45 protein-coding genes and 1 pseudogene (1 of these 46 only partly in view) are annotated in these 57,671 nt (G+C 57.3%); 16 read left to right on the top strand and 30 right to left on the bottom strand.

Features of this window, described 5'->3' with window-relative positions:
• Window positions 1-111: 111 nt before the first annotated feature.
• The 6 genes from cobS to amiC form a co-directional block, all read right to left on the bottom strand.
• Entirely contained in the window at window positions 112-855 is a 744-nt protein-coding gene (cobS, locus tag Electrica_RS04405; protein ID WP_131048674.1) for an adenosylcobinamide-GDP ribazoletransferase, read from the bottom strand.
• On the bottom strand, window positions 852-1,397 hold the full coding sequence (gene cobU / locus Electrica_RS04400) for a bifunctional adenosylcobinamide kinase/adenosylcobinamide-phosphate guanylyltransferase (protein ID WP_141963618.1): 546 nt from the start codon (window positions 1,395-1,397) through the stop codon (window positions 852-854). The genes cobS and cobU overlap by 4 nt, the downstream gene beginning before the upstream one ends.
• Window positions 1,391-2,914, bottom strand: coding sequence for a cobyric acid synthase (locus Electrica_RS04395; RefSeq protein WP_141963616.1), 1,524 nt, complete (start codon window positions 2,912-2,914; stop codon window positions 1,391-1,393). Before Electrica_RS04395 ends, cobU begins: the two co-directional genes overlap by 7 nt.
• A 97-nt stretch (window positions 2,915-3,011) precedes the next feature.
• Entirely contained in the window at window positions 3,012-3,971 is a 960-nt protein-coding gene (gene cbiB, locus Electrica_RS04390) for an adenosylcobinamide-phosphate synthase CbiB (RefSeq protein WP_141963614.1), read from the bottom strand.
• Window positions 3,972-4,345: 374 nt separating this feature from the next.
• Window positions 4,346-5,431, bottom strand: a complete 1,086-nt coding sequence (cobD, locus tag Electrica_RS04385; RefSeq protein ID WP_141963612.1) for a threonine-phosphate decarboxylase CobD — start codon at window positions 5,429-5,431, stop codon at window positions 4,346-4,348.
• Window positions 5,432-5,445: 14 nt separating this feature from the next.
• The gene (gene amiC, locus Electrica_RS04380) at window positions 5,446-6,699 is read right to left on the bottom strand and encodes an N-acetylmuramoyl-L-alanine amidase AmiC (protein ID WP_100684484.1); all 1,254 of its coding nucleotides are present in this window, start codon (window positions 6,697-6,699) and stop codon (window positions 5,446-5,448) included.
• A 227-nt stretch (window positions 6,700-6,926) separates the two neighbouring features.
• On the opposite strand from amiC, the gene argA reads away from it, so the two are divergent.
• Window positions 6,927-8,258, top strand: a complete 1,332-nt coding sequence (gene argA / locus Electrica_RS04375) for an amino-acid N-acetyltransferase (RefSeq protein WP_004867060.1) — start codon at window positions 6,927-6,929, stop codon at window positions 8,256-8,258.
• Window positions 8,259-8,506: 248 nt separating this feature from the next.
• On the opposite strand, the gene recD is transcribed toward argA, so the two are convergent.
• From recD to rppH, 12 genes are all read right to left on the bottom strand, one after another.
• Entirely contained in the window at window positions 8,507-10,345 is a 1,839-nt protein-coding gene (gene recD, locus Electrica_RS04370; protein ID WP_141963610.1) for an exodeoxyribonuclease V subunit alpha, read from the bottom strand.
• A complete protein-coding gene (gene recB / locus Electrica_RS04365) occupies window positions 10,342-13,887 on the bottom strand; it encodes an exodeoxyribonuclease V subunit beta (protein ID WP_141963608.1) in 3,546 nt (1,181 codons plus the stop codon). Before recB ends, recD begins: the two co-directional genes overlap by 4 nt.
• Window positions 13,884-16,769, bottom strand: coding sequence for a pitrilysin (ptrA, locus tag Electrica_RS04360; protein WP_141963606.1), 2,886 nt, complete (start codon window positions 16,767-16,769; stop codon window positions 13,884-13,886). The genes recB and ptrA overlap by 4 nt, the downstream gene beginning before the upstream one ends.
• A 123-nt stretch (window positions 16,770-16,892) precedes the next feature.
• Window positions 16,893-20,264, bottom strand: a complete 3,372-nt coding sequence (gene recC, locus Electrica_RS04355; protein WP_141963603.1) for an exodeoxyribonuclease V subunit gamma — start codon at window positions 20,262-20,264, stop codon at window positions 16,893-16,895.
• A 12-nt stretch (window positions 20,265-20,276) separates the two neighbouring features.
• Entirely contained in the window at window positions 20,277-20,543 is a 267-nt protein-coding gene (locus Electrica_RS04350) for a prepilin-type N-terminal cleavage/methylation domain-containing protein (RefSeq protein WP_255493289.1), read from the bottom strand.
• Window positions 20,544-20,584: 41 nt separating this feature from the next.
• Window positions 20,585-20,992, bottom strand: coding sequence for a DUF2509 family protein (locus Electrica_RS04345; RefSeq protein WP_141963601.1), 408 nt, complete (start codon window positions 20,990-20,992; stop codon window positions 20,585-20,587).
• Window positions 20,989-21,552: a prepilin peptidase-dependent protein gene (locus Electrica_RS04340; RefSeq protein ID WP_131048665.1), complete on the bottom strand. Its 564-nt coding sequence runs from the start codon at window positions 21,550-21,552 to the stop codon at window positions 20,989-20,991. Before Electrica_RS04340 ends, Electrica_RS04345 begins: the two co-directional genes overlap by 4 nt.
• On the bottom strand, window positions 21,543-22,010 hold the full coding sequence (locus tag Electrica_RS04335; RefSeq protein WP_131048664.1) for a prepilin peptidase-dependent protein: 468 nt from the start codon (window positions 22,008-22,010) through the stop codon (window positions 21,543-21,545). The genes Electrica_RS04340 and Electrica_RS04335 overlap by 10 nt, the downstream gene beginning before the upstream one ends.
• Before the next feature lie 187 nt (window positions 22,011-22,197).
• Window positions 22,198-22,992, bottom strand: a complete 795-nt coding sequence (thyA, locus tag Electrica_RS04330) for a thymidylate synthase (RefSeq protein WP_141963599.1) — start codon at window positions 22,990-22,992, stop codon at window positions 22,198-22,200.
• 6 nt (window positions 22,993-22,998) lie between these two features.
• Complete coding sequence (gene lgt / locus Electrica_RS04325; RefSeq protein WP_100686115.1) at window positions 22,999-23,874, bottom strand: prolipoprotein diacylglyceryl transferase; 876 nt, start codon at window positions 23,872-23,874, stop codon at window positions 22,999-23,001.
• 264 nt (window positions 23,875-24,138) lie between these two features.
• Window positions 24,139-26,385 carry a phosphoenolpyruvate--protein phosphotransferase gene (gene ptsP / locus Electrica_RS04320; RefSeq protein ID WP_100686116.1) on the bottom strand — a complete coding sequence of 749 codons (2,247 nt, stop codon included), beginning with the start codon at window positions 26,383-26,385 and terminating at the stop codon, window positions 24,139-24,141.
• A 12-nt stretch (window positions 26,386-26,397) separates the two neighbouring features.
• On the bottom strand, window positions 26,398-26,928 hold the full coding sequence (rppH, locus tag Electrica_RS04315; RefSeq protein ID WP_100686117.1) for an RNA pyrophosphohydrolase: 531 nt from the start codon (window positions 26,926-26,928) through the stop codon (window positions 26,398-26,400).
• A gap of 441 nt (window positions 26,929-27,369) precedes the next feature.
• On the opposite strand from rppH, the pseudogene Electrica_RS28760 reads away from it, so the two are divergent.
• The 5 genes and pseudogenes from Electrica_RS28760 to Electrica_RS04285 form a co-directional block, all read left to right on the top strand.
• Window positions 27,370-27,522: pseudogene (locus Electrica_RS28760) on the top strand (hypothetical protein); the annotation flags it as partial.
• Between the two features lie 88 nt (window positions 27,523-27,610).
• On the top strand, window positions 27,611-28,306 hold the full coding sequence (mutH, locus tag Electrica_RS04300; RefSeq protein WP_141963597.1) for a DNA mismatch repair endonuclease MutH: 696 nt from the start codon (window positions 27,611-27,613) through the stop codon (window positions 28,304-28,306).
• Window positions 28,307-28,369: 63 nt separating this feature from the next.
• Window positions 28,370-29,083, top strand: a complete 714-nt coding sequence (locus Electrica_RS04295) for a TerC family protein (protein WP_100686121.1) — start codon at window positions 28,370-28,372, stop codon at window positions 29,081-29,083.
• A gap of 124 nt (window positions 29,084-29,207) precedes the next feature.
• Window positions 29,208-29,426, top strand: coding sequence for a YgdI/YgdR family lipoprotein (locus Electrica_RS04290; RefSeq protein ID WP_131048659.1), 219 nt, complete (start codon window positions 29,208-29,210; stop codon window positions 29,424-29,426).
• 235 nt (window positions 29,427-29,661) lie between these two features.
• The gene (locus Electrica_RS04285) at window positions 29,662-30,702 is read left to right on the top strand and encodes an NADP(H)-dependent aldo-keto reductase (RefSeq protein WP_131048658.1); all 1,041 of its coding nucleotides are present in this window, start codon (window positions 29,662-29,664) and stop codon (window positions 30,700-30,702) included.
• Window positions 30,703-31,080: 378 nt separating this feature from the next.
• Here Electrica_RS04285 and lplT read toward each other — a convergent pair whose 3' ends face one another.
• A complete protein-coding gene (gene lplT, locus Electrica_RS04280; protein WP_141963595.1) occupies window positions 31,081-32,274 on the bottom strand; it encodes a lysophospholipid transporter LplT in 1,194 nt (397 codons plus the stop codon).
• Window positions 32,267-34,426 (bottom strand): bifunctional acyl-ACP--phospholipid O-acyltransferase/long-chain-fatty-acid--ACP ligase, encoded by a 2,160-nt coding sequence (gene aas, locus Electrica_RS04275; protein WP_141963593.1) that lies wholly within the window; start codon window positions 34,424-34,426, stop codon window positions 32,267-32,269. Before aas ends, lplT begins: the two co-directional genes overlap by 8 nt.
• Before the next feature lie 702 nt (window positions 34,427-35,128).
• On the opposite strand from aas, the gene galR reads away from it, so the two are divergent.
• Window positions 35,129-36,145: an HTH-type transcriptional regulator GalR gene (gene galR, locus Electrica_RS04270; RefSeq protein WP_141963591.1), complete on the top strand. Its 1,017-nt coding sequence runs from the start codon at window positions 35,129-35,131 to the stop codon at window positions 36,143-36,145.
• Here the strand turns inward: galR and Electrica_RS04265 are convergent.
• The gene (locus tag Electrica_RS04265; RefSeq protein WP_131048655.1) at window positions 36,106-36,585 is read right to left on the bottom strand and encodes a GNAT family N-acetyltransferase; all 480 of its coding nucleotides are present in this window, start codon (window positions 36,583-36,585) and stop codon (window positions 36,106-36,108) included. The genes galR and Electrica_RS04265 overlap by 40 nt on opposite strands.
• Before the next feature lie 219 nt (window positions 36,586-36,804).
• Here Electrica_RS04265 and Electrica_RS04260 point away from each other — a divergent pair, with 219 nt between their 5' ends.
• A complete protein-coding gene (locus Electrica_RS04260; RefSeq protein WP_167686260.1) occupies window positions 36,805-37,803 on the top strand; it encodes a LacI family DNA-binding transcriptional regulator in 999 nt (332 codons plus the stop codon).
• Here the strand turns inward: Electrica_RS04260 and lysA are convergent.
• Window positions 37,800-39,062 carry a diaminopimelate decarboxylase gene (gene lysA / locus Electrica_RS04255; protein ID WP_141963586.1) on the bottom strand — a complete coding sequence of 421 codons (1,263 nt, stop codon included), beginning with the start codon at window positions 39,060-39,062 and terminating at the stop codon, window positions 37,800-37,802. The two genes, Electrica_RS04260 and lysA, sit on opposite strands and share 4 nt — an antisense overlap.
• A 135-nt stretch (window positions 39,063-39,197) precedes the next feature.
• Here lysA and Electrica_RS04250 point away from each other — a divergent pair, with 135 nt between their 5' ends.
• Window positions 39,198-40,124: a LysR family transcriptional regulator gene (locus Electrica_RS04250; RefSeq protein WP_141963584.1), complete on the top strand. Its 927-nt coding sequence runs from the start codon at window positions 39,198-39,200 to the stop codon at window positions 40,122-40,124.
• Here the strand turns inward: Electrica_RS04250 and Electrica_RS04245 are convergent.
• Entirely contained in the window at window positions 40,111-40,803 is a 693-nt protein-coding gene (locus Electrica_RS04245; protein WP_100686130.1) for an aspartate/glutamate racemase, read from the bottom strand. The genes Electrica_RS04250 and Electrica_RS04245 overlap by 14 nt on opposite strands.
• A 140-nt stretch (window positions 40,804-40,943) precedes the next feature.
• On the opposite strand from Electrica_RS04245, the gene Electrica_RS04240 reads away from it, so the two are divergent.
• The 5 genes from Electrica_RS04240 (at window position 40,944) to Electrica_RS04220 (ending at window position 45,993) form a co-directional block, all read left to right on the top strand.
• Complete coding sequence (locus tag Electrica_RS04240) at window positions 40,944-41,264, top strand: cupin domain-containing protein (RefSeq protein WP_141963582.1); 321 nt, start codon at window positions 40,944-40,946, stop codon at window positions 41,262-41,264.
• A 500-nt stretch (window positions 41,265-41,764) separates the two neighbouring features.
• Window positions 41,765-42,655 (top strand): carbohydrate ABC transporter permease, encoded by an 891-nt coding sequence (locus Electrica_RS04235; protein WP_004115132.1) that lies wholly within the window; start codon window positions 41,765-41,767, stop codon window positions 42,653-42,655.
• Window positions 42,648-43,550: a carbohydrate ABC transporter permease gene (locus Electrica_RS04230; RefSeq protein WP_100686133.1), complete on the top strand. Its 903-nt coding sequence runs from the start codon at window positions 42,648-42,650 to the stop codon at window positions 43,548-43,550. Before Electrica_RS04235 ends, Electrica_RS04230 begins: the two co-directional genes overlap by 8 nt.
• 12 nt (window positions 43,551-43,562) lie before the next feature.
• On the top strand, window positions 43,563-44,705 hold the full coding sequence (locus tag Electrica_RS04225) for an ABC transporter ATP-binding protein (protein WP_131048652.1): 1,143 nt from the start codon (window positions 43,563-43,565) through the stop codon (window positions 44,703-44,705).
• 1 nt (window position 44,706) lies between these two features.
• A complete protein-coding gene (locus Electrica_RS04220) occupies window positions 44,707-45,993 on the top strand; it encodes an ABC transporter substrate-binding protein (protein ID WP_141963580.1) in 1,287 nt (428 codons plus the stop codon).
• A gap of 165 nt (window positions 45,994-46,158) precedes the next feature.
• On the opposite strand, the gene Electrica_RS04215 is transcribed toward Electrica_RS04220, so the two are convergent.
• From Electrica_RS04215 to Electrica_RS04205, 3 genes are all read right to left on the bottom strand, one after another.
• Window positions 46,159-47,505, bottom strand: coding sequence for a carbohydrate porin (locus Electrica_RS04215; RefSeq protein WP_141963578.1), 1,347 nt, complete (start codon window positions 47,503-47,505; stop codon window positions 46,159-46,161).
• Between the two features lie 118 nt (window positions 47,506-47,623).
• The gene (locus Electrica_RS04210) at window positions 47,624-49,057 is read right to left on the bottom strand and encodes a glycoside hydrolase family 32 protein (protein ID WP_141963576.1); all 1,434 of its coding nucleotides are present in this window, start codon (window positions 49,055-49,057) and stop codon (window positions 47,624-47,626) included.
• A gap of 18 nt (window positions 49,058-49,075) precedes the next feature.
• On the bottom strand, window positions 49,076-50,317 hold the full coding sequence (locus tag Electrica_RS04205) for an MFS transporter (protein ID WP_100684388.1): 1,242 nt from the start codon (window positions 50,315-50,317) through the stop codon (window positions 49,076-49,078).
• A gap of 245 nt (window positions 50,318-50,562) precedes the next feature.
• On the opposite strand from Electrica_RS04205, the gene Electrica_RS04200 reads away from it, so the two are divergent.
• Entirely contained in the window at window positions 50,563-51,558 is a 996-nt protein-coding gene (locus Electrica_RS04200; protein ID WP_100684387.1) for a LacI family DNA-binding transcriptional regulator, read from the top strand.
• Here Electrica_RS04200 and araE read toward each other — a convergent pair whose 3' ends face one another.
• A complete protein-coding gene (gene araE, locus Electrica_RS04195; protein WP_141963574.1) occupies window positions 51,559-52,977 on the bottom strand; it encodes an arabinose-proton symporter AraE in 1,419 nt (472 codons plus the stop codon).
• Window positions 52,978-53,351: 374 nt separating this feature from the next.
• Window positions 53,352-54,113, bottom strand: coding sequence for a 2-dehydro-3-deoxy-D-gluconate 5-dehydrogenase KduD (gene kduD, locus Electrica_RS04190; RefSeq protein ID WP_100684385.1), 762 nt, complete (start codon window positions 54,111-54,113; stop codon window positions 53,352-53,354).
• Between the two features lie 536 nt (window positions 54,114-54,649).
• On the opposite strand from kduD, the gene Electrica_RS04185 reads away from it, so the two are divergent.
• Complete coding sequence (locus tag Electrica_RS04185; RefSeq protein ID WP_141963572.1) at window positions 54,650-55,825, top strand: oligogalacturonate lyase family protein; 1,176 nt, start codon at window positions 54,650-54,652, stop codon at window positions 55,823-55,825.
• 218 nt (window positions 55,826-56,043) lie between these two features.
• Here the strand turns inward: Electrica_RS04185 and Electrica_RS04180 are convergent, their stop codons facing one another.
• Window positions 56,044-56,739: an oligogalacturonate-specific porin KdgM family protein gene (locus tag Electrica_RS04180; protein ID WP_100684383.1), complete on the bottom strand. Its 696-nt coding sequence runs from the start codon at window positions 56,737-56,739 to the stop codon at window positions 56,044-56,046.
• Window positions 56,740-56,992: 253 nt separating this feature from the next.
• Window positions 56,993-57,671 carry the 3' portion of an acetyl-CoA C-acetyltransferase gene (locus tag Electrica_RS04170; protein WP_100684381.1) on the bottom strand. The gene runs 500 nt beyond the window's last position, so 679 of the gene's 1,179 nt are visible here — the last part of the coding sequence; its start codon lies off the right edge, out of view — the gene reads right to left on this strand; its stop codon occupies window positions 56,993-56,995.

The raw sequence follows: 57,671 nt of genomic DNA, 5'->3' as shown, positions 1-57,671 counted from the left end.
AGGCTCGCCTGTTCTTGCCCGCATAATGCCAGACGCGCCATCGCCTTCCGTTGCGCAGCGGACATGGCGCGCTGACGAATAGCCCCGATGCGGCTTATCGTGTTGCCAGACTCACAGCAGAGCCAGCAGGAAAATCAGCTCGCCCAGCTCAATCGCCGCCCCCAGCGTGTCACCGGTTTGCCCGCCCAGCGTACGTTTCAGCAGCTGGCCGAGGATAAAAATGGCCACTATGGCGATCCCCAACGCCACCACGCCGTGCATGCCGGGCAACAATATGGCGGCGAGAATTGCCGCTAAGCCCAACGTGACGCAGGTTTGCCGCCCGTTAACCTTGCCGATAAAGATGTTACCCAGCCCTTCTTCGCGGGCGTAACGATGGCGGTACATCAGCAGCACACAGACGCCACGCCCGGCGGCGCAGGCGGCCGCCAGTGCGGCCAGCACCGACGTTCCACGCAGCGCCAGCTCGCTGACCACCAGCACTTTTGCCAGTAAAACAAAAATAAGCGCCAGTCCGCCGTGGGTTCCCAGTCGGCTGTCGCGCATAATCTCCAGCATCCGTTCCCGACGGCGTGCGGAAAAGACGCCATCGCAGGTATCGGCGAGACCATCGAGGTGAAAACCACCGGTCAACAGCGCCAGCGCTAAAATGCTAAACAGCGCGGCAAGCGGCAGACCGCACCAGGATTGAACGGCAAGAAACACCAGCCCGCTTAACCCTCCCAGCAACGCCCCGACCAACGGGAAAGTGACGATCCCCCGGACATACCGATCGATCTCAAGCCCCTGCGACCAGCGATCCGGCACCGGTAAGCGGCTGAGAAAAGAGAGCGTTGCCCAGAATAATTTGATCATTTAATTTTGACTCCAATACCTGATACCACCAGCCAGACCTCATCCGCTGCCGCCGCCAGGCGCTGGTTAACCCGGCCGGCAATATCGCGAAAATGCCGCGCAAGGCGGTTTTCCGGGACAATCCCCATCCCCACTTCATTGGTCACCAGCACCACTTTTGCCGGGCAGCGCTGGCACGCGGCAATCAGCGAGTGAATCTCATCGTCTATCACCCGCTCCATTGCCGCATAATCCCAGTCGTCCGGGGAGCGCTCGCCCCCCTCGGCAAACAGCATGTTGGTCACCATGGTCGTCATACACTCCAGCAGCACGGCTTCTTGCGGATCGTTATGCGGCGTAATGACCTCATCGAGATGGCGCCAGCGCTCGACGGTGCACCAGTGCGCCGGGCGGCTATCGCGGTGGTGCTGGACCCGCTGGGCCATTTCGTCATCCACGATCTGCGAGGTCGCGAGGTACAAAACCTGCGCTGAATCGGCGATCAGCGCCTCGGCGTGGCGGCTTTTCCCGCTGCGGGCGCCGCCGGTAACCAGAATCAGCATGATGGCTCCTGATGCTGCTGCATAATGCGGTAAATCTTTTCAATATCAATATGCTGGCGCATGGCGGCGGCCAGGATATCGAACTGCTGCGCTTTATATTGCGCATAGTGAAGCGTGGTATCCAGCGCCTCCAGCCCTTTGCGCCGACGCAGGCCGTTGACCAGTGCGCGGGTGAAATCATCGCTGTCGAACAGGCCGTGCAGGTAAGTTCCGAACACCAGCCCGTCGTCCGTCATCGCGCCGTCCGCCGTCTGCTCGCCGTCTTTCTCCCGTTGCATCACCGGACGGCAGCGCCCGTTAAGGGTCGTTTCCCCCATATGAATTTCGTAACCGCGCACCCGCAGGGCAGACGCTCCCGCCAGCCAGTCCGGCAGCGCGCTTGCCATTGTCGCCTCGACCCGAGTGGTGGTTTTATGTCGGGCAAATTGCGTCACTGTGTCGAGCAGGCCGAGTCCGGGCAGCGCTCCCAGACCGGACTCCACTTCATCGACAATCGCCTCACCCAGCATTTGATAGCCGCCACAAATCCCCAGCAGCGGAATCCCCTGCTGATGCGCCTGCAAGATGCCCGTCTCCATTCCGCTGTCGCGCAGCCACAGCAGATCGCCCAGCGTATTTTTACTGCCGGGCAGGATAACCAGATCGGCCTGCGTCAGATCCTGCGGGTGCCGTACATAGCGCACGCGAACATCCGGTTGCGCCGCCAGCGCATTGAAATCGGTGAAGTTTGAGGTATGGGGAAGCTGCACGACCGCGATGTCGATTTCGCGCTGCGCGGTACGCAGATACTTGCCTTTCTGCAGCGCCACGCTGTCTTCATCCTCCAGATCGACCTCCAGCCACGGCAGCACTCCCAGCACGGGGACGCCAGTTAATGCTTCGATCTGTTCGATTCCAGAATAGAGCAGCGCGATATCACCGCGAAATTTATTGATAATGACCCCTTTCACCCTCGCGCGCTCCCGTTCCTCAAGTAGCGCCAGCGTCCCGTAGATCGCAGCAAAGACGCCCCCTCTGTCGATGTCGGCAACAAGGATAACCGGGCACTGCGCCATCTCCGCCATCCCCATATTGACGATATCGCGATCGCGCAGGTTGATCTCCGCCGGGCTACCGGCCCCTTCCAGAACCAGCACCTCATACTCCTGCGCCAGGCTGCGATAGACCGAGAGGATCTGTTCGCGCAGGCGCGGTTTATACTCGTGGTAGCTCACCGCATCCATATCGGTCGCCACTTTGCCCATCAGCACCACCTGAGCTTTCAGGTCGCTGATGGGTTTCAGCAAGACAGGGTTCATCCGCACGTCGGGTTCGATACCGGCGGCTTCGGCCTGAAAGATCTGCGCCCGGCCCATCTCTTTACCGTCCGCCGTGATCCCCGAATTAAGCGCCATATTCTGCGATTTAAACGGCGCCGTACGCCGGCCATCCTGATAAAAAATGCGGCATAAACCGGCCACCAGCACGCTTTTACCGACATCGGACGCCGTTCCCTGCAACATGATTGCCTGCGTCATGAGCCCTCCTCGCTCGTGTTTTCTCGCATTATTCTCCCATCCTGCTCTGTTTTATGCTGCTACCGCCCCGCTGCCAGAAGGCCATGCGGATCTCTTCTCAGGCCATCCCTGTCCATAGATACCGCACGGCCATAAACATCGCCAGCGCCAGCGTCGAGGCGACCCACATCAGGCGCAGGGCGCGAGGAATATCCTCGACCGAAATATCGCGTACGGCGTCGCCAATCCAGGGTTTGTCCACCCGCTGGCCAAAATAGTCATTCGGGCCGCCGAGTCGGATACCTAACGCGCCGGCGACGCTGGCTTCCGACCATGCGCAGTTGGGGCTGCTGTGTTGATAGCGATCGCGCCAGCCAATACGCAGAGCGCCCGCGCCGTCGTAGCGACATAGCCACGCCGCGAGGCTCAACAGCAGCCAGCTCAGACGCGCGGGAAGACAGTTCGCCACATCGTCAAGCCGGGCGCTGACCATACCAATGGCGCGATATTTTTCATGTTTATACCCCACCATGGAGTCGAGGGTGTTGACCGCTTTATAGGCCATCGCCAGCGGCGCGCCGCCCAGCAGCAGGAAGAACAGCGGCGCAATAATGCCATCGACGGTGTTTTCTGCAACCGTCTCCACCACCGCGCGATTTATCTGTTCCGGTTGTAGCCGCGCGGTCTCGCGCCCGACAATCCATGAGAGCTTTTCCCGGCTTAGCGCCACATCGCCCGCGCGCAGCGGGCGTTCGACTTCCCGTGCGGAATCCGCAAGGCAACGTCCGGCCAGGACCGTAAAGATCATCCACACTTCAACGCCCCAGCCCAGCCAGGGATGGAGGCTTGCCGCCAGTTTCAGTACGCTCCAGGCGAGGAGCCAGGTCAGGCCGACCACCGTCAGCCACATCAGCGCGCCGCCGACGCGCAGCGCGCGGTCGCTATGGCAATACCAGCGCACGATACGTTGAGTCAAGGTGATGAGATTGCCTATCCAGCGTACCGGATGCGGCCAGCGCGGCGGGTCGCCGATGATAAAATCGAGAATCCAGGCCACGCACCAGGCAAGTAGCGTCATCGCCCGGGCCTCGTAGCCGCCAGCATACGGGCGCCAATGGATGAATGCAGTCGTACCGCCATACCCTGTTCCTGTTCAGGGTGGTCGGGGTGTCACAGTGCGCCTGACGCCGTTTGGCGACGGCACGCATCTGAGCCCCACTTCCCACCGAAGTTGTTGGTCATGACCGACAGACAGGTTTGCTGGCTTAGCGTCTTCCTCGCCCTTTCCGGATCAGCGGCCGGTGGGATTTACGGGGTTGTCAGCATGACAGCCGCGGGGCTGCGACCTGGCACCTGTTGGTCTCCTGCCGCTGCATGCGGGCTCTCGTCAGCCGGGGAGTCTGAAACAGCAGGCGGCCTATTATGCCATACGCCGGAGCCGGTCGCTTGCCGTCAGACGGCGGCGGCGAGGATGGCGCTGAGTGCCGTAAGCAGCTGCTGATTCTCCTCAGGGCTGCGAATCGCCACGCGATAATAGCCGTTTTCCAGTCCCGGATAGTTAGCGCAGCTGCGAACCAGAATATGCTGTTGCAGCAACGCCTGTTGCAGATCGAGCCCCGGGAGGTGGCAACGTAAAAAAAGATAGTTCGCCCGCCCGGGATACACGGTCAGGCCGGGAAGCTGGCGGAGGGTCTGATAAAAGCGGCTTCCCTCCTGCGCCAGCCATCGCCAGGTGGCCTGCTGATAGGCGCGATCCTTAAGCGCTATTGCCCCCGCCAGAGCGGCAAACGCATTGATCGACCACGGCATTTGTTTCTCACGCAGTCGGGCCACCGCCCGCTCGTCGCTGTTAACCAGATAGCCCAGACGCAGGCCGGGAATGGCGTAAAATTTGGTGAGCGAGCGGAGCACCCAGATATGCGGATTATGCTGTAGAAAGGGGATAAATCCCGGCTGCTCGGGAATGAAATCGATAAACGCTTCATCAAGAATAAGCGCGATGCCGGCGTCCCGGCAGCGGGCGGCAATCGCGTCAAGCAGCGGGCGTGCCGGCAGCAGGCCGGTCGGATTATTGGGCGTACAGAGGAACAAACAGTCCAGCTCTGGCGTCAGCACATCGAGAATCGCGTCGGTCAACTGCCAGCCATCCCCTTCACGCAGCGCGAACTCGAGGAGAGTGCAATCCACCGTCTGCAGCGCGCGGCGATATTCCGCAAAACCGGGCTTCACCACCATCGCCGTGCGCGGCTTCAGCCCGTGCACGAGCGTAAAAATGGATTCGGTTTCGCCATTGCCAGCCAGCACCCACGATGCGGGAATACGGTGGTGTTCCGCCAGCGCAAGGTGCAGCTGCTGGTATTCAACGTCAGGGTAGCGCTCCGCCAGGGCAAGATTATCGATAAGCGCACGTCTGACGCTTTCCGGCATGCCAAGAGGATTAATATTGGCGCTGAAATCCCGCAGCTGCTGCGCCTCAATGCCCAGCAGCGCAGCGGCTTCCCGGGTATTACCGCCGTGCACGCTCTTCAGTAGCGCCATCTTCCGCTCCCGTATTATCCGCGCCTTGCCAGCGTGGCGCCGTCGGCGAAGTAGGCTTTAATCCCCGCCAGAATCGACTCCGCCACCTGCTGCTGGAAGGTTGCCGTTTTCAGCTTCCGCTCTTCTTCGACGTTACTGATAAACGCCGTCTCCACCAGGATCGACGGAATATCCGGCGCTTTCAGCACCGCAAAGCCCGCCTGCTCGACCTGATTTTTATGCAACTTATTGATTCCGCCCATTTTTTGCAGAACCGCTTTACCAAACTTCAGGCTATCGGCGATGGTCAGCGACTGCACCATATCGAACATCGTATGGTCGACATAGCGATCGCCGCTCTTGCTGACGCCCCCGATCAGGTCAGAGGCATTCTGGGTCTGCGCGAGGAATTTCGCGGCGGTACTGGTGGCGCCTTTGGTTGACAGGGCAAATACCGAGGAGCCTCGCGGCTGTCGGCTGGTAAAGGCATCGGCGTGAATCGACACAAACAGGTCAGCGCGCTGCTTTTGCGCTTTGGCCACGCGAACCTTCAGCGGAATGAAGACATCTTCATTGCGGGTCATGTAGGCGCGCATGTTGCCCTCTTTTTCGATCAGCGCCCGTAGCCGACGGGCAATCTGCAGCACCACATCTTTCTCACGGGTATGGTATTTGCCGATCGCGCCGGAGTCTTCGCCGCCGTGGCCTGGGTCAAGCATGATAACGATAGGCCGATCGCGCCCGGCTTTACCCGGCTTCGGCCCGCTTTCTGCCGGAGGAACCTGACGTTCAAGATCGCCCTTGTTGTAATCTTCCAGTAACGCCAGTAGCGGATCCTGAACATCGGTGGCGTTCGCAGGATAGAGATCCATCACCAGACGTTCTTTAAAGCCGGCCACCGGCGCCAGGGCAAAGAGCTGCGGTTTGATGTTCTGCTTGAGTTCAAAGACCATGCGCACGGTTTGCGGATCAAACTGGCCGACGCGCGCGGACTTAATATAAGGGTCATCATCGCGAATACTCGCCCCCATCCCCTTTAACACGGAGTTAAGATTGACGCCTTCGAGATCCACCACCAGCCGTTCCGGATTGCTCAACGCAAACTGCCGATATTTCAGCACATGACTGGATTCTACCGTTACACGCGTATAGGTCGACGACGGCCAGACGCGCACGGCGACGACCTGCGCGGCAGCCGCTAAACCCAGCGGGCTGACGCTCATTAACCACATTGCGCCTGCCCCCTGTAAAAAACGACGACGGCTTAATCCTGACTTGTATCCCGGCATGCCACTCCCAAGCAAAAAAACGTATTCGAACTCAAAACAGACAGATTGACCGGAAACTTTAACGAAAGCTGCATAACCTGTCATCAATAAAAGGGTAAACAATCTCAGGCAATACGCATTTGATCACAGATTTTTCTCAGTTTCGTCGCAAATTTAGACTTGCGTTTAGCTACGAAACAGAATAAAAATACACTAATTACGAATAATCATGCATTGAGGGTTGAGTCATGGTGAAGGAGCGTCGCACCGAACTGGTAGAAGGATTCCGCCATTCTGTCCCCTATATTAACGCTCATCGGGGAAAAACGTTTGTCATCATGCTCGGCGGAGAAGCAATCGAGCATGAGAATTTCTCCAGTATTGTCAATGACATTGGCCTTTTGCATAGCCTGGGCATCCGCCTGGTGGTGGTCTATGGCGCGCGCCCGCAGATTGACGCCAATCTGGCAGAGCATCACCACGAGCCGGTCTACCATAAACAGACCCGCGTCACCGATGCCAAAACCCTTGAACTGGTCAAGCAGGCTGCGGGCATGCTGCAGCTGGAAATTACCGCGCGTCTGTCGATGAGCCTGAATAACACCCCGCTGCAGGGCGCCCATATCAACGTGGTGAGCGGCAACTTTATTATCGCTCAGCCGCTGGGCGTCGACGACGGCGTGGATTATTGCCATAGCGGGCGCATCCGCCGTATTGATGAAGAGGCGATCCATCGCCAGCTGGATAACGGCGCTATCGTGCTGATGGGCCCGGTTGCCGTTTCGGTCACCGGCGAAAGCTTCAATCTGACCTCGGAAGAGATTGCCACTCAGTTGGCCGTTAAGCTGAAGGCCGAAAAGATGATCGGTTTCTGCTCTTCGCAGGGGGTTTACAACCAGGATGGGGTGATTGTTTCCGAACTGTTCCCCAACGAAGCTCAGGCGCGCGTGGAAGAGCTGGAGGCGGAAGAGGATTACAACTCCGGCACGGTGCGTTTTCTGCGCGGTGCCGTGAAGGCCTGTCGCAGCGGCGTGCGGCGTTGTCACCTGATCAGCTATCAGGAAGACGGGGCGCTGCTGCAGGAGCTGTTCTCACGCGACGGTATCGGCACCCAGATCGTCATGGAAAGCGCCGAGCAGATTCGTCGCGCTACCATTAACGATATCGGCGGTATTCTTGAGCTGATTAGCCCGCTGGAGCAACAGGGCATTCTGGTGCGCCGCTCCCGCGAGCAGCTGGAGATGGAAATCGATAAATTCACGATTATTCAGCGCGATAACACCACGATTGCCTGCGCCGCGCTCTATCCGTTCCCGGAAGAGAAAATCGGCGAAATGGCCTGCGTCGCGGTGCATCCGGACTATCGTAGCTCATCGCGCGGGGAAGTGCTGCTGAACCGCATTGCCACCCAGGCGAAGCAGATGGGATTGAGCAAATTGTTTGTCCTTACCACTCGCAGTATTCACTGGTTCCAGGAGCGCGGCTTCACGCCGGTCGATATCGATCTGCTGCCGGAAAGTAAGAAAGAGATGTACAACTACCAGCGCCGCTCCAAAGTCATGATGGCCGACCTCGGCTGATGTCACCTCCGCCCCGAAGCCACGCAAGCGGCTGAAAGCTAAGCCTGCTTAGCCCCGGATGGCGGCGTAAACGCCTTATCCGGGCTACCGGTCTCATGTAGCCCCGGTAAGCGTAGCGCCACCGGGGAGCCATTCCCGGGCCGCGGCAGGTCCCTCCCCGGATGGCGGCGTAAACGCCTTATCCGGGCTACCATTCCCACGTAGCCCCGGTAAGCGTAGCGCAAGCCATGGAGGGAGACCGAAGAAGACTATGTGCGGTTGGCGAAAATCTCTGCCAGCCCGCTGCGCCGCTCGGTACGGGCGACGATGGACTGGGTAAGCACCTGCTCATCGGCATAAATCGAGAGCCGCTGTTTTGCCCGCGTGATTGCGGTGTATACCAGCTCGCGGGTGACCAGCGGGACGATTTTGGCGGGCAGAATCAACGCCGCATGGTCGAACTCCGACCCCTGCGATTTATGCACCGTCATCGCCCACGCGGTGTCGTGCTCCGGCAAACGACTTGGCTGCACCGACTTAATGCTGCCATCCGGCATCGGGAACCAGACGCGCAGCCCCTCTCCCCGCTCCAGCGCAATACCGATATCGCCGTTAAACAGCCCCAGCGCGCTGTCGTTGCGCGAAATCATCACCGGACGCCCTTCATACCAGCGTGAATGCCTCGGCAGCGTTATCGCCCGCCGACGGTTAAGCATCTGCTCCAGCTGTTCATTCACCCCGCTGACGCCGTAAGGGCCGTCGCGCAGGGCGCACAGTAGCTGGAATTCACCAAAGGCGGCAATCAGCGCCTCCGGCTCGGCCCGCTCGCGCAGCAGCTGCAAATAGCGACCGTATCCCGCCTGCGACTGCATTAACATGGCTTCATACTCTTCAGTCGTACTCAGCGGATGCAGCGCAATATCCTCGTAGGCCTGGCGTAGCGTCACTCTGACGCCGTGGCGATCGCCATTGTTCACGGCGCGGGCGAGGCTACCGATGCCGGAATGACTGCCAAAACGATAGCTTTTTTGCAGCAGGCACAGGCTGTCGCGCAGCGCGCCGGCAACCTCACTTTCACCCGCCGGCACCGGGTGGCCGGTCAGCCTCTCCAGCTGCGCCGCACGTCCGGAGGTATAGCCGGCATTGACCCAGGCGCAAATATCCCCGAGCACCGCTCCGGCCTCCACCGACGCCAGCTGATCGCGGTCGCCGAGGAAAATAACCCGCCCGTGTTCCGGCAGGGCATCAATCAGCCGCGCCATCATCGGCAGGTCAATCATTGAAGCTTCATCCACCACCAGCACATCGAGGTGCAGCGGATTACCGGCGTGGTAGCGCATCCGTTGGCTACCGGGCTGAGCGCCCAGCAGACGATGCAACGTGCTGGCTTCGGTAGGCAACAGCGCCTTCTGCTCATCGGTTAGCGGCAGGCGACTCAGCGCCTCCCCCAACGATTCCGTCAATCGCGCCGCCGCTTTCCCGGTCGGCGCCGCCAGTCGGATGCGGCAGCGCGGTTGCCGGGTGGTCTGAATCAACGCCGCCAGCAGCCTGGCGACGGTGGTGGTTTTTCCGGTGCCGGGACCGCCGGAAATCACCGAAATACGGCGGGTCAACGCCACCGCGGCGGCGACCTTTTGCCAGTCTGTTTCATCGCTGGCGGGGAACAGCGCATCCAGCGTTTGGGCCAGCAGGGCCTCGTCAACGTCCACCACCTGGTTAGCGTCGTTGAAGAAGCGGGCGACGGTCAGCTCATTACGCCACATCCGGTTGAGGTAGAGCCGGTCGCCGCACAGGACGATCGGCGTCGGACGTTCGCCGCCGCTGACCGCCTCTGAGGCAAGCAGAAGCGCAGGCCAGTCATCGGGGAAGCCCGCCTGCGCCAGCAGCTGTTCTCGCAGTTCGCTGGTTTTACCGCTCAGGAACTCGTCCGTTTGCAGACGCGATACCGGCAGGCAAACGTGCCCTTCGCCGGCATCGCGGCTGAGTACCGCCGCCGCCAGTTTCACCGCCGGATGCGCCTCTTGCGCCACCATCAGGGCAAACTGCACATCTAACGGGCGCAGCAGGCGCTGACTGGCCGCTTCCAGCAACAGTTCATCCATTGTCATGACAGAACCTCCTGTAGGTCTCCGGCAAACAGCGCATCGAGACCGTCAACCAGCGGTTGCACGGGGCGAGTGGTGAAAATGCCCTGCTCGCCGCCCTGCCCGTCCATGCCGCGTAAAAAGAGATAAATCACGCCGCCGAAATGGCGTTCGTAGTCGTAATCCGCAATGCGGTGGCGCAGGTAGCGGTGCAGCGCCAGACTATAAAGCTGGTACTGCAGATCGTAGCGGTGAGTCCGCATCGCCTGCTCCATCGCCTGGCGGGTATAGGCCTCGCGGTCTTCCCCCAGCCAGTTCGATTTATAATCCAGCAGGTAATATCGGCCGTTATGACGGAAAACGAGGTCGATAAAGCCTTTCAACATTCCGCGGACCTGACGGAAGTCGAGAGGCGGGCAATCGACGGAGAGCGGATCGAAGCGGCGAATCAGCGCATCCAGCCGCTGCGGTTCCAGCGGCCGTTCGATCGGCAAATAGAAGGCCATTTCGACCTGCTTATCATTGGTGGAAAGCTGGTTCAGCGCAATCCCGGCGCCCGGCAACGGAGTCCGGAGCACGTCATCCAGCCATTGCGTCAGCACCGGCGTCCATTGCTCGCCTAAGCCGCCGGACTGCAGCTTTTCCGCCATCCAGTCAGCGGGGACCGGTTGGGTAAAATCGAGATCTTCAAACAGGCTGTGCAGGAATGTCCCCGGCGATGCGCCGCGCGGAAACTGATGCGACGTGAGCTGCGGTTCTGCGGCGACGTCACCGACGCCAGCGGCATCAACGTCAAGGCGCGGCAACAGATCCTGAGCCGCGCTCTGACCATGCTGCTGTAATCCGGAATAGCTGGTCACCCGCCAGTCATCGCTAACCTGACGTCCAAGGCTCCTGGCGGACAGCGGCGGCAGCGTCTCCTGCGGCGCCTGCCAGGGCGTAGCATCCGGGGCGGCGGGCATTTGCAGCGCGATATCCCCGCTGCAGAAGGTTTGCAAACACGCAGCCAGCCCGGCGGCATCCATGGCTTCGCCGCCTTGTAGCAGGCGCCCGAGCGCGCTGTGATGAAAATCGCTGGCGCCGGGTTTGTCGCTGCGTCGGCTGCTCAACGGAGCCACGCCGAGACTACAGTGCCAGACCGCGCGGGTCAGCGCGACGTACAGCAGACGTAAATCTTCCGCCAGGCGCTCCGCTTCCGCCAGCTCCAGGCTGCCCTCGTCCTGAGCAAGATCGAGCACCGCGGCAAACGAGTCGCGATCGTGATAAAACGCCTGATCCTGTTTGCGGAAACGAGCAATAAACGGCAGCCAGACCAACGGGTATTCCAGCCCCTTTGATTTGTGCACGGTGACGATTTGCACCAGATGCTTATCGCTTTCCAGGCGCATCTGCTGACTGGACGCATTGCTGTCCGGTTCGGCGATATGCTGCGTCAGCCAGCGCACCAGCGCATGTTCGCTTTCCAGCTGGCTGGCCGCCTCCTGCAGCAGTTCGCTGATATGCAGGATGTCGGTTAAACGGCGTTCACCGCCGACCGTCACCAGCAGGTTTTCCGCCATCTGCCGCGCGCTCATTAGCGCCCGCAGCATCGGCATCACCCCGCGCTGGCGCCAGATTTGCCGGTAGCCGCTGAACTCTTCCACCAGCGCATCCCACGCGCGCTCGTCCTGGTTGAGGTTTTCAATATCCAGCGCATTCAAGCCGAATATCGATGTTGCCAGCGCGCTGCGTAGCGTATTTTCTCGTTCGGGGGCCAGTACCGCCTGCAGTAGCCATAAAATCTCCTGCGCTTCCGGCGTGTCAAAAACGCTATCGCGGTTAGAGAGATACACCGACGGAATCGCCAGCCCCCGTAAGGCATCGCGGATCAGCGAGGCTTCCTGGCGGTTACGTACCAGAACCGTGATATCGGAGGCCTGAACCGAGCGGGCTTTCTCCCCCCGCCACAGCAGCGCGCGCCCCTGTTGACCGGCGCTTAGCCAGTCGCGAATTTGCGCCGCGCACAGCTGCGCCATATACGTCTGATAATCACCGGAGCCCACGGCCTCGCCCGGCATCAGCCAGATGTTCATTGCCGGAACCGCGTCGTTATCCACGGTAAAACGCAGCCCGTGGTTTTTCCCGGCCGCTTTAACCGGCAAGAAAGGGATCTCCCGGAACATAAAGGGGTTATCGCTCAGGCTGAACAGGCGATTAACGCTTTCAACCACCCCAGGAGCAGAACGCCAGTTGGTATCCAGCGTATAGTGGGCCGCCACATCGCCACGCGCTTTCATATAGGTGAAAATATCCGCGCCGCGGAAGGCATAGATGGCCTGTTTGGGGTCGCCGATAAGCAGCAACGCCGTCTCCGGCTGCTGACGCCAGATACGGCGGAAGATTCGGTACTGCTGCGGGTCGGTATCCTGAAATTCATCGATCATCGCTACCGGGAAACGCTGACGAATGGCGCTGGCCAGCGCTTCTCCGCTGTCGCCGCGCAGCGCGTCGTCGAGGCGACTGAGCATGTCATCAAAACCCAGCTCGCCGCGCCGACGCTTCTCCTTCGCGACCGCTTCGCGGATCTCCACCATCGCCCTGGCGATAACCAGATCCGTCAGCGTCAGCGGAGAAGCCAGCAGCTGTTCAACCGCGCTGAACAGCGGATGCAGCGGCGGCTCAGCGCCCGCTTTGGTTCGTTCATGTAAGAAGGGCTGCGAGAATTTCTCCAGCGCATCAGGAAGCTGATAGCCGAGCGTCTCTTCCTGCGCCCAGGCATTGATTTTCTCTATCCACTTTCCCTGGTTACCGCGATTGAACTTACGGCGGTCGAGGCCAGAGTTCTCCAGCACACCTTCAATCTCAGCGACCTGTTCCCGCCACTGTGTTTTCAGGGCGTTAATGCGCACAATGATTTGCTGATGGCGTTCGGCCAGCGTCTCTTCCGCCGCCGGTGGGGATTTGAGCTGCGGGGCTTCGCCCTGCAACCAGCGATCGAGGGATTTCAACAGATCGCGCGGTCCTTTCCACGCCTCATGAATGACGGCGGCAATCTCCCGCGGCAGCGGATAGCAATGTCGACGCCAGAAGTCGGCGCAGGCCTGATAGCGCAGCCGCGATTCATCTTCAATAAGCTGCTGCTCAAAGAGCATCCCGGACTCAAAGGCATTGAGGCTCAGCATCCGCTGACAAAAACCGTGGATGGTAAATACCGCCGCCTCGTCCATCTGGCGTTCCGCCAGCAGCAGCGTCTTCGCCGCCTGGCTCTTATCCGGAATTTCAGTCAGTAAAGTGCTATAGAGGGGATCGGTCGCGCTGTCGCGCAGGCAGGCAATGCGCAGCTCGTGAATATTGCTGCGAATACGGCCACGCAGTTCTTCGGTGGCCGCTTCGGTGAAGGTCACCACCAGCAGCTCTTCCACGCTGACCGCACGAGGAAAGGCGGATTCCCCGCCTAGCCCCAGCAGCAGCCGCAGGTACAGTGCGGCGATGGTAAATGTTTTTCCGGTGCCCGCAGAGGCTTCTATCAGGCGCTCGCCCGTCAAGGGCAAGCGCAGGGGATCCAAAGGCTCGGCGGTTTCGGTCATTCGTTCTCTCGCATCAGGGGTAAGGATTTCTGCAACGCGCTGACGCTTTCCCAGACTTTGCCACCTTCAGGGTGGACGTAATCGGTCTTGCCATTCTGGCTGCCGGAAATCTGGGACAGGATCGCCATGCCTTGCGGAACTACCACCGTCTGATGGAAGAAGTCGGCAAGTTTTTGCGGCGTCAGCAGTTTTATCTGAGCCACTACTTTATCACGTGAATCGAAGCGCATATTACCGCGATCGAAATCTTTGCTCAGCTGCGAGGCTTCGCCGCCCAGCGTTTGCGGCGCCTGAGTCATCTGGCTTATCACCGCCTGCTGGATTTGCGCAAACGCTGCCGGGCTCATCGCCCGCAGCTTAGCTTCCGCAGTCGGGAAGAATGCCTGGAAGCGCTGCCAGAGGAAAGCGGGCTGTTTATCGCTGCTTTGCAACAGGAAGCCCATCCCCCACTGGCGCCCGACGTTCATCGGGAAAGCAAAGACCGCGTAGCCAAGCTGCTCTTCGGTACGCAGCTGGTTATAGAACCACGGCTGAATAATCTGCCCGAGCAGGGAGCTGGCGGCGGAGCTGCTGTATTCATCCACGTTCGGCGGGGCGAAGACGGCGGCCAGCGCCGAATCGGTGCTGTTGCCGGGCTTTTCAAAAATCGCCAGCTGCTGACTGTTGATCAGCACGTCTTTGTTGCGACACCACTCATTGCCATCAGATCCCAGCTGCTGCTGAATCTGACGCGCCATGGCGGTGGACTGTTCGGCGGTGAGGTTGCCAATCACCAGCAGTTCCGGGCGCCCTTTCGCTTTCAGGTTGTCGCGATAGGCCAGTACCTCTTTCAGGCTAATTGACGGCAGCAGCGCCCGGCGTTCCTCGCGCTGGAAATAGGGTACCTGGGACAACATCTGAACCGGCATGATTGCCTGGTCGTAGGCTTTGCCTTTATCCGCAGAATCCATCATCTGCGCATACCAGGATTTGGCCTGCTCCAGCTGCTCTTCGGTCGGCGTATAGCTGAAATAGCCGTCCAGTAACGCGGTAAACAGCTGCGGCAGCCGCTGGGTGTAGCCATTGGCATTGACCATCAGGCCGTTATTGGCGCCGGTTGAGAAGGAGATGCCGCCCACCGCCGCCTGGTTGCTGAGCTGATCGAGAGCAATACCCGCCAGATAGTCGTTCAGCGCAAACATGACCTGGCTACGGGCGCTGTCCATGGCCTGCGGGTTACGCAGCACCAGCGAAACGTCAGCCTTTGGCTCGCTGGCGAAGTACTGACTGGGCGCATAGACCACCCGCAGCATCGGCTCATCCACGATCAGCTGCGGATGCGGGTAGGCTTTATCGCTTTTAATCAGCGTAAAATCGTCAGGGATATAAGGGTTCAACACCGGCAGCTTGAGGTCGATAGCGCTCGCCTTCTGCTGCCAGTCGTTAAAGGTTTGCGTGCTAATCTTGTCGACCTGATACGGCGCATTCACAAAGTAAGCGCTCTTGTTATGCGGCTCTTGCGGGCTGATATACCAGACGCGCGCATTTTGCGGCGTCATCATCGCCAGCCGGTCTTTAATCGCCTGCGGATCGTAGCGATCGGCAATGTTGACCACGTCCAGCGTATGCTCTACCGGGACGCGGATCATGGTATCTGCCAGCCATTCCACATAGTCCATATCGCGGTTGATCGACGGATAGCGGAAATCAAGCGCCAGAACATGAGATAGCCCATCGAAATAGCGTTTGTCGATGCCCTGGCTACGCAATAAGTTAAGGTAGCTGAAGATCGCCGCCGCCACTTCATCACGGTGCGCCAGCCCTTTGTCGGTCAGGGTCGCCGAAATCGCCAGTACGCCGCTGTTGCCGTTAACCGCCGGATCGGAATCCGCGCGAATCCCCTCGACCAGGCCTTGTTGCTGCAGCCAGTCAGATAAGGTTCCCGGGCTGCGGTTGCCGATCATGTAGGTCACCAGCTCGTCGGTTTTGCTGCGGAATTGCTCGCTGTTGTTATCAATACGGAATTCAACGCGCAGCACTTTGCGCGGCATTGCCGGGACGTAGTGAATGATGATGCCCTTTTGCGCATCGGTCACCACCGGGACGGTAATTTCCGGTTTACTGATATTGTGGTTTGGCACCCGACCATAGGTTTTCGCCGCGATGCTCGCCAGTTCCGGCAGCGGTTTGTTGCTGTAAATAACCGCCTTCATCAGGTTCGCCGAGTACCAGCTGTCGCGGAAAGCATGCAGGGCGTCGAGCACCGGTTTACCGGGCTTGTCGCTAAGCGTCTCGAGGTTACCGCCGGAAAAATGCGCAGCCGGGTGCGCCGGGTTAATGGTCTCGGCACTCACCTGCGCCATGCGCATCCCGTCACGGGTGCGCGCCATGGTCAACTCGGCGTTGACCGCGTTGCGCTCGCGATCGGCATATTTTTTATCCAGCAGCGGAGCGGCAATGGCATCCGCCAGACGATCGACCGCGCCGTCAAGAGCATCGTTTTCGACTTCAAGATAGAACGCGGTGCGATAAGGCGCAGTACTGGCATTATGGCTGCCGCCGTGCATTTTCAGAAATTCGGCGAGGCTGTCCGGCTGCGGATAATTTTGCGAGCCCATCAGCGTCATGTGCTCGAGAAAATGCGCCAGCCCCTGATGAGCGACGGGATCCTGCAGCGACCCCACGGGCACCACCAGCGCTGACAGCGATTTCACCGCCTGCGCATCGGAAACCAGCAGGACCACCATGCCATTATCCAGACGAATGGCCTGATACTGTCGGGGATCTTTTTCGCTTTTACGAATGGTTTCCTGAATCGGTTGCCATCCGGTATCTGCCTGACTTAACGGCGCCCAGAGGGCCGCCAGCACTAAAATAACCTTGAACCATACACTGCGGGGCATTCACGAACCTCATCATTAACAAACTTTGCGCTGACAGCATCAGCGTTATGCACATCAGTCCGTGATAGGTTGCGCATAATAATTGAACACCTTATTTTGCGCAATTTTTATACTATTACCAATTTATTCGGGCTGATGGAAACGAAATATCGGCAACAGGTAGCGCTGTGTTTGCGTAATAATTTCTTCATAGCAGGCCGGTTCAAGCGTGCGCCAGAGGCGCTGATACCAGACATCCGTCCCTTCGCCGCTGACCACCATATTGCCTTCATAGACCTGAAGAAATTTGCTACGCGCTTTTTGTTGCGTCTCTTCGTCCGTTAACATGACATCCTTTTCAGCGTCATAACAGACTTTTAGCCATGCACCGCCGCTTTCTGGCAGTAACAGCAGCGGTCTGGACATGCCTTGCAGGTAACCCTCTACCAGCTGATCAAGATAGGCTTTGGCCTGTTCCTGCGCCAGCGGCGGGAAACGCCATTCGCCCTCTTTGCGCACCAGCAGCCGGCTTTCACCGGTTCCGCCGCTAGCACAGTAGACAAGGTGTTCCAGCCAAAGTTGCATCCCCTGTGCGACGCTCAGCAGCGACGGCCGCCAGCGCAACAGGCCGTCAGATTGTACCTGCTGTAGCCACCCCGTAATGTTGACTCCGTTGCATTGCAGATCGATTTCCATGCTTTGCCCCGGCAGTCGGCTGGCAATGACCCGCTCCGCAAGGTTTTGCATCTCCTGACGCTGCGCCTCCCAGGCCAGCTCGCCAAAAGCGCCAAAGGGCAGCTCTCCCGCGGCGCGAAAGCGGCGATACATCGTCGACGCATCCTGTTGTTCAATCAGCGTATTCAGCAGCTGCTGGTTCAGGTGATAACGGCTAAGTCCTTCGAGGGTGAACGGCTCATCATCCGGAATCTCACTCTCTTCAGAGCGGAAGTTAACCCGCAGGCGCTGCTGGAAAAAGGCGCGCACCGGGTGCTGCCAGAATCGCAGCAGCTGTTCAAACGGTAGCGTTTCGATAGCCTGCGCCGGCAGCGGCTGGATAAAGTCGCTATGCGCCTCGCCCTGCTGGCTGGCGGCCGCCAGCCACTCCCGGGCGTAGCTCTGATATTCATCATCGCGGAAATTGGCCGCATCAAAAGGCATTCGCGTGTGCAGATGGGTGATATGGGCTTTGACGCGTCGCTCGCTGGCGTCACAATCCAGCGCCTCATCCCCGGCCAGGCAGTGGCTCTGGCCAATATAGTCCGCCAGTTCTTGCACCAGCACCGAAGGGTAGCGTTCGCTATTGTCCTGAATCGAGCGGCCAATGTAGCTGATATATAATGTCTGTTCGGCGGACATCAGCGCTTCCAGGAACAGATAGCGGTCATCATCGCGACGGCTGCGATCGCCGCGCTGCGGTTTCTGGCTCATTAAATCGAAGCCCAGCGGCGCCAGCGTCCGCGGATAAACGCCGTCGTTCATCCCCAGCAGACACACCACTTTGAACGGTATGGAGCGCATCGGCATCAGGGTGCAGATATTGATCGGCCCGGCGAGGAAACGCTGGCTGATACGCTGCTGGTCCAACCGCTGCGCCAGTTCATCGCGTAATAAAGACAGAGGGACGGTCTGCTCATATTGTGCCTGGGCGCCTTCACCAATCATCGCCTGCCACTGCTGTTCAATCAGCGCCAGCGCCGCTTCGGTATCGCCGTCAGGCAGGAAAAAGTCGTTGAGCAGTTCGCGACAAAGCGGCAGCCATTCCGCCAGCGGTCGTTCCTGCGCCAGCTTCCGCCGCCACAGGTTGAGCTGCATCAGCAACGAAGCCAGATTACCCACCAGCTCAGCGATCAGCCCGCTGGACTCATCGTACGGCAGGACCGACCGCCATTCGCCCTGGCTGCTGTCCATCGCATAGCCCAGCAGCATGCGCGTCAGGCCAAAGCGCCAGGTATGTTGCCCGGTGGCGGGCAGATCCAGTTCGCGCACATTATCGTCATCCATTCCCCAGCGCACGCCGGATTCATTAACCCACTGACGCAGATAGCGCAGCCCCTCTTCATCAATGTTAAAGCGCGCGGCGAGCACCGGGACATCCAGCAGGGCCAGCACATCTTCGCTGGCAAAGCGGCTGTCGGGCAGAGAAAGCAGCGTAATAAACGCCTGCAGAGCCGGATGCGATTCGGTGGCGCGCCGGTCGGAAATCGCCCACGGTAGCCAGCGCTCGCCGCTGGCGCTGCCGAATACCGCCTGAATGTAAGGGCTGTAGCTGTCGATATCCGCCACCATCACGATAATGTCGCGCGGCGTCAGTTCAGGGTTCTCTTCCAGCATCGCCAGCAGCCGGTCATGCAGCACCTCGACCTCACGCTGCGGGCTATGGCAGACATGAAGAGTCAGGCTACGATCGTCCAGAGCAAGCGAGCGTTTACTGTGGCTGTGGGCGAACTCTTCCGCGCTTCGCCCGGCCACTGCGGCATTACGCAGATCGAGAATATCCGCCTGTAAATTGTGCAGCAGATTATCGGGCGTAATATCGACAAAAGCATCCAGCTCTTCATAACGTTCCAGCCCGGCCAGCAGATAGATATAGTCGCGACCCAGCTTCCCCCATGAGGCGAGCAGCGGGTTACCGACGTCCTGTTCCCCTGCATCGTTAAACAACCCTGGCGCCTGCCCGCTATCGCGAAACAGCGGGAGTTCGCGCGGTTCACGATGATGGCGGCGCTGGCGCGACATCAGTTTCGCCAGAAAGGCCGGATCTTTAATATCGCCCCAGTAGTACCGACAGGGGTTGGTGAACAGCACATACACATCGACGTGCTTGCCCAACGCCTGCAGCGCCTGTAGATAAACCGGCGGCAGCGCCGAAATCCCGCAAATAAAGACGCGTGAAGGCAGCCCGGCCGGAGGCTCATCCGCCGCCTCCAGCGTGTTGATAAAACGCTGGTACAGATTGGCGCGGTGCCAGAGCGGCTGCCCCAGCGCGGCGGTATGTTCGACCAGCGCCTTCCATAGCGGCGCCTGCCACTGCTGGGCGTCGCCGAGGCCATCGACGCGTTCATCGGCCTCCCAGCGCATCAGCCATTCCGGGCGATAGACCAGATACTGGTCATAGAGGTCGGCGACCCGGGCTGCCAGTTGAAACAGTTTGCGCTTGTCGCTGTCGTCGCAGAGATAGTGGCGTAGCAGCGTAAAAGCCTCATCGTCAAGACGTTGCGGCAGCAGGGTCATCAGTTTCCAGCTCATGCTTTGCTTACTGAAGGCGCTTTCTCCGGGGATATCCGACAATACGCGGACAAACATGTCCCAGATAAAGCTCGCCGGGAGCGGGAAGTCGATGTTGGCGGCAATGCCAAACCGTTTTGCCAGCGTCATCTGTAGCCACTGCGCCATCCCGGTACTTTGCACCAGCACCATTTCCGGTTTGAAAGGGTCGTCCAGCCGCTGGCGCTCGACGATAAACTCCATCAACGCTTCAAGAACATCCAGACGGTTTGAGTGGTACACCCTTAACATATTCGCTCCTGACTACTGACTGACCGGGCAATGCAGCCGGGTCATCTGCACCCGTTTATCAACGGGCATGGTGATCGTTACCGTGATGCTGACACATCTGGCCGCCGATGTCTGCAAGCGGGTAACGGACCCGCCGGGGGGAATCTGCGGTGGGTTCATCTGGCCATAGCGCCATGCGTCTCGCCACAGCTGGCGATATTGATTCAACTGAATAAAACCCGTGGCCAGCCCACGCTGGTAGCCGCCAAGCGCGGTGACCACCATAACCAGTAAGGTCATCGCCAGCAGCGTTTCCGGCAGGCTAAAACCCTGCTCATTGTTCACGGCATCCGACACAGATTCGCCTCCGTTAGTGGACAAAAGTCGCTCCAGCCATGGGGAGAAAAGAGCACGACGCCCTCTTCAACCCGGCCGGATTGCCACAGCAAAATGCGACCGCCGCTGGCGATTAACAGGACCGATGCATCGTCAAAAATGCGCAGGCAGGCGCGCCAGCCCTCGGCAGCAGAGTAACGGCAGGCGTTGGCATCCTGTATCGTCCACGCCAGAGCTTTTCCCCACTGTAGCGCGGAGTGCGCGCCAGCCGTTTCGCGGATCGCCTGAGTTTCCCCCGCGGTTTGCGCCAGCAGAGAGCGCTGCTGCTGGTTCAGCCCTTGTAATAACATGCTGCCAAGCGCCAGCAGCAAAAGCACCATCAGCAACGAGGAGCCCCCACGCTGACGGCTCATAAGTTATACCCGGTCACGCGATATTCCGCCTGAGCCGAAATCCGGGGATCCGCCACCGCGTGCGCCGCCAGCATGACGATGAGCTCGGGAGCAAATCCGGCGATATCCTGGCGGGTAATCTGAAAATGGGTCACGTTGAGCGCACCGGGATTTGTCATTTTTTCCCATCCGCCATCGCTGCAACTGGTGGCGCCGCGTCGCGTTTCCAGCGCCCCGTTGTTCAAACGAAATCCTGTCGCCTCAGACATTGCTTCCGGCGTGGCATCCCACGCGCCGTTGCTATTACTGTCCCAACGGACGATCGCACAGTGCCCCCCACTGGCGATGAGCAACGGTTGTCCCACGCACTCCCCGGCGCAATAGCCCGCACGCTGCAGATGTTTCGCTACCGTATATACGCGCTGCCAGAGTTCGTTATCCAGCGACTGTTGCTGAGTCTGCCGCAGCGCCTGTCGCTGCAAAGCAGGCAAAAAACGCGCTGCGCCCATCAGTAAGATAGCGCTGATGGCCATCGAGATAAGCGTCTCGGCCAGCGAAAAACCTCGGGGAATTAAAGGCACGATGCGGTCTCCTCATTACGACACAGGCGAATTCGTCCCCAGTCCGACACGATAATATTCCAGCTCCCCCCCGCACTTTGCAGCCGGATATGGCCGGCCCAGGCGCTGTTACGCAGCCCGTAAAAACCTAATCCCGGCGTGATATGGCTGAGCGCCACTTCCGGCCAGCGTGGGTGCAGCGTAAACGGCGTTGCTGTCGCACACTCCGCAAGTGTCTCCTCGGCGCTCAGACACCAGCCGCCGCCGCGTTGCCCCACCTTCACCAGCCGGTTGCGGTTATGCCAGTTTGCGTCGTCGCGTAGCAGCACCAGATAGTCGCGCACCTGGTTGGCGGTTTGCCATAAACGCTGTTGCTGCTGCCAGCTCTGCCAGCTGTAGACTCCGCCGGCGCTGAGGATGAATATCAGCGCCAGCGCGATCAGCGTTTCAATAAGGGTATAGCCGCGTTGTCTGTTCATCCCGCGAGTATGGGGAAAAGGCAGCGCGAAGACGACGGACAAAATAGCGTTTCGCGAGGCGTGCCGAAGCCAGGCGTCAGCCTTGCAGATGGTTGCAGAAAATCAGGGAGCGTGGTTGCGCAGGTAAAAAAAACCGGCGCCTCAGGCACCGGTTTTTAGCTTTCTATGGCATCCTGTGCCGGACGAATTAAATCGCCACCGGCGCTTTAATTCCCGGATGCGGGTCGTAACCTTCGATATCGAAATCTTCAAAGCGGTAATCGAAAATCGACGCCGGTTTGCGTTTGATGACCAGCTTCGGCAGCGGACGCGGTTCGCGGCTCAGCTGCAGATCCGTCTGTGCAAGGTGGTTGCTGTAGAGATGAGTATCCCCACCGGTCCAGACAAAATCACCGACTTCCAGATCGCACTGCTGGGCGACCATGTGCACCAGCAGCGCATAGCTGGCGATGTTAAACGGCAGGCCGAGGAACACATCGCAGGAGCGCTGATAGAGCTGACAGGAGAGTTTACCGTCCGCGACGTAGAACTGGAAAAACGCATGGCACGGCGCCAGCGCCATTTTATCCAGCTCGCCCACGTTCCACGCAGAAACGATGATGCGACGTGAATCCGGGTCGTTTTTCAGCTGTTCCATCACGGTGCTGATCTGGTCGATATGGCGGCCGTCCGGCGCAGGCCAGGAACGCCACTGTTTGCCGTAAACCGGCCCCAGATCGCCATTTTCATCTGCCCACTCGTCCCAGATAGTGACATTGTTTTCATGCAGATACGCGATGTTGGTGTCACCCTGGAGGAACCACAGCAGTTCATGGATGATGGAGCGTAAATGACAGCGCTTGGTCGTCACCAGCGGGAAGCCTTCCTGCAGGTTAAAACGCATCTGATGGCCGAAAATGGAGATCGTGCCGGTACCGGTGCGGTCATTTTTTTGCGTGCCCTCGGCGAGCACTTTCTGCATCAAATCAAGATACTGTTTCATGGTTCCTCAAGAAGTTTGTTGCTGCGGACGACGACGGTACGCCCAGACCATCATAATGATACCCGCAAGCACCATTGGGATCGAAAGAATCTGCCCCATGCTGATGTACTGTACCCATTCGCCGGTGAACTGCTGGTCTGGCTGGCGGAAGAATTCCACGATAATGCGGAACAGGCCGTAGCCAATCAGGAACAGACCGGATACCGACCCGGTCGGGCGCGGTTTGCGGATAAACAGGTTCAGGATCAGGAACAGGACGACCCCTTCCAGCGCCAGTTCGTATAGCTGCGAAGCGTGACGCGGCAGTGCGCCGTAGGTATCGAACAGCGATTGCCATTGCGGATGAGACGGCAGCAACGCCAGATCTTCTGCGCGCGAGCCGGGGAAAATCATCGAATAATGGAAGCTCGGATCGACGCGTCCCCACAGTTCACCGTTGATAAAGTTGCCCAGACGCCCCGCCCCGAGGCCAAAGGGGATCAGCGGCGCGATAAAATCGGAGACCTGGAAGAAAGTGCGTTTGGTGCGTTTGGCAAAAATGATCATCACGAGGATGACGCCAATCAGACCACCGTGGAACGACATGCCGCCGTCCCAGACGCGGAACAGATACAGCGGGTCCTGCAGGAAAACCGGCAGATTATAGAACAGGACGTAGCCGATACGGCCACCGAGGAAAACGCCAAGGAACCCGGCATACAGCAGATTTTCAACTTCGTTTTTGCTCCAGCCGCTGCCCGGACGGTTGGCCCGACGGGTGGCTAGCCACATCGCAAAAACAAACCCGACCAGGTACATCAAACCGTACCAGTGGAGGGAGACCGGCCCAACGGAAAATATCACCGGATCAAAATCCGGGAAATGCAGGTAGCCACTATTCATCTGTCACCATAAAGACTTGTTATTCCGCCGAAAGTGGACAGCGGTAATCATACACGCCCGACCAATACGGGTGCTCCAAGGGGGCGAATAATAGCATAAGGTTAATTCGCTGGCCGTGCCGTTGTTGTAAAAGATATGTATATGAATGCTAACAGCGCACGGCAGTTTTCCAAAGGCGGCACCGATCGTCTCTCCGGGCTACCTGAGTGCGCCATTCTTTTGCCGGGTGGCGCTAAGCTTACCCGGCCTACCGCTCTCTGACGGCTACCGGCCGCCGCGGATCAAGCCGCCCAGGCCGCGTCGCTCCATGAAAGCCGCCACCTGATGACGAACTTCCGTGGCCATCTGCGCCTCAAGGCTCCGGCGCGACAGCTCCTGAGCTTCTGCAATATCGATACGCCGCAGCAGGTATTTAACCCTTGCCACCGAGCGACCGTTCATCGACAAATGGCGATAGCCAAGGCCAATCAGGATAGTCACGCACATCGGATCGCCCGCCATTTCACCGCACAGCCGCAGGTCGATGCCGAAGCGTTCGGCGTCATGCGCAATCATCGCCAGCGCCCGCAGTACCGCGGGATGCAGGCTGTCATACATGCTGGCAACCCGGGTGTTGTTACGATCGACGGCGAGGATATACTGAGTCAGGTCATTGGTCCCAACCGAAATAAAGTCCACGCGGCTGGCGAGGTTCGGCAGCATAAAGACCATCGAAGGCACTTCCAGCATCACGCCAAGACGCGGGCGAGGAATGGCGTAGCCAATCATCTCTTCGACTTCACGGCTGGCGCGATCGATCAGGCGACGCGCTTCATCCACTTCGTCAAGGCTGGTCACCATTGGCAGCAAAATACTCAGATTGCCGGTCGCCGCATTGGCACGCAGCATGGCGCGTACCTGGATGAGAAAAATTTCCGGCTGATCGAGGGTAATACGGATCCCGCGCCAGCCGAGGCACGGGTTCTCTTCGCTGATCGGCATGTACGGCAGCTGCTTATCGGCGCCGATATCCAGCGTACGCAGGGTCACGGGCTTTTCATTAAACATCTGCAGCATGCCCTGATACTGGGCGACCTGCTCCTCTTCCGACGGGAAACCGCTTTGCAGCATAAACGGAATTTCCGTACGGTACAGACCGATGCCGTCGATAAAATTGCCCAGTTTTTCTTCATGTTCCAGGCTCAGGCCAGCGTTCAGCATGACCTTCACCCGCTCGCCGCTTTTCAGCTCGGAAGTGTGTTCCAGATCGTCTTCCGCCAGCCGGCTGAGTTCATTCTCTTCGCTGACCAGGCGCTGGTATTCCTGCAGCAGCGCCGGTTCCGGGTCGACCAGCAGTTCGCCGCGGTAGCCATCCACCACCAGCATGTGGCCGTGGAGTAGCGAAGGCTGGATATCCGCCCCCATAACCGTCGGGATCCCCAGCGCCCGCACCATGATGGCGGCGTGGGAGTTCGCGGCGCCATCGCGGACGACGACGCCCGCCAGCCTGTCCTGCGGAACTTCCGCCAGCGTCGTGGCCGACAGCTCGTCCGCCACCAGCACAATACGCGCCGGCCAGGTATTGGGGCCCTGAATGGAATCGTCGAGGTGGAAAAGCAGGCGCTGGCCGAGAGTACGTAGATCGCCAGCCCGCTCTTTCAGATAACCGTCGCTCAGGGCGGCAAACTGTTCGGCGAATTTCTCGATGATCTTTTTCACCGCCCATTCTGCCACCGCGCCTTTGTCGACCTCCGCAAAGAGCTCGCGGCGCAGACGCGCGTCGGAAAGCAGGTGCGAATAGAGATCGAAGATCGCCGACGTCTCTTTTTGCGCCCCGGCGGCATAGCGCTTGCTGTAGCGACGAAACTCGCTCGCCGCTTCTTCCAGCGCGCCGGTCAGGCGTTCGCGTTCGGAAGCCGTATCCAGCGTCGAGGCTTCGTACACCTGCTCCATGAGCGGCAGACTGATGTCCATCCAGCCTTCGGCAATCGCCACCCCGGAGGAGGCGGGCAGCGCGCGAATACGCGTCTGTCGATACTGGCCAAACAGCGCGGTCAGCTGAGACTGGGAAAGAATGGCGGCCATTTGCGTCGCAAGGGTGACGAGAAACGACTCTTCGCTTTCGTCAAACTGACGCAGCTCACGCTGCTGCACCACCAGCACCCCAAGCAGCTGACGCCGCTGGATAATCGGCACGCCAAGAAACGCGCGGAAGCGATCCTCTTTAACGGCCGGAATGTATTTAAAGCTGGGGTGTTTTTGCGCATCGGCAAGGTTGATAGGCTCGGCAAGGCGCCCGACCAGGCCAACGAGGCCTTCGTCAAACGCGAGCGCAACGGTACGCCCGCGAGGTTTTTTCAGCCCGCGAGTGGCCATCAGGTAATAACATCGTCGATCGTGATCGGCCAGGTAAACCGAACAAACTTCCGTTTCCATCGCAATGCAGATATCGGTGACCAGGATATCCAGCGCCTCGTTTAAACGCGGCGCACTCGCGACCTTCTCGACGATTTCTCGTAACCGAGTGAGCATAATATGCGTGGCTTAACCTCTTTTACGTCGATAAGCAGGCGCGCTTTGCGGTTTAGGTGCACTTTCCGCCAGCGACATGGTCATGCTGGCAAACTCTTTCATCACCCGGCGGTACACGTCGCGCTTAAACGACACCACCTGACGAACCGGGTACCAGTAACTTACCCAGCGCCAACCATCAAACTCAGGCGTACTACTGGTTTGCATATTGATTTCCGCATCGCTGCCGATCAACTGCAGGAGAAACCACTTCTGTTTCTGGCCGATACAAACCGGCTTTGTGTCCCAACGCACCAAACGTTTAGGCAACTTGTAACGCAGCCAGTTACGGGTTGAGGCCAGGATTCGCACATCTTTACGACTTAACCCCACCTCTTCGAACAATTCCCGATACATGGCCTGCTCGGCTGATTCACCTGGATTAATGCCCCCTTGCGGGAACTGCCACGAGTGCTGACCATAGCGCCTGGCCCACATCACCTGGCCCTGGCGATTACAGATTACAATACCGACATTTGGGCGGTAGCCATCGTCATCAATCACCGGACTACCTCAAAATAATCTTCAATGTGAACGATTGTTTCACACTCGCTGTGAACGGTAAACCACTCTGTTGCCACTGTGCCGCCGAATAACATTTGAATAACTCACAGTAATCAGCAGAGTTATAAACAACGAAAGCGATCGCGACCCCATTTTATTCACTTTTTCTGTGGATAGAGTTGTGAAGAAGTATGGAATTACCCAGGGAAAACCCGGAGTAGTCCGAATCGCCTACGAATCATATCATTTAATAATGGCATTACATTCATTATGTTAGCACATATACCTTTCAATAATTACAGTTAAACGTGATGATCATCACACATGTGATCCTGGAACTGATGAAAGATCGAGCAATGACGATTTTATCCACAGATTATCCGAGTCCACTGGGCACATTTTGTCTAAAAATTCGATTTTCGTCGCACGTCAAGGCTGTAAATGGAAACAGTAGTGCCACTTTTCCCCAGTTATCCCATTTTTCTGTGGATAACATGGTGTAAGATCCTGTTCATTGCCAGTGACCAGTTCTGGAAAACCCGCTTTCACTGTTTTCACAACGACAAAAAAATGAAAAAAAATCCATACGAATCATCAAATTGTCATAGTTACCCAGAAAAAGGTAAACTCTATCCACAATGCGCTGAATTAGCGTTCACTTTTTAACCAGAGGTTTTACCGTATGCCCGCCATCGCGCCGCTAGCATCTCCACCGCACACCCAGCAGCAGCTCCTGACCCAGGCGCAGGGGTTAGCGGGCTACTCGCTGGGCGAACTGGCGGCGCTGGCGGGGATTGCCATTCCACGCGATTTAAAACGCGATAAAGGATGGATCGGTATTCTGCTGGAGATCTGGCTGGGCGCCAGCGCCGGCAGTAAACCCGAGCAGGATTTCGCCGCGCTGGGCGTCGAGCTGAAGACCATACCTGTCGATAGCCAGGGTCGTCCGCTGGAAACCACCTTTGTTTGCGTCGCCCCGCTTACCGGTAACAGCGGCGTGACCTGGGAGAGCAGCCACGTGCGCCATAAGCTTAAACGCGTCCTGTGGATACCGGTGGAAGGGGATCGCGCCATTCCGCTGGCGGAACGCCGCGTCGGCGCCCCGCTGCTGTGGAGCCCCAATGAAGAAGAGGATCGCCAGCTGCGAATGGACTGGGAGGAACTGATGGATCTGATCGTGCTCGGTCAGGTGGAACGCATCACCGCTCGTCATGGCGAGGTGCTGCAGCTGCGCCCGAAGGCCGCCAACAGCAAAGCGTTAACCGAGGCGATTGGCGCCCGCGGTGAGCCGATTCTCACGCTGCCACGCGGCTTCTACCTGAAGAAGAATTTCACCGCCGCCCTGCTGGCCCGTCATTTTCTCCTCGACCACGATTAATTTTTTGTTCTGCCTGCCAGCTTGCATATAATTGCGACTTTCTTTTTTGCAGGACTTTGAACAATGTTATTTGCATGGATAACCGATCCCAACGCCTGGCTGGCGCTCGGTACGCTGACGCTGCTGGAGATAGTGCTGGGGATCGATAATATTATTTTTCTCTCTCTGGTTGTTGCCAAACTGCCTACCGCCCAGCGTGCTCACGCAAGACGTATCGGGTTGATGGGCGCGATGCTGATGCGTCTGGGGCTGCTGGCCTCTATCGCCTGGGTCGTTAAGCTCACCCATCCGCTGTTTACCGTTTTCGACCACGCGATCTCGTTTCGTGATTTGATCTTACTGCTCGGCGGTCTGTTCCTTATCTGGAAGGCGAGTAAAGAGATCCACGAGTCGATCGAGGGCGAAGAGGAAGGGCTAAAAACCAATGTCCATTCATTTATGGGCGCCATCGTGCAGATCATGGTACTGGATATCATTTTCAGCCTCGACTCGGTGATCACCGCGGTTGGGCTGTCGGATCATCTGTTCATCATGATGGCCGCGGTGGTCATTGCCGTCGGCGTAATGATGTTCGCCGCCCGACCGATTGGCGACTTTGTCGACCGTCATCCGTCGGTAAAAATGCTGGCCCTGTCATTTCTGATTCTGGTCGGCTTTACCCTGATGCTGGAAAGCTTCGAAATACATATTCCGAAAGGCTACATCTACTTCGCGATGTTCTTTTCGATTGCCGTCGAAAGCCTTAACCTGCTGCGTAATAAAAAAAATCCTCTGTAACCCACAGAAATGCAGCCCAAACCCTGGGCTGCAAAATTTTTTAAGACTTTCCTGCTTTTTATGTCTCACAAATCAGGCTATTAATACACTGGTGCGGGGTACGACCATTCAAGAGGTAATGACGATGAAAAAATGGGCAGTATTGATTTCAGCCGTAGGACTGACGTTCTCGGTTTCCGGTTGCAGCAGCGATTACGTGATGGCGACAAAAGACGGACGCATGATCCTGACCGATGGTAAGCCAGCCGTTGATGATGATACCGGCCTCATCAGTTACGAAGATCAGCAGGGCAATAAAATGCAGATCAACCGCGACGATGTTTCGCAGATTATTAAACGTTAAGACTTTTCGTCGGCCAGCCGCCTGCCAGCACCTGCCTGGTGAGGCCGCCTTCCCCGACAGCGGACCCTCTTAATAAAGAGTCGGGATCCTCTGAACCCTCCGCGGCATCGCGTCTTCGGATTCTGAAACCCCGGCTTTTTTGATTTTTTTACTTCCTCTTTTTCTCCCCCTCTGCCATTTTGATACTCCTTTGTCGGGGAACTCCTGACCTTGTTAATAAAAAAGGAAGCCGGCTATGCAGTATCACCGTATCCCACACAGTTCTCTTGAAATCAGCACGCTCGGGCTGGGCACTATGACTTTTGGTGAGCAGAATAGCGAGGCCGACGCGCACCAACAGCTCGACTACGCAGTCAGCCAGGGCATTAACCTGATTGATGTCGCTGAGATGTATCCTGTCCCCCCGCGCCCGGAAACCCAGGGGCTGACGGAAACGTACGTCGGCAACTGGCTGGCGAAACGCGGCAATCGCGAAAAGCTGGTTATCGCCTCTAAAGTCAGCGGCCCCGCGCGTAACAACGACAGCAGCATTCGCCCCAACCATGCGCTGGATCGTAAAAACATCCGTGACGCGCTGCACGACAGCCTCAAGCGTCTGCAAACCGATTATCTCGACCTCTACCAGGTTCACTGGCCGCAGCGCCCGACCAACTGCTTCGGCAAACTGGGCTATACCTGGACCGACTCCGCGCCGGTCGTCACCCTGCTGGATACCCTGGAAGCGCTCACCGAATTCCAGCGCGCCGGTAAAATCCGCTATATCGGTGTCTCCAACGAAACGGCCTTTGGCGTGATGCGCTACCTGCACCTGGCGGATAAACACGACCTGCCGCGCATCGTCACCATCCAGAATCCCTACAGCCTGCTGAACCGTAGCTACGAAGTGGGTCTGGCGGAAGTCAGCCAGTATGAAGGCGTTGAGCTGCTGGCCTACTCCTGCCTGGCATTTGGCACCCTGACCGGCAAGTATCTTCATGGCGCAAAACCGGCCGGCGCGCGCAATACGCTCTTCAGCCGCTTCACGCGCTATAGCAGCGAACAGTCGCAGAAAGCGGTGGCGGCCTATGTCGATATCGCCAGACGCCATAACCTCGACCCGGCGCAGATGGCGCTGGCCTTTGTCCGTCGTCAGCCGTTTGTCGCCAGCACCCTGCTGGGCGCCACCACGCTGGAGCAGCTTAAAACCAACGTTGAGAGCCTGCATCTTGAGCTGAGTGAAGAGGTGTTAGCGGAAATTGAAGCGGTGCACCAGGTCTATACCTACCCGGCACCGTAAGACCGTAACCCCGGGTCGCGGCGTAAACGCCTTACCCGGGCTACAAAACCGCCGCATGCAGGATACGGTAGCCCGGCTAAGCGCAGCGCGAGCCGGGGAGATTCCCGGGTCGCGGCGTAAACGCCTGACCCGGGCTACAAAATCGCCGCATGCAGGATACGGTAGCCCGGCTAAGCGCAGCGCAAGCCGGGGAGATTCCCGGGTTGCGGCTAACGCCTTATCCGGGCGACAAAATCGCCCTATGCAGGGTATAGTAGCCCGGCTAAGCGCAGCGCGAGCCGGGGGAGATTCCCGGGTCGCGGCGTAAACGCCTTATCCGGGCGACAAAACCGCACGAACTTGTAGCCCGGACAGATGCGTAGCATCGCCTCCGGGAAATTATTGGCGCCGTCCCCAAATCCACAGCGCGGCAATCGCCAGCGCAAACACCGCGCCAAAGCCAATCCCGACGCCAACCACCGGAATACCGATACTCACCGCCAGCGAATAGAGCCCCAGCATCAGCAGCATCGCCACGTTTTCACCGAGATTCTGTACCGCAATGGCATTACCTGCACCTACGGTATGCTTACCGCGTTCCTGCAGCAGCGCATTAAGCGGCACAATAAAGAAGCCGCCAAAAATACCGAGCAGCAACAGCAGAGCAAATGCGGGCAGCAGCGACTGCTGGAGGGCAAAGAAGATCACCGCCACGCCGATTAAAATCCCGGCAGGCATGCAGCGGGACACGGTTTGCAACGTCACCAGCTTCGCGGCAGCCCCAGCCCCCAGCACAATCCCCACCGCCACCATCGCGTTAAGATAGGTCGGCATGGCGTTGCTGGTGATGCCAAGCGCCGCCGGTACCCACAGCACCAGCAGGAAACGCAGCGTCACGCCAGCGCCCCAGAACAGACTGGTTCCGGTCAGTGAAAAGCGCGTTTCCCCGTTACGCCACAGCGTCTTACAGGCGCTAAAGAAACTGTAGGTCATCGGCGTAAACCGCCATGACTGGCCGGGACGCGCCGCCGGCAGCTTGGGGATCCACAGGTTGGCGATCACCGCCCCACCGTACACCAGCGCGCAGATGGCCAGCGCGGCCAGCACGTGCCAGTCGGCCAGAATACCGCCGGCCATCGATCCCAGCAAAATCGCCGCAATGGTCGACGACTCCATCAAGCCGTTAGCTTTCACTAACTTATCTCCGGTGGTCAGCTCGCCAAGGATGCCGTATTTGGCCGGTGAATAGGCCGCCGCGCCGATCCCCACCAGGGTATAGCCGATAAACGGGTTCAGACCAAAACAGATGCAGCCTGCGCCAACCAGCTTCATGCCGTTGGCGACCATCATCACTCGCCCTTTGGCAAAGCTGTCGGCAAACTGGCCGACAAACGGCGCAAACAGTATGTAAGCGCCTACAAACAGCATCTGCATCACCGGCTGGCTCCAGTCCGGGTAGAACTGCTGTTTCATCAGCGCCAGCGTGGCAAACAGCAGCGCGTTATCGCCAAATGCCGAGAGGAACTGGGCGCAGATGACCGCCATCATCCCTTTTGAGTACAGCGAAGTGTTAGTGTGTACTGACTCACTCATCAGAATCTTCCGTCTGCTCAACCATACCTTTAAGGGTGACAAAGTCCGGCTTGCCGCTGCCGAGAACCGGCAACTGCTTCAGCCAGCGAATGTCGCGCGGTACCGCCAGCTCCGGCACGCCATGCTCACGGGCGTAACGCAGCAGTTTTTCACGGTTCAGTTCATTATCGGTGGTAAAAAGCACCAGCGCCTCGCCTTTAGCGGCATCTTGTTTAATCGCCGTGGCATGCATCTTGTCAGGTGAGACGGCCAACGCCACCTGTTCGACCATTTCCAGCGACACCATTTCGCCGGCGATTTTCGCGAAGCGCTTAGCGCGTCCCTGAATGCGCACGTAGCCCTGCTCGTCAAAGGTGACGATATCCCCGGTGTCATACCAGCCGCTTTCCACTTCGCCATGCTGATTTTCCGCCGCCGGCGCTTCCAGCACGCCCGGATTCTCCACCCGCAGATAGCCATTCATGATGTTCGGCCCTTTTAACTGCAGGCGACCGCCCTCTGCAATACCCGGCATCGCCAGCAGGCGCGCATCCATCCCCGGCAGAATACGCCCGACGGTGCCCACCTTCGCCGCCATCGGGACGTTAATCGATACCACCGGCGCACATTCGGTGACGCCATAGCCTTCGAGAATGCGCAGGCCAAATTTGTCCTGCCACAGTTGCTTCGTGCTCTCCTGAAGCTTTTCCGCCCCGGCCACCACGTAGCGCAAACGGTAGAAATCATACGGGTTGGCAAAGCGCGCGTAGTTCGCGAGAAAGGTCGAGGTCCCGAACAGCACCGTACAGTTACGATCGTAGACCAGCTCCGGCACCACGCGGTAGTGCAGCGGGCTGGGATAGAGAAACACTTCTGCACCGGTAAACAGCGGCGTCAGCAGCCCCACCGTCAGGCCAAAAGAGTGGAACAGCGGCAACGCCGACATAAAGCGATCGTTGGCGGTAAAGTCAGCAATCGTTTTAATCTGTTCGACGTTAGCCAGCAGGCTTTTGTGGCTGTGCACCACGCCTTTCGGGTTGCCTTCCGAACCGGAGGTAAACAGGATCATCGCCGCATCTTCCGGCTGCTGTTTGACCTGCGCCAGCTTCGGCGCCAGCAGGTGGCCGAAGATCCACAGCTTATCGCCGGTCGTGATGTCGCCCTTCAGGTCTTCAAGGAAGACCCAACGCACCTGCGTGAGCTGCTCCGGCAGGTGCCAGAGTTTGCCTTTATCAAGGAAAGTGCGGGAGGTAAATACGGTTTTAATTTCAGCGGCGGTTATCGCACTGCTCAGCCCTTTTACCCCGGCGGTGTAGTTCATCATCGCTGGAATCCGCCCGCGGGCAATGGCGCCAAAAATCACCGCCGCGCTGATTCCGGCGTTGGGCAACATCAGGCCGATTTTCTCGCCCTGCGTGCTGTATTTTTCGAGGATGCGCGCCACGAAGAGGGTTTTAGTCAGCAGCTTGCGGTAGGTATCTGGCTGGAAATTAATATCTTCCACGCAATGTTTGCGCGCCCCGAAGCGATCCTGCGCCGCCAGCAGCGATTGATACAGCGTTTCTCGCGGGCGCACCGCCATGCGCGCTTCCATCATGATCTGGTGCAGCATCTCTCCGGCAATTTTGCGGCGATCGCGGGCGCGAGGCGCCTGAGGCATTTCAATGCGGGTTGGCGGCAGCAAATGCAGCCGGATCCGTGGGAACAGACGGCGTTTGACCAGCCCTTTGAGGCGGCTGAACGGAGTCAACTCCGCGCCTTCGATACGCAGTGGGATAATGGTGGCCTGCGACTTTGCGGCCACGAACGCCGCCCCGTCATAGATTTTCATCAGCGAACCGCTAACCGAGATACGCCCTTCCGGGAAGATAACCACCGGACGCCCCTGCTCAATCAGCCGCACCAGGTGTTTTATCGACATCGGTTTCGTCGGGTCGAGCGGGACAAAGTCGATAAGCGGCGTCAGCACGCGCATAAACCAGCGCTGGCTGATAGAACTGTACACCGCAAAGACCGGTCGGACGGGCAGGAATAAGGCGAGCAGGATCCCATCGAGGAACGAGACGTGATTCGGGGTGATCAACACCTTTTGTTGTTGCAAGGGCTGCGTGTCACCGGTCAATCTGACCCGATACAACCCTTTGAACAACAGCCTGAAAAATGCCAACAGCATAACAACTCCATTTGACCGGTGATTAAGTCATTGCAGGTTACACGAGAAGGCGTTTGAAAGCAGTGCGGAAGAAATGTCTGGCAGAAAAAAAACCTGCGCATCTGCGCAGGCCGGTGCAAGATAATCAGTACGAAATGCGTACTTAAAAACTCACCTATCAATACCTCTGGGACCCTGATTGTCCGGTTTTTTGCCCCTGCCGCACCAGCGATAAAACGCAAGGGAATAAACCTAAGTGCAACCAGTTATTGCCATTTTCGCTATCTGTAACAGCGGCGAGCGGCGGACAGGAAGAGATCCATCCGCTGAGGGTGCCGAGGGCCTGTCACGGGTGGACGCGGCATGTTCAGACGAGGGGCAAAAAAAAACCTGCGCATCTGCGCAGGCTGGTGTAATTAGAGTGGCTAACGTTACGTTAGCTCCACCTATCAATACCTCTGGGATAGCCAGAATATCAATGCAATGAATGGATAAACCAGCGAACATTCGCAACAGCTAATCGCAAAGTGTAAGCAAAGGTGTGAATCTTCCCTCCGCCGTTTCATTCGTCTGTGCCACTGCGCTTGTCGCTGTGTAACTTTTTCACCATGAAGGTCAATCTGCATCACATTTGCGTAACGCCAGACGCCTCCAGCCTTGAATCTGCCGCACTTTCCCGTAACATAACCGTTATGTAAACGCTTACCCTATAAAAGGTCTGGTATGGCGACAATTAAGGATGTAGCCCGACTCGCTGGAGTGTCCGTCGCTACCGTATCCCGCGTAATCAACAACTCCCCCAAAGCCAGTGAAACCTCGCGCCAGTCGGTGACTGCGGCGATGGAAACGCTCAATTATCATCCCAATGCGAACGCGCGCGCGCTGGCGCAGCAGTCAACGGAGACCGTTGGGCTGGTGGTGGGCGACGTGTCCGATCCTTTCTTCGGCGCCATGGTCAAAGCCGTCGAACAGGTGGCCTACAACACCGGTAACTTTTTGCTGATCGGCAACGGGTATCACAGCATTAAAAAAGAGCGTCAGGCGATTGAGCAGCTTATCCGCCATCGCTGCGCTGCGCTGGTGGTGCACGCGAAAATGATCCCCGATGATGAGCTCGTCGGGTTGATGAAACAGATCCCCGGCATGGTGCTGATCAACCGTATTCTGGCGGGCTTTGAACAGCGCTGCGTGGCGCTGGATGACCGCTACGGCGCCTGGCTGGCGACCCGTCATCTGATCCAACAGGGGCATACCCGTATCGGCTACCTCTGCTCCAACCACGCGATTTCGGATGCTGAAGATCGTCTGCAAGGCTATTACTCGGCGTTAACGGAGAGCGGCCTGCCCTGCAACGATCGGCTGGTGACCTTTGCCGAACCTGATGAAAGCGGCGGCGAGCAGGCCATCACCGAACTGCTGGGGCGCGGCAGAAATTTTACCGCTGTCGCCTGTTATAACGACTCGATGGCCGCCGGCGCGATGGGGGTGCTGAATGATAATGGTATCGACGTCCCGCGCGAGATTTCGCTGATTGGCTTCGATGATGTGCTGATCTCGCGCTATGTTCGCCCGCGCCTGACGACGGTGCGTTACCCCATCGTCACCATGGCAACGCAGGCCGCCGAACTGGCACTGGCGCTGGCAGATCAGCGCCCGGCGCCTGAAATCACCCACTTATTCAGCCCGACGCTGGTTCGCCGTCACTCGGTGATGGCGCCGTCGGAAAGCGATAAGTCGTAACGATACAGGCTGACGGGGGTGGCCGGGTAATCCAGCCCTTCACCAATATACTGCCAGCCAAAACGCTCATAAAAATCGCGGCAGGCGGAGTAGAGATACAGCTGCGGGTGCCCGAGCCGGCGCGCATAGTCGATAGCATGCTGTTGCAGCTTTCCCGCGATGCCCCGTCCGCGCGCGTGCGGGGCGACGTACAGCGCCGCCATCCACGGGAACAGATCCTGACGGCTGATTAAGTCGCAGCGCCACAGCCCCACCGTCCCTGCCAGCGTCTCGCCCTCGACGGCGATAAAGGTCAGCGGCAGCGCCTCCGGCGTCTGGCTGTGGGCAATGAGAGTAGCAAAAAAAGGCAGCGGCAGCGTTTCGCCGCCAAAGGCCTGCCAGAGCCACATCGCCACCTGTTCGGCGTGCTGCGGCGCGGCGTATAAGGGCTGAATATGCATAACCGATCCCCTGCTGAAAAATTCTCTGGCTGCCAGTATACCGCGCCCGCAGCGGTCGGTGGCGAGGAAGTCAGCGCGTGGAAGAACCATTTTGCGGGCATTTCCTGCAAAAAGCGTGATCGCGATAGTTCTTTGCCCCCGGTTGGGCGCATATCCCCCTGAATGTCTGTGATAAACTGCGGTTTATCACGTGAAATCAGGAATCGATGAATGGCTACAATGCTGGATGTCTCAATTCGCGCAGGCGTCTCTAAAGCGACGGTTTCCCGCGTGTTGAACGGCACAGGTCAGGTAAAAGAGAGCACCCGCCAACAGGTATTCAAAGCGATGGAAGAGCTGGGATACCGGCCAAACTTTCTCGCCCGTTCGTTGGCGAACCGCACCAGCAACAGTATCGGACTGGTGGTTTCGACCTTCGATGGTTTCTATTTTGGCCGCCTGCTGCAACAGGCTTCACGCCAGACGGAAGCCTGGGGAAAACAGCTGATCGTCACCGACGGCCACGATGCCCCGGAACGCGAAGAAGAGGCGGTACAGATGCTCGCCGACCGCCAGTGCGACGCCATCATCCTCTATACCCGCCACATGAGCGAAAAGGAGATCATGTCGCTTATCGAATCCATCGATACGCCGCTGGTGGTGATTAACCGCGACGTCAGCCTGGCGCGGGAACGCTGCGTGTTCTTCGAGCAGGAAGATGCGGCTTTTCAGGCGGTCAGTTATCTGATTACGCAAGGGCACCGGGATATCGCCTGCATCACCGTGCCAATGCACACGCCGACGGGGAAGGCCCGTCTGCAAGGATACCGCAAGGCACTGAAAAAGCACGGTATCGCCTGGGATCCGGCGAAAGTTAAATACGGCGATTCTACGATGACCCGCGGCTATGAACTGTGCCGCGAGCTGCTTGCTGAGAACACAACGTTCAGCGCGCTGTTTTCGTGTAACGATGATATGGCGCTGGGCGCCTCAAAAGCGCTGCACCAGGCGGGGCTGCAAATCCCGCAGGACGTTTCGCTGTTCGGCTTCGACGATGCCCCGAGCGCGAAATGGCTGGAGCCCGGCCTGTCGACGGTCTATCTGCCGATCGATAATATGATAACCACCGCTATCGATCAGGCGATCAAGCTCGCCAACGACCAGCCGATCGAAACGATCCCGCCGTTTACCGGCACCCTGGTATTGCGGGAGTCGGTAACGACGGGACCCTATTTTTAGAACTGCTCTAAGGCCAGCAGCTCCTGAATCGTCTGCCGACGACGGATCAGCCGTGCGCTGCCGTTGTCGAACAACACTTCCGGCAGCAGCGGGCGGCTGTTGTAGTTTGAGGACATTGACGCGCCGTAGGCCCCCGTATCATGCAGCACCAGATAATCCCCCGGCGCGACTTCAGGCAGCAAACGCGTCTCTACCTTGCCCCCTTCCTGCTGAGTAAAGACGTCGCCCGATTCGCACAGCGGCCCGGCCACGACGGTGTCGACAAGCGGTGCGGCGCTCAGGTTGCGGCCATCCGCCGCCAGGGCGGTAATATGGTGATAGCTGCCGTACATTGACGGACGCATCAGATCGTTAAAACCGGCATCAATCAGCACAAAGTGGCGGCTGCCCATCTCTTTGACGCTACGGACCTGAGAGACCAGCACCCCGGATTCAGCCACCAGGAAGCGACCCGGCTCGATTTCCAGTTTCACCGGATGGCCGAGATGTCGGGCGATCTGCTCACGCGCGGCGTTCCACAGGCCATAGTAATGATCGGTATCAATCGCCTCTTCACCTTCGCGATAAGGGATCGATAGCCCGCCGCCGGCAGAGATCGCCTGCAGATCCTGGCCAAACTCCACCACCTGACGCACCATCGCGCCACAAACCTGCTCCAGATGGCCATAATCAACCCCGGAGCCAATATGCATGTGGATCCCCACCAGCTGGAGCTGATAGCGACGCATTATTTCCAGCGCCGCCGGCAGATAGCTGTACCAGATCCCGTGTTTGCTGTTTTCGCCGCCGGTGTTGGTTTTTTGGCTGTGGCCGTGTCCAAAGCCCGGGTTGACGCGCAGCCAGACGCGATGACCGGGAGAGACTTCCCCCAGTTGGCTCAGCATATCGACTGAACCGGCATTAACCGGGATCTGCAGGGCCTTGACGCGTTCCAGCGTCGCCTCGTCGATCAGGTCGGCGGTAAAAACGATATCTTCCGGATGCTGCTGCGGGTCATAACCCGCCGCCAGCGCACGTTCAATCTCCCCGAGGGAGACGGAATCCACCTTGACGCCCTGTTCACGCATCAAGCGCAAAATATGGATATTGGAGCAGGCCTTCTGGGCAAAGCGCACCACGTCGAACTGGCTGAGCTGGGCTATCTGGCGGCGGATAATCTGCGCGTCGTAGACCCACACCGGGCAGCCAAATTCGCCAGGCAGGCGGAGCAGGTTCCCGGCAGTCAGGTCGGTATCGGTGGCGTAAAGCGAGCGTGGCATAATGAACTCCGGCGTTATCTGTGTTGTGCGTGTTTTTTTATGATTACGCCATAGGCTGAAGAGAATAAAAAATATCGTTTTATCGTGACTCTATGCAAAAATGATATGGATACCGCCAATCCGCCGAGAGCCGCCATGCCCGCTGTCAATTTACGCCATATCGAAATCTTCCATGCGGTGATGACCACCGGCAACCTGACCGAGGCGGCTCGCCTGCTGAACACCTCTCAGCCGACCGTCAGCCGCGAGCTGGCACGTTTTGAAAAGGTGATCGGGCTGCAACTGTTTGAGCGCACCCGCGGGCGTTTGCAGCCAACGGTGCAGGGATTGCGGCTGTTTGAGGAGGTTCAGCGTTCCTGGTACGGACTGGACCGCATCGTCAGCGCCGCCGAGAGCCTGCGCGAATTTCGCCAGGGCGAACTGTCTGTCGCCTGCCTGCCGGTGTTTTCCCAGTCGTTTTTGCCGCTGCTGCTACAGCCCTTTCTGGCGCGCTATCCCGAGGTCAGCCTGCAGATTGTGCCGCAGGAATCCCCCCTGCTGGAGGAGTGGCTCTCCGCCCAACGTCACGATCTCGGTCTGACGGAAACCCTGCACACGCCCGCCGGGACCGAACGCACGCCGCTGTTAACGCTCAACGAGGTGTGCGTACTGCCCCGGAGCCACCCGCTTGCCAGCAAGCCGGTGCTGACTCCGGCCGATTTCCACGGTGAAAACTATATCAGCCTGTCGCGTACTGACAGCTATCGCCAGCTGCTTGATGCCCTGTTTCTTGAGCACCAGGTGAAGCGCCGGATGGTCGTGGAGACCCACAGCGCGGCCTCCATTTGTGCGATGGTGCGGGCGGGCGTCGGACTCTCGGTCGTCAACCCGCTGACCGCCCTCGACTATGCCGAAAGCGGCGTGGCGGTGCGCCGCTTTAGCGTCGATGTGCCGTTCACCGTCAGCTTGATCCGCCCGCTACACCGCCCGGGATCGGCGCTGGTCGAGACATTTATTCAGCACCTGCAAGGGAGTCTGCAGCGGATTCAAGGCCCGCTGGACGCGGTGCTTAAGAGAGCATAAATGTCACCGCGTCCGCGGCGTGAATCGCGGCGGTATCGAACACCGGCAGCGGGCTACTCTCCACCGGCACCAGCAGGCCAATCTCGGTACAGCCGAAAATAACCCCTTCCGCGCCCTGCGCCGCCAGCGCGTCAATCACCTGCAGGTAATAATCACGGGAGTCGTCGTTAAACGCGCCCAGGCACAGCTCATCAAAAATGATCCGGTTGATGCGTTCGCGATCGTCAGCTTGCGGAATCAGCGTCTCGATAGCGAACTGCGCCTGCAGGCGTCCACGATAAAAATCCTGCTCCATGGTATAGCGCGTTCCGAGCAGGGCGACCCGCTTCTGGCCTTTGGCGGTAATCGCACGCCCGGTGGCGTCGGCGATATGCAGGAACGGCACTTCACAGCGCGTTTCGATGGCCTGCGCCACTTTATGCATGGTATTGGTACACAGAACAATCCCTTCCGCGCCCGCCTGCTGCAGGCCAAATGCCGCCTGCGCCAGCATCTCGCCGGCGCGATCCCAGTCCCCTGCGGACTGGCAGGCTTCTATCTCATGGAAATCGACGCTGTGCAGCAGCAGACTCGCCGAATGCAGGCCGCCCAAATGTGTTTTGATACCTTCGTTGATCAAACGGTAATAGGGAATGGTGGATTCCCAGCTCATGCCGCCCAACAGGCCAATCGTTTTCATCATCCGCTCCTGATTTATGCTTTGCTCCAGTGAAACAAACTTGTGATCAACTTTCCACTTTTGTCGTCGCTCGTTTCTTTGCCGACGATTCTGCGATAAATTAAATGAAACATTGTTTCATTTAACAACAGGACTGCCGGATGTTTATTTTTCATAACCAGACCACCCTTGAAGATCTGGGCAATGGCGTGACCCGTCGCATTCTTGCGCACGGTGGCAACATGATGGCCGTGGAGGTCAATTTCGACGCCGGGGCCATCGGTCCAATGCACAATCACCCCCACGAGCAGTTGACCTATGTGCTATCCGGCGAATTTGAGTTCACCATCGGTGAAGAGAAACGCGTGGTGCGCGCCGGCGATACGCTCTACAAAAAGCCGCATATTATGCACGGCTGCCTCTGCCTGAAAGCGGGCATCCTGCTGGATACCTTTACGCCCGTGCGTGAGGATTTCCTGTAAAACGCCGCTTGCCGGGGCATATTCAACGTGCCCCTTGTTGATCCCTTCTTTCCTTTCCGCCAGAATAATTTGTTAGTAAATATGTAACAACAAAATGATTAGCCTGCCACTCACCCTCCTCGCTCCGGCATAAGTTCTTAGCTTCGCCATCTTCCCCGACAACTCATCATTTCTGGAAAACGCTCGCCATCTCAATTTTTGAAACATCGTTTCGACTTCGATCACATTTCCGCTATGAATCGAATGACTACGTAATAAATAGTAATAAAATAAATTTAAAACAGCGTTTTATAAAATTAAAATCACCGGACCCGCAGCAAGCGAAATAGTGAGGCCCAGCAGGGAAGCTAAACGTAAAAACACATAATAAACAAAATGTTAAAAAAGAAAACCAACGCCAGCAGATGAACCAGACACCGATTCACTTTCTGGCCGTGACCGGACACAGAAAACCATGACCCCGAATCCGTTTTACAAACTCGTAAGCCAGGTAGGTATGTATGAATGAAAACAAGATGCTGGGATTGGCATGGATATCGCCCTATATCATCGGGCTGATAGTCTTTACCGCTTTTCCCTTTGTTTCATCTTTCTTCCTCAGTTTCACTGAGTACGATTTGATGAGCCCGCCGGTATTTAACGGCATTGAAAACTATCGCTACATGCTGACCGAAGATGGCCTCTTCTGGAAATCCATGGGCGTGACCTTTGCCTACGTCTTTTTAACCATTCCGTTAAAACTGGCTTTCGCACTGGGTATTGCGTTTGTCCTCAACTTTAAGCTGCGCGGTATCGGCTTTTTCCGTACCGCTTATTACATTCCGTCCATTCTCGGCAGTTCGGTGGCGATTGCCGTCCTGTGGCGTGCGCTGTTCGCTATCGACGGCCTGCTGAACAGCTTTATCGGCGTGCTGGGATTCGACCCGGTGAACTGGCTCGGCGAGCCGTCGCTGGCGCTGATGTCCGTCACCCTGCTACGCGTCTGGCAGTTTGGCTCGGCGATGGTCATCTTCCTTGCCGCGCTGCAAAACGTCCCGCAGTCACAATATGAAGCGGCGATGATCGACGGCGCGTCTAAGTGGCAGATGTTCATGAAAGTGACCGTGCCGCTGATTACGCCGGTCATCTTCTTCAACTTTATTATGCAGACCACCCAGGCGTTCCAGGAGTTTACCGGTCCGTACGTCATCACCGGCGGCGGCCCGACCTACTCCACCTATCTGTTCTCGCTCTATATCTACGACACCGCCTTTAAGTACTTCGATATGGGGTACGGCGCGGCGCTGGCGTGGGTGCTGTTCCTGGTGGTCGCGGTCTTTGCCGCCATCGCCTTTAAGTCATCGAAATATTGGGTGTTCTACTCCGCCGATAAGGGAGGCAAAAATGGCTGATATTCAACACATCACCCCGGCAATGGAAATTGCGGAACGCGAAGTTGCCCGCACCCTGCGCCGTGAAAAAATCAGCCGGACAATCCGTTACGTCATCCTGCTGTTCGTCGGCCTGCTGATGCTCTACCCGTTGGTGTGGATGTTCTCGGCGTCGTTCAAACCGAACCATGAGATCTTCACCACCCTGAGCCTGTGGCCGGCCCATGCGACCTGGGACGGCTTTATTAACGGCTGGAAAACCGGCACCGAGTACAACTTCGGTCACTACATGCTGAACACCTTTAAGTATGTGATCCCGAAAGTTCTGCTGACCATTATCTCCTCCACCATCGTGGCCTACGGCTTTGCCCGCTTTGAAATCCCGTGGAAGAAGTTCTGGTTCGCCACGCTTATCACCACCATGCTGCTGCCGAGCACCGTGCTGCTGATCCCGCAATACCTGATGTTCCGTGAAATGGGCATGCTGAACAGCTATCTGCCGCTGTACCTGCCGCTGGCCTTCGCCACCCAGGGATTCTTCGTCTTCATGCTGATCCAGTTCCTGCGCGGCGTACCGCGCGATATGGAAGAGGCGGCGCAGATTGACGGCTGCAACTCGATTCAGGTGCTGTGGTACGTGGTGGTGCCGATTCTGAAACCGGCGATTATCTCGGTGGCGCTGTTCCAGTTTATGTGGTCGATGAACGACTTTATCGGCCCGCTGATTTACGTCTATAGCGTCGATAAGTATCCCATCGCACTGGCGCTGAAAATGTCCATCGACGTCACGGAAGGCGCTCCGTGGAACGAAATTCTGGCAATGGCGAGTATCTCCATTCTGCCATCCATCATCGTGTTCTTCCTGGCACAACGCTACTTCGTACAGGGCGTGACCAGCAGCGGAATCAAAGGTTAAGAGGGAAATATCATGGCTGAAGTTATTTTCAACAAACTGGAAAAAGTTTACTCCAACGGCTTCAAAGCGGTACATGCTATCGACCTGAAAATCGCGGACGGCGAGTTTATGGTGATCGTCGGGCCATCCGGCTGCGCGAAATCCACCACCCTGCGCATGCTGGCGGGGCTGGAAACCATCAGCGGCGGCGAAGTGCGTATCGGCGAGAAGATAGTCAACAACCTCGCGCCAAAATCACGCGGTATTGCGATGGTGTTCCAGAACTATGCGCTCTACCCGCATATGACGGTGCGCGAGAATCTGGCCTTTGGCCTCAAGCTGAGCAAGCTGCCGAAAGATCAGATTGACGCCCAGGTTAACGAGGCCGCCAAAATCCTCGAGCTGGAAGCGCTGCTCGACCGTCTGCCGCGCCAGCTTTCCGGCGGCCAGGCCCAGCGCGTGGCGGTTGGCCGGGCGATTGTCAAAAAACCGGATGTGTTCCTGTTTGATGAACCGCTCTCTAACCTTGATGCCAAGCTGCGCGCCTCGATGCGGATCCGTATTTCCGATCTGCACAAGCAGTTGAAGAAATCCGGCAAGCCGGCGACCACCGTGTACGTCACCCACGATCAGACAGAAGCGATGACCATGGGTGACCGGATCTGCGTCATGAAGCTCGGGCATATCATGCAGGTCGATACCCCGGACAACCTGTATCACAAACCGAAAAACATGTTCGTGGCCGGCTTTATTGGCGCCCCGGAGATGAACATCCGCCCCTGCAAGCTGGTTGAACAGGCCGGGTGCCTGCACCTGACTATCGGCGATGAGCGGCTGCCGTTAAGCGCGGCCCTGCAGGATAAAGTCGGCAGCCATACAAACCAGCCTCTGTTCTACGGCGTGCGCCCGGAGTTTGTCGCCATTGCCGATGAACCGTTCGCCGAAGGCGGCTGCTCGGGCGAAATGGTGCGGGTCGAGAACATGGGCCACGAGTTTTTCGTCTACCTGAAAGTCGCCGACTATGAACTGACCGCCCGCGTCCCTTCTGACCAGGCTAAGCCGATGATTGAAAAAGGGCTGCATCGCAAAGTGTGGTTCAAATTCGACATGAATAAGTGCCATCTCTTTGATGCCGCTACCGAACAGAACATCTCTCTGTCATCACTGGAGTATTAAAATGAAAAAAGTGCTTTTAAGCGCCGCAATCTCCGCCACTCTGGGCCTTACCGCGTTACCGTCTCTGGCAAAAGATGTCGATCTGCGTATGTCATGGTGGGGCGGCAACGGCCGCCATCAGGTCACCCTGAAAGCGCTGGAGGAGTTTCATCAACAGAATCCGGACATCAACGTTAAAGCCGAATATACCGGCTGGGACGGCCATCTTTCGCGCCTGACCACCCAAATCGCCGGCGGGACCGAGCCGGACGTGATGCAGACCAACTGGAACTGGCTGCCGATCTTCTCGAAGAATGGCGAGGGTTTTTACGATCTGTACAAAATGAAGGATATCATCGACCTCAGCCAGTTCGATGCCAAAGAGCTGCAGTCCACCACGGTCAATGGCAAGCTCAACGGTATCCCGATTTCCGTGACCGCCAGGGTGTTCTACTTTAACGACGAAACCTGGAAAAAGGCCGGCGTCACCTTCCCGAAAACCTGGGACGAGCTGATGGCGGCGGGCAAAACCTTTGAGAGCAAGCTGGGTAAGCAGTATTACCCGGTGGTGCTGGAGCATCAGGATACGCTGGCGCTGCTAAACTCTTACATGGTTCAGAAATACAACCAGCCGGCCATCGACGAGAAAACGAAGAAATTCTCCTACAGCAAAGAGCAGTGGGTCGAATTTTTCCAGATGTATAAAAAGCTCATCGACAGCCACGTGATGCCGGATACCAAATACTATGCCTCGTTCGGCAAGAGCAACATGTACGAAATGAAGCCGTGGATTCAGGGCGAATGGGCGGGGACCTATATGTGGAACTCCACCATCAACAAATACTCCGACAACCTGAAGCCGCCGGCGAAGCTGGCGCTGGGCGACTATCCGATGCTGCCGGGCGCCACCGATGCTGGCCTGTTCTTTAAACCGGCGCAGATGCTCTCCATCGGCAAATCGACGAAGAACCCGCAAGCGGCGGCGAAAGTGATTAACTTCCTGTTAAACAGCAAAGAGGGCGTGGATACGCTGGGCCTTGAGCGCGGCGTGCCGTTAAGCAAAGTGGCGGTGCACTACCTGACCGAAGACGGCACGATCAAAACCGACAATCCGGCCATATCCGGGCTGAAGCTGGCGCAGTCGCTGCCGACGAAACTCCCGGTATCGCCTTATTTTGATGACCCGCAGATCGTTGCCCAGTTTGGCACATCGCTGCAGTACATCGACTACGGGCAGAAAAGCGTAGAAGAGACGGCCGCCGACTTCCAGCGCCAGTCCGATCGTATTCTGAAACGCGCCATGCGCTAACGGTGGCTCATTCTCTCTGCCCTACGGCCCCGGCTCGCGCGGCGCTTAGCCGGGCTACCGGTTCACCGCCGTCTGCGGGCCGCTGGCACGGTTAAGGCGCATTGCGCCGCAATCTTGTACCTGGTAGCCCGGGTAAGGTGTTTACGCCGCAACCCGGGAAACCTGTCAGAAGAAATATTTAAATCTTACCCGCGCACCGTAGCGTTCATCGGTATTGCCGCTTTTTGCCGCCGATGAATCCAGCCATGACGCATACGCGCCGAGATAAATATTAAAGTTCGGCATATCCATGATATTCGGCAACTGCCATGAGGTATGAATGGTGTGGATGTCATAGCGCCCCGGCGTCAGAATCGCGCAGTCGCCATCGCACTCCGCGCTCACGCCGGACATATTGAACTTATCGATTTTGTTATGCGCATAGATATAGCCCAGCTCTACCCGATGCCATAATGCGTTGATACCGGCGCTGAAATCTTTCTCATCCGCCGCATCAAGATAGGCGGAGCTCAAATTCACCACCGCCCCATTTTCGGCATCGGTTTTCAGCGTGTTCCAGCTCATGGTCATCCCGTAGCCGGTGCGGCTGGACTGATCGACCCAGCGGCCATTCTGGTTCTGATAGCCGTAAGCATTATTAACAAGGTTGCTCTCCATGGCCGCCGCCACCGACCAGGCCCCGGACCGCCAGGCCGCGACCGGACGCACGTACACCACGTTTTTACGGTTATCCAGCGCGTTGCCGTGATAGTTTTGATCCACAAACAGCGAACTGCCGTCCTCCACCAGCGTATTCAGCTCAAAATACCAGTTATCGCTGTTTTTACTGAGCAGGAAGTTGCCGCCGCTGCTACTACGCCCGCGCCCCTCTTTCATCATGTAGATATAGCCGTAGCCGTCGCTGTACAGATCGTTGGCCGTATTGCCGGAATATTCAATAAAGGTATCCTGATTCAGCGGGAACATATCATAGGCTTCAAAGCGCCCGACCTTTATTTTCCAGTCATTTTCACGACCGAAGAAAAATACCGCATCATCAAGATTCATTTTTCCGCGCAGATCCGCCAGCGGCTGCACGCTGAATCCGGCATATTTTCCGTCTCCCCCTTTACGCAGGCCATCAAAACCCAGCAAAATTCGGCCATTAATATCCCAGCGTTCTTTATTTCCCGGCGCCCAGTCTTTATTGGCCGAGGTTTTTACCGACGTCAGGCTGCCGGTCCGACTGGCGCCATCCATATTAAACTCAACGTCACCATAGAATTTTAACTCGCCATAATCATTAAGCTGCAATGTCGGCTTCTTCGCCCCGGCGGCGGCCGTCACCGCCGCGGCCGGCGGCTGTTGCTTCAGCGCACGAATCTCCGCCTCCGCGCTGCTCGCCCGTTGCTCTGTCGCTTTCAGGCGCTGCTCCATCTGCGCCAGCCGCTCTTCAAGCGAAACGGACTCCTGCGCACTCACCGCGGGAATCAATATAGACGTCAGTAAACATCCGACCCAGATATTTTTCATCGGCAAACCCTTTATTATTATTTCAAGGAAGGTACTTTTATTTATGGTAAAACCGGCGACAGCGACAATAATAACCCGCCCGTCGCCACGAACGGGTTATTAACAACATTCTTTTAATTTATTCTAATTGCCAGGAACCCGCTTCCGATAATAAAGCGGTACCGCTCCAGGAAAATAAGGATAATTCCCGATGCGCCGCCTGCGGATAAATACGGCTACTCAGGCAGGCCTCGCCATCATTAACAAATACTTCGACTGAAGAGCTATCAAAGAACAGACGCAGTTTTAACGGCGATGTCATCGAGAGCGGGACACTCCGTACGCCGCACAGACCGTGCTGCGGATAGTATCGCTCCAGCACCAGGCGCTGCATCTGCGCATCAACGTAGACCCGCAGCCCCTCGCCGAAGCTCAGCCCATACTGTTCTGCCGTACTGCCCGCGCAGTCCCAGTGCAGGATCACCTCCATCGCCTCACCGTTTTCCGCCATCAGCGACCGTTGGTTTTTCAGCGTGCTGACCGGCCACGGGAACCAGGCCCTGCGCAGGCACTCCACCTCTTTCGCCGGACGCATCTGCAGACGGTTATCGGCGCTCAACGTCAGTTCACGCGGCAGAGAGAGCATGCCTGCCCAGCCATCCTGCTGTTCCGGCAGCGGTGATTCCCACATGTCCAGCCAGCCGATAACGATGCGGCGACCGTCGGGGGCGAGGAAGCTCTGCGGGGCATAAAAATCATGGCCATGGTCCATCTCAACAAATTCACCTTCCCGGACAAACGGCTGCCCGGGCTGCCAGTCGCCGAGCAGATAGCCGCTCTGGAACAGGTTACGGTTGTGATAGCCCTGTGCTGCCAGCCCCTGCGGAGAGAACATCAGCACGCGCTTGCCGCCGAGGGGGAAGAAGTCGGGGCATTCCCACATAAAGCCCATCTTATCTTCGGCTTCATCAAGGATCCCTTCGTCATGCCACTGGCGCAGATCGGCGGAACGATACAGCCGTACCTGACCGGTATCGCCAACGCGTGCGCCGACGATCATGTACCAGCTATCCCCTTCGCGCCACACTTTCGGGTCGCGGAAATGGTGCAGGCCCGGCGGGGTATCCAGCACCATACCCTGACGGTCAAAATGAATGCCGTCGCGGCTGGTCGCCAGACACTGCACCTGATAAAGGTTGGCTTCGTCGCTGGGATCGCCGTGGAATTTATGTCCGGTATAGATCAGCGCCAGCGTATCGCCATCCACCACGGCCGAGCCGGAGAAGCAGCCATCTTTATCCTCCGGCCCTTCCGGCGCCAGCGCCACCGGCAGGTGTTCCCAATGGACTAAATCCTTGCTGCGCGCATGACCCCAGTGCATCGGCCCCCACTGCGTGGAGTAAGGATGATGCTGATAAAAGGCATGATACCAGCCGTCAAACCAGACCAGACCATTGGGATCGTTGATCCAGCCCGCGCGGGCGGCGAGATGGTAGCGTGGATACCAGCGCAGGTTTAACGTCTCGCGTTTCGCCTGCAGTTCCTGTTCAGCGTTAGCAACGGTGTACATCATATTCTTCACTCTTTTCATTCAGATAGCGGAGGGTTGCGACATCATCGGATCGGAAGATGAACGACTGGATCGCAACAAGAAAATGGAGATAAAGGTGGTGCAGAACACCAGCAGTCCCATAATCAGATAGGACTGGGCGAAGCCGTATTTCTCATAGCTGTAGCCCGCCAGCGGCGACAGCACCGTGGCAATCACCGAGCTGGTGCAGGCGAAGCCCACCAGATACAGCGTGGAAGAGAGGCGTTTATCAAAGTTTAAGCTGTTGTATTTAAAGATGGCGACCAGCAGTACCGGCAGTTCCACCGCATGCAGCAGCTTGGTGATGGAAATCAGCAGCGGCCCTTCCACCAGCCCGGAGGCCACCATGCGCATCGCCATCACCATCCCGGCGAAGATCAGACCGTTTTTCGCGCCGATGCGGTTAACCAGCCACGGCGCGCAGAACATCCCGGCGGCTTCAAGGAACACCTGGAAGGAGTTCAGGTAGCCGTACATCGCATTGCCTTCCTGCAAGGTCGCAAACTGGGAAGAGAAGTAGACCGGGAACTGCTGGTCGTAAACGCCGTAGATACAGGTGCCAATCACGAAGAAAACCAGCGCCCAGAAACGCGGCAGGGTCAGCAGACGCAGGGCGTCTTCCAGCGTCACTTTACCGCCGGATACCGCTTCCTGCATGGCGTGCGGCGCGGAAGAGACCCGCAGTCGCGCCAGCAGAATAAAGAACACCAGGCCGGAACCGCTGGCGACCGCAAAGTTGAGTTTCGGGTTGATGTTAAACAGCAGCCCGGCAAAAAAGGTCGCCACCGCCCAGCCCAGCGAGCCCCACATACGCGCCCGACCAAACTCAAACTGGCTCTGGCGCGCCACGCGTTCGGTGTAGGATTCGAGGACTCCGATACCACCGTTAAAGGTTAAGCCGATATAGATCCCGCCAAAGATACTGCCGAGCAGCACGTTTATTTTCAGCAGATAACCAAACAGCAGATACGCCGGTCCGGAGAGGATCAGCAGCACGGTGATATACCAGAGCAGATTTTTACGCAGCCCGAGCTTGTCCTGAATAAAGCCGTAACACACCTGGGCAAACAGCGCTGATACGGAAAGCACGGCATAGATGATCCCAGTATCCCCCGGCTTAAGCCCCACTTCCTGGTGCAACCAGATAGAGAGCAATGAGCCGGAAGAGGACCAGGTGACAAAAAAGAAAAACAGTAACGCGCTGAGTAACGGATAGCTGTGAGAGTGATGGGCTTTCATCATGACATTCTCGTGTAGGGGTAATGCATGCAATGGTAACGTTAACAAAAAACATAAATCATGCCGTTTTACTGAGATACATGATGTTAATCACAAAAGTTAACGTTAACATAGCAGAGGTGCGATCGCGATCAAAGAATCCGCTCCACTGACAGAACACGACGTGCGATAGAATATCGTATGATCCTTTTACATCAGCGACTTAGTTGTATAGCCTGTTGCACGGCGGCAACGGTGGAGTGGGAAATATGGCATCCTTGAAAGATGTGGCAAAACTGGCAAACGTATCTCTGATGACGGTTTCACGGGCGCTGAACAACCCGGAACGTCTGAAACCCGAAACGCTGGCTCGCGTTCAGTCTGCTATCGAGCAGACCAACTACGTCCCCGACCTGTCAGCCAAGAAAATTCGCGGCGCGCGCGCCACGCCGAATACCATTGGCGTCCTGGCGCTGGATACCGTCACCACGCCGTTTTCGGTTGAGATCGCGCTGTCTATCGAAGAGACCGCCCGCGCGCACGGCTGGAACAGCTTCGTGGTGAACATGTTTTCCGATGACAGCCCGGAAAACATCGTCGACCTGCTGCTCTCCCACCGCCCTGACGGTATCATCTACACCACCATGGGGCTGCGCCAGGTGCCCGTTCCGGCCAAGCTGCTGACGCTCCCCTGCGTCCTCGCCAACTGCGAAAGTCTTAACGACCCGATCGCCAGCTATATTCCTGATGATGAACAGGGTCAGTACGTTGCGGTAAAAGCCCTGCTCGCCGCAGGCTATCGTAATCCGCTCTGTTTACACCTTCCGGCTAACCATCTCGCCACCGTGCGCCGTCGCCAGGGGCTGGAGCGCGCCTGCCGCGAAGCCGGTATCGACCCGGATACGTTGGTGCACAGCTATATGGCCTTCGGCGATCAGCACTACCATGATATCCCCGCCGTGGTGCAGAGCCATCTCCGCGAGGGAAAGCCGCGATTCGATGCGGTTATCTGCGGTAACGATCGTATCGCCTTTATGGTCTATCAGACGCTGCTGGCGCAGGGATTGCGGATCCCGCAGGATGTTGCGGTGGTGGGCTACGATAATATGGTCGGCATTGGCGATCTGTTTTTACCGCCGCTGTCGACGGTGCAGCTGCCGCACTATGATATCGGGCGCCTGAGCGCCCTGCATATTATTAACGGCGATAGCCATCGGGAAACGATACGCGTAGCCAGTCCGTGGCTACCAAGAGCATCCCTGTAATTAATTACCGATGTTGCGCAGCTTTTCACCGGACATCAGTCGGCGCTCGATGTGTTCGAGCGTAACGTTTTTGGTTTCCGGAATCAGCCAGAACGTCACGCCGATAAACGCCACGTTCAGCGCGGTATAGAGCCAGAAGGTCCCCGCCGCGCCAATGCTGTCCAGCAGCGTCAGGAAGGTGGCGCCGATAATCATGTTCGACACCCAGTTGGTGGTAGTTGAACAGGTAATGCCGAAGTCGCGGCATTTCAGCGGCTGAATTTCCGAACACAGGATCCATACCACCGGCGCGGCGCTCATCGCATAGCCCGCTATACACATCATGGTCATACCGACGGAAAGCCAGGACAGGCCGCTGGAGGCGGTACCGTTATCAAACTGCATCAGGCAGTAACCCAGCACCAGCGTGCCGATAGCCATCACGCTAAAGCCGATTTTCAACGCCGGTTTACGCCCGGCTTTATCGACGGTAAAGACCGCGATAAAGGTCGCAAACATAAAGGTCAGGCCCACCACCAGCGTGGCAATCATCTGCTGCTCGGTGGTGGTGAAACCGGCCATTTTAAAAATACGCGGCGCGTAGTACATGATGATATTCATGCCGGTAAATTGCTGCATCGCCTGCAACAACATGCCAAGAAATACCGCGCGGCGGACGTTGCGATTGATCTTAAACAGCGCCCAGCCGCCTTGCTTCAGCTTCAGGCTTTCGCGGATTTCATTGAGCTCATCACGGGCTTTTTCCGAGGTATCGCGCAGCATGCGCAGCACCTCTTCCGCTTCGATATGGCGTCCTTTTTCCGCCAGCCAGCGCGGGCTGTTCGGCAGGAAAATCACCAGAACGATCAGCAGGATCGCCGGCAGCGCCAGCACGCCCAGCATCGCCCGCCAGTTACCGCTGTAGCTGAATGCGGTATCGGACAGGAAGGCCATGACGATCCCCAGCGTCACCATCAGCTGATACATACTGATCATCTTGCCACGCACGTTTTCGCTCGCCATTTCAGAAAGATACAGCGGCGCGGTATAAGAGGCAATGCCCACGGCGATACCGAGAATGATCCTCGCCGCCAGCAGCATTTCGACGCTTGCGGCAAACGCCGATCCGATTGACCCGGCCACAAACAATATCGCCCCCGCCATCAGGCTGTATTTACGTCCCAGGCGGAAGGAGAGCCAGCCGTTGAACAGCGCGCCAACCGCCGCCCCCAGCATCATGCTGCTGACCACCCACTCCTGCAGTCGGCTGGATAAGACAAAATGATCGGTAATAAAGGGCAGCGCCCCGGCAATCACCCCAATATCGAGGCCAAAAAGCAATCCAGCCACCGCAGCGGCAATAGAGACAAACTGATTCATACGTCGGGTATCACGCTGGCTACGCGCCAGCACCGTCGAGCCGTCACTGATTGAGGTCATTTTTTTCCTGCCTGAGCAAAGTAAGACGTGCAGTGAAAGTACGCGATCGGTGCGACAAGGTGTCAGGGATGAGACGTCAAAAATATGGATTAAATTGCTGGAAGGACTTGTTTTGTGATGGACATTAAACTTTCTATTATTCCCGTTTCATCAATCTATTTTTATTAACCCCTTTTATCTATTGGGATGTTGATGAGATCCCGATGAAATGATATGGACGATTTTTAAATCCCTCACCATATCAATATGGATAATTAATGTTCATCTTTCATCACCGTTGCGTCGGTTGCCGCATCGGGAAGTGGCCCGCCCGCCGCCAGCAATAAAAAAACCCTGCCGTCAAAGCAGGGTTTATCGCCTGTCGCCGCGCCGGCTTAGCGCGCCAGCCAACCGCCATCGACCGCCACGGTGTAGCCGTTAATGTAATCCGCTGCGCGGGAGGAGAGGAAGACCACCGGCCCCATCAGATCGCCCGGTAAACCCCAGCGCCCTGCCGGAATGCGGTCAAGAATTTCCCCGCTGCGCTGTTCATCGGAGCGCAGCTGCTGGGTATTGTTGGTTGCCATATAGCCCGGTGCAATCGCGTTGACGTTGATGTTGTACTTCGCCCATTCGTTCGCCAGCAGGCGGGTCACCCCCATCACGCCGCTTTTTGATGCGGTGTAGGACGGTACGCGAATGCCGCCCTGGAAAGAGAGCATCGACGCGATGTTAATGATCTTGCCGCCGTTACCCTGGGCAATAAAATGCTTCGCCGCCGCCTGGGACATAAAGAACACGGTCTTGATATTCAGATCCATCACGTCATCCCAGTCCTTCTCACTGAATTCAAGGGCATCCTGACGGCGAATCAGACCGGCGTTGTTGACCAGAATATCGATATGGCCAAATTCGGCCACCGCGCGCTCCAGCAGTTGAGGAATACCATCAATCTGGCGCAAATCGGCGGTCAGGCTGAGGAAACGACGCCCCAGCGCGGTGACGCGCGCGATCGTTTCTACCGGCTCGACAATATTAATGCCGACAATATCGCAGCCCGCTTCGGCCAGACCGAGTGCCATACCCTGACCCAGCCCGGTATCACAGCCGGTGACAACCGCCACTTTACCCTGTAGAGAGAATGCATCGAGTATCATACTTTGTTCCTTAATCTTTCAGAGCCCGTACAACACAGGCAAGGTTCTATTTGTCCGATCCGCATCCCTCACGGTTGCTTACGCCAGGGAAAACGCTCTGGGTATGACCCACCTAAAAAATAAAACACAGTTTCGTTTTACTGTTGTCGACATCTTACCCTCGGGGAAAGTCGTTTTCAATTTTTATTAAAACAACGTTTCATATTTTTGTGGTCTGTTTAGCAAAAATACAAAACAGATCGCCAGGAGAGAGACAGCAAAAGAAATAAAAATGATAAAATACAATAAATTAATTGATATTTGAACGATGGCGACAAAACGCAAAAAGCAGGTATGAAAACAAAGTTAGCCTCGGTAAAGCGGAAGAAAGAGCAAAAAAACCGCGATCTAGTGCAAGATTTTATAGTGAACTGCGTTCGTCATCACAAAAAATGAAACAATGTTTTTATAAATTAACACCCATCTTTTAAATCAACTTCCCTGGCTATACGTCCCCTGCCGACAGACGACATCGCGGGAAGGAAAAGGAGTACATCATGGCTAAAGGCATGCGGGTAAAATTGAATTATGCAGTCAGTCGCGATCCGGATACCGGCGCGGAGATCACCCGCTTAACCCCTCCGGAAGTCACCTGTCATCGTAACTATTTCTATCAGAAGTGTTTTTTTAATGACGGTAGCCACCTGCTGTTCGCCGGCGAGTTTGATGGCCACTGGAACTACTATCTGTTAAATATCGCGACAGCCGAGGCCGTACAGCTCACCGAAGGCGCCGGTGATAATACCTTTGGCGGCTTCCTCTCGCCGGATGACTCCGCGCTCTATTACGTGAAAAACGACCGCACGCTGCTGGAAGTCAACCTTTCCACCCTCGAGGAACGTCAGGTCTATCGCGTCCCGGATGAGTGGGTCGGCTACGGTACCTGGGTCGCCAACAGCGACTGCAGCAAACTGGTCGGCATTGAGATCGCCAAAAGCGACTGGACGCCGCTTAACGACTGGCAGATTTTCCACGACTTCTTCCATAAAGGCCCGCGCTGCCGTCTGCTGCGCGTTGACCTGCAAAGCGGCGAAAGCCGCGTTATTCATCAAGAGAAAAAATGGCTGGGTCATCCTATCTATCGTCCGTTCGATGACAATACCGTCGCTTTCTGCCATGAAGGGCCGCACGACCTGGTCGACGCCCGGATGTGGATGGTCAACGAAGATGGCAGCCACGTGCGGAAAGTCAAAGAGCATGCCGCTGGCGAAAGCTGCACGCACGAGTTTTGGGTCCCGAACGGTTCGGCGCTGATTTATGTCTCCTATCTGAAAGGTCAGCAGGGACGGACGATTTATCGTTTCGATCCGGATACCGGCATCAATACCGCGCTGATGCAAATGCCCGCCTGCTCGCATCTGATGAGCAATTTCGACGGTACGCTGCTGGTTGGGGATGGCTCTGGTACGCCGGTGGATGTCAAAGATACCAGCGGCTACACCATTGATAACGACCCGTATCTCTACGTCTTTGATGTTGCGAAACAGGCTTACTTCCGCGTTGCCCGGCATGATACCTCCTGGGCGACGGTCGCCAATAGCCGTCAGGTCACCCATCCGCATCCTTCGTTTACGCCGGACGATAGCGCGATTTTGTTCAGTTCGGACAAAGACGGGAAACCGGCTATCTACCTGGCGAAACTGCCAGCGCACCCGGAGATGCTGCAGGCGTAGCATCCGTATCGTTTTTGAGTGTGTTTCTGTTACTGGCCTTGCCCTCCTACACGGAGGGCTTTTTTGCTGCATGTGACCCGTCCCTCCGCAGGCCCTCGCAACAACGCGAGCGGCAAAACACGCTTTCACCTCAATCAACGCGAAAGGAAGCGCCGCCGGACCACAAAAACAGAAAACCCCGGCTGACGGCTCCGGGGTCATGACGGAAAAGGGTTTTATCAGAAGCTGTAAGCCACCCCGACGCGGAAACGGGTCTGGCGATCGCTGCGGTCATTTACGCCCACGTTGCCCACTTCACCATATGGCGCCCAGTTTTTGTCCAGCTTATAGGCCAGCTTCACGTTGTACTCCTGGGAGTACGGCTTGTTGTCGTTGCGCTTCACGCCCTCGGTGCTGCGGGCATAAACATAGTTCAGCTCGGTACGCCAGTTGCCCATCACAAACCCGGCCCACGCATCGCCACGGTTCACTTTATCGTCTTCTTTACCGGCGTTCGCCGGGTAGCGGGTATAGTCGTAGCGATAACGGGCTGCCACGTAGAAACCATTATCGAAGCTGTACTGGACGCGCAGATTGGGTTTGTAGATTGAGCGGCTATCGTTGCTCTCAATATTAAACCCCGGCGTCACGGAGAAGTTCTGATTCGCCTTCCACTGCCAGCTAATGGTCTCTTCGTGGCCATTGCCGACAAAATCTGAATACGGCTGCGCGGTATTATCGCCGCCTGACTTCCACTTCGCCTCAACGGAGAAGCCGAATCCGTTGGCAAAGCGATGGGAGACCGAGACGCGGTCGGCATTGGTTTTATCCGTCTTACCTCCATCAATAAATTCATGACGCAAATCAACCGTGACGGCGGAAGCGGAAAAGGCTGCGGCACAGAGCGTAGCAAGGGCCAGAGATCTTGCAAACATAGGGTACCCCTTTAAAATTAAAATTATGTTTCTATTTTATGAAACTGTATTTTATTTTTTAAGGAATATAGTTTTAGTGATCAAGATCGTAATTATTTGTTTCAAAAAACATGGCACAGCAGGACGTGACCACGCTCAACAAAAAGGGCCTTTATCGCCCCTGTTTCGCTGAATTTTCCCGGTTCTGCGGGAAGAAAAACCAATAAAAAAGCCTCCGCAAGGAGGCTTGAGAAGCAGGTAAAGCAAAGAGGAATTAGGCGCGTTCTACCGCCAGCGCAACGCCCTGACCGCCGCCGATACAGAGCGTAGCCAGCCCTTTGCGGGCATCGCGTTTAATCATCTCGTGCACCAGAGAAACCAGAATACGACAGCCGGATGCCCCGATGGGATGGCCCAGCGCAATCGCTCCGCCGTTGACATTGACCCGGCGCTCATCCCATTCCAGCACTCTGCCGACAGAAATCGCCTGGGCGGCAAATGCCTCATTGGCCTCGATAAGATCGACCTCATCGAGCCGCCAGCCCGCCCTTTCCAGACAGCGGCGCGTCGCGTGTACCGGCGCGATCCCCATCAGTGCCGGATCGACGCCGACGCTGGCAAAAGCGCGGATCCGCGCGAGGATCGGCAGCCCCAGCTCCTGCGCTTTCGATTCGCTCATCATCATGACCGCCGCCGCGCCGTCGTTGATGCTGGACGCGTTGCCCGCGGTCACCGAGCCCAGCCGATCGAAGGCGGGTAGCAGGCTGGCCAGCCCTTCGGCGCTGGCATCGACCCGCGGCTGTTCATCGGTATCAACGGTGCGCGGCACCCCGTTCAGCTCGGTCATCACCGGCACAATCTCGTCGCGAAAGCGCCCTGAATCAATCGCCCGCCGGGCCTTATGCTGTGAACTCAGCGCCCAGGCATCCTGCAGCTCGCGGCTGATACCATAT

Source organism: Klebsiella electrica (assembly GCF_006711645.1).
Lineage (GTDB): Bacteria > Pseudomonadota > Gammaproteobacteria > Enterobacterales > Enterobacteriaceae > Klebsiella > Klebsiella electrica.
Note: the sequence above shows the minus strand (reverse complement) of the source record. Positions and strands in the feature narration are given on the sequence as shown.

Bases quoted from the DNA above. Each gene is read 5' to 3' on its own strand.
- cobS (WP_131048674.1), bottom strand. From the start codon at position 855: ATGATCAAATTATTCTGGGCAACGCTCTCTTTTCTCAGCCGCTTACCG.
- cobU (WP_141963618.1), bottom strand. From the start codon at position 1,397: ATGCTGATTCTGGTTACCGGCGGCGCCCGCAGCGGGAAAAGCCGCCAC.
- Electrica_RS04395 (WP_141963616.1), bottom strand. From the start codon at position 2,914: ATGACGCAGGCAATCATGTTGCAGGGAACGGCGTCCGATGTCGGTAAA.
- cbiB (WP_141963614.1), bottom strand. From the start codon at position 3,971: ATGACGCTACTTGCCTGGTGCGTGGCCTGGATTCTCGATTTTATCATC.
- cobD (WP_141963612.1), bottom strand. From the start codon at position 5,431: ATGGCGCTACTGAAGAGCGTGCACGGCGGTAATACCCGGGAAGCCGCT.
- amiC (WP_100684484.1), bottom strand. From the start codon at position 6,699: ATGCCGGGATACAAGTCAGGATTAAGCCGTCGTCGTTTTTTACAGGGG.
- argA (WP_004867060.1), top strand. From the start codon at position 6,927: ATGGTGAAGGAGCGTCGCACCGAACTGGTAGAAGGATTCCGCCATTCT.
- recD (WP_141963610.1), bottom strand. From the start codon at position 10,345: ATGACAATGGATGAACTGTTGCTGGAAGCGGCCAGTCAGCGCCTGCTG.
- recB (WP_141963608.1), bottom strand. From the start codon at position 13,887: ATGACCGAAACCGCCGAGCCTTTGGATCCCCTGCGCTTGCCCTTGACG.
- ptrA (WP_141963606.1), bottom strand. From the start codon at position 16,769: ATGCCCCGCAGTGTATGGTTCAAGGTTATTTTAGTGCTGGCGGCCCTC.
- recC (WP_141963603.1), bottom strand. From the start codon at position 20,264: ATGTTAAGGGTGTACCACTCAAACCGTCTGGATGTTCTTGAAGCGTTG.
- Electrica_RS04350 (WP_255493289.1), bottom strand. From the start codon at position 20,543: ATGACCTTACTGGTTATGGTGGTCACCGCGCTTGGCGGCTACCAGCGT.
- Electrica_RS04345 (WP_141963601.1), bottom strand. From the start codon at position 20,992: ATGAGCCGTCAGCGTGGGGGCTCCTCGTTGCTGATGGTGCTTTTGCTG.
- Electrica_RS04335 (WP_131048664.1), bottom strand. From the start codon at position 22,010: ATGAACAGACAACGCGGCTATACCCTTATTGAAACGCTGATCGCGCTG.
- thyA (WP_141963599.1), bottom strand. From the start codon at position 22,992: ATGAAACAGTATCTTGATTTGATGCAGAAAGTGCTCGCCGAGGGCACG.
- lgt (WP_100686115.1), bottom strand. From the start codon at position 23,874: ATGAATAGTGGCTACCTGCATTTCCCGGATTTTGATCCGGTGATATTT.
- ptsP (WP_100686116.1), bottom strand. From the start codon at position 26,385: ATGCTCACTCGGTTACGAGAAATCGTCGAGAAGGTCGCGAGTGCGCCG.
- mutH (WP_141963597.1), top strand. From the start codon at position 27,611: ATGCCCGCCATCGCGCCGCTAGCATCTCCACCGCACACCCAGCAGCAG.
- Electrica_RS04295 (WP_100686121.1), top strand. From the start codon at position 28,370: ATGTTATTTGCATGGATAACCGATCCCAACGCCTGGCTGGCGCTCGGT.
- Electrica_RS04290 (WP_131048659.1), top strand. From the start codon at position 29,208: ATGAAAAAATGGGCAGTATTGATTTCAGCCGTAGGACTGACGTTCTCG.
- Electrica_RS04285 (WP_131048658.1), top strand. From the start codon at position 29,662: ATGCAGTATCACCGTATCCCACACAGTTCTCTTGAAATCAGCACGCTC.
- lplT (WP_141963595.1), bottom strand. From the start codon at position 32,274: ATGAGTGAGTCAGTACACACTAACACTTCGCTGTACTCAAAAGGGATG.
- aas (WP_141963593.1), bottom strand. From the start codon at position 34,426: ATGCTGTTGGCATTTTTCAGGCTGTTGTTCAAAGGGTTGTATCGGGTC.
- galR (WP_141963591.1), top strand. From the start codon at position 35,129: ATGGCGACAATTAAGGATGTAGCCCGACTCGCTGGAGTGTCCGTCGCT.
- Electrica_RS04265 (WP_131048655.1), bottom strand. From the start codon at position 36,585: ATGCATATTCAGCCCTTATACGCCGCGCCGCAGCACGCCGAACAGGTG.
- Electrica_RS04260 (WP_167686260.1), top strand. From the start codon at position 36,805: ATGCTGGATGTCTCAATTCGCGCAGGCGTCTCTAAAGCGACGGTTTCC.
- lysA (WP_141963586.1), bottom strand. From the start codon at position 39,062: ATGCCACGCTCGCTTTACGCCACCGATACCGACCTGACTGCCGGGAAC.
- Electrica_RS04250 (WP_141963584.1), top strand. From the start codon at position 39,198: ATGCCCGCTGTCAATTTACGCCATATCGAAATCTTCCATGCGGTGATG.
- Electrica_RS04245 (WP_100686130.1), bottom strand. From the start codon at position 40,803: ATGAAAACGATTGGCCTGTTGGGCGGCATGAGCTGGGAATCCACCATT.
- Electrica_RS04240 (WP_141963582.1), top strand. From the start codon at position 40,944: ATGTTTATTTTTCATAACCAGACCACCCTTGAAGATCTGGGCAATGGC.
- Electrica_RS04235 (WP_004115132.1), top strand. From the start codon at position 41,765: ATGAATGAAAACAAGATGCTGGGATTGGCATGGATATCGCCCTATATC.
- Electrica_RS04230 (WP_100686133.1), top strand. From the start codon at position 42,648: ATGGCTGATATTCAACACATCACCCCGGCAATGGAAATTGCGGAACGC.
- Electrica_RS04225 (WP_131048652.1), top strand. From the start codon at position 43,563: ATGGCTGAAGTTATTTTCAACAAACTGGAAAAAGTTTACTCCAACGGC.
- Electrica_RS04220 (WP_141963580.1), top strand. From the start codon at position 44,707: ATGAAAAAAGTGCTTTTAAGCGCCGCAATCTCCGCCACTCTGGGCCTT.
- Electrica_RS04215 (WP_141963578.1), bottom strand. From the start codon at position 47,505: ATGAAAAATATCTGGGTCGGATGTTTACTGACGTCTATATTGATTCCC.
- Electrica_RS04210 (WP_141963576.1), bottom strand. From the start codon at position 49,057: ATGATGTACACCGTTGCTAACGCTGAACAGGAACTGCAGGCGAAACGC.
- Electrica_RS04205 (WP_100684388.1), bottom strand. From the start codon at position 50,317: ATGATGAAAGCCCATCACTCTCACAGCTATCCGTTACTCAGCGCGTTA.
- Electrica_RS04200 (WP_100684387.1), top strand. From the start codon at position 50,563: ATGGCATCCTTGAAAGATGTGGCAAAACTGGCAAACGTATCTCTGATG.
- araE (WP_141963574.1), bottom strand. From the start codon at position 52,977: ATGACCTCAATCAGTGACGGCTCGACGGTGCTGGCGCGTAGCCAGCGT.
- kduD (WP_100684385.1), bottom strand. From the start codon at position 54,113: ATGATACTCGATGCATTCTCTCTACAGGGTAAAGTGGCGGTTGTCACC.
- Electrica_RS04185 (WP_141963572.1), top strand. From the start codon at position 54,650: ATGGCTAAAGGCATGCGGGTAAAATTGAATTATGCAGTCAGTCGCGAT.
- Electrica_RS04180 (WP_100684383.1), bottom strand. From the start codon at position 56,739: ATGTTTGCAAGATCTCTGGCCCTTGCTACGCTCTGTGCCGCAGCCTTT.